Raw genomic sequence first — 54,305 nt, 5'->3', positions numbered from 1 at the left:
CTCGGGCAGGCCGAGTGGGAACTCGGCCTCGAGCCGGGTCACGGCGTATTTGTTGCCACCCAGCGCATCGTCGGTATCCGCGTCACGCGGTCCAATGCCGCCGGGCTCGAAGCCGCGCATGATCCGGCTGCCCATGAAGAAGCGGTCGGTGACCCGCGTGTCCCCGTCGGAATGGTTGAGCAGCCCTCCCTCGACGGTGGCACGCAAAAGCACGTCCTCACCGAAGACCCGCGTTTCGGCCGAGGCCAGCGCCGTGGTCTTGATGAAGGATTCGTCGCCCACACCGAACTCTTGACCAAAGCGCAGCAGCACGCCGGTGTTGGGGTCCAGACCCGAACGGCGGGTATCGTAGCTGTAGGCGTATCCGAGCGAGTTGGTCCAGACACCCGCCTCGATTTGCTCAGCCTTGATGATGTCGCTCACATCACCGTCGACATCGGTGATATCGGTGTATTCGGCGGCGTAGAAGGTCTGCAGCCGCCCGTTCTCGCTCACCGGGAAGGTGAAGGAGGGCGAAATGCGGAAGGTGTCCGTGTCGTAAAGCGCCGAGTCGTTGTCGGTCGACCGGTAGTCGACACCGAAGCCGAAGCGCAGGTCGCGGCCCAGGAAGGCGGGCTCGGCAAAGTCGAAAGAGACGACCCGGTTGCTCTCGCTGGTCGATAGATCAAGGCTGAACAGCTGACCACGACCGAGGAAGTTGCGCTCTTGGAAGCCAGCCACGAGGCCGAAGCCGTTGTCGGTCGAATAGTTGGCCCCGAAGGAGAGCGAGCCGGTGGGCTGCTCTTCGACGTCGACGTCGATCACCACCGATCCGGGCGTGCTGCCGGGACGGGCGTTGACCTGCGCGTCGGCAAAGTAGCCGAGCGCGCGGACCCGCTCGGCGCTTTCGCGGATGGCGCGCGGGTTGAAGGGATCGCCCTCGACCGTGCGGAACTGTTGCCGCACGACGCGGTCGAGCGTGGTGGAGTTGCCCTCGATGTCGATGCGCTCGACGAAGATCCGCTCACCACGGCTCAGCACATAGGTCACGTCGAGCGACAATGTGCGCGGGTTGCGCTCGATCTTGGGCTCGACCCGCAGGAAATCGACGCCGTCGCGGATCGCGATGCGCTCCATGCGGACGATGTCATTTTCAAGCTCGGTCGGCGAGTAAAAATCACCCTGATCGACGCGGATCGCCTCGTTGAAGCGCGAGGCATCAAGACCGGGGATCGCGCTTGCGACCTTGACGCTGCCGATCGTGAAGCGCTGCCCCTCGCGGATATTGAAGGTCAGCAGATAGGCGTCGCGGGCACGAGTCAGCTCGGCGTCGACATCGAGGATCTCGAAATCCACATAGCCGCGCGAGCGGTAGAAATCGGTGAGCATCTGCCGGTCGAAGGCAATGCGGTCGGCGACGAAGGTGTCGCTCTTGATGAGTTGGCGCAGCAGACCGGCCTGACGGGTCGCCAGAACGCCGCGCAGGCGGCGGTCGGAGAAGGCCCGGTTGCCGGCAAAGGAGATCCGCTCGATCTCGGTGACGCCGCCTTCGGTGATCTGGTAAACGAGATCGACGCGGTTGTCGGAGCGCTCGATCAGCGCGGGGCGGACCGTGGCGCTGATGCGGCCGCGCTCGGCATAGGCGCGCGCGATGGCGTTGGCGTCGGCCTGGGCTTCGGCGGGGTTGTAGACGCGCCGCTCGGTGGCCGAGATCAGCGTCGCAAGCTCGCTGTCGTCGACCTTGGCGTTGCCCTCGAAGTTGATGCGGTTGATCGTCGGGAATTCGGTCACCGCGATGACAAGCCGCCCACCCTCGGGACGCACCTCGACCGACTCGAACAGGCCGGACTCGCGGATCCGCTGGCTCGCGTCGTTGAGCGCCGCAGCGCTGACCGCCTCGCCGCGCGAGATGCCCGCATAGGTCAGGATGGTGCCGGTCTCGATCCGGCGATTGCCCTCGACCGCGACTTCGTCAAACCGAAATTCTTGCGCCAGTGCCGGGGCCACCGCACTGATTGCGGCGATGAGCGCGGCCACGCTGGCGGCACCTGTCAACTTGCGCGCCAAGGCGCCCCTGCTTCGTGCCGTCATCGTCACCATCCCTGCCACGCGTCGTTTCTTATGACAGGGAAGTATCGGGACATCACGGCCTTGTCAAAAGCTACGGTGCCGCGAACTGGGCCGAAAGCACCAATGCGCAAGCGATCGCCGCTGGAAACAGCGCCCGATCGAGATGCATGAGCAGCAGGAAACGCAGACCGATATCGGAGTTTGGAGCAAACAACATTGGAACTCTCCCGGAAAACACAGCTCCTTTGAGAGTGACCGGGAATTCTGTCAGGAATTCGGCGCTTCGCTGGCCGCGGTGCGGCGCCGCTTCACGGACAGAGGAACAGGTCGTTGAGCACCGCAAAGACCGTCATCGTCAGGATCAATGACAGACCCAATGCCATCAGCACCCGCAGCACCTTGTCGCTGGGCTGCCGCCCGGTGACGGCCTCATAACCGAAGAACACGAGATGGCCGCCGTCCAGCACCGGGATCGGAAACAGGTTGAGCAACCCCACCGCCGTCGAGAGCACCGCGACGAACCAGATAAAGCTCGTGGCCCCCTGCTCGGCCATGGCGCCAGAGGTCTGGGCGATGCCCACCGGACCCGACAGGTTGCACGAGGAAATCGCGCCGGTGATCATGTGCCCAAGCCCCGAAAGCGACGAGCCGATGATGCGCCAGACCTGCCCCACGGCATCGCCGAACGCGGTGCCGAGGCCCGGCGTTTCGGTCGCGGCCTCGAAGAACAACCCCGAGGAAATGCCCAAGAGCCAACGCGTCTCGAAGCCGCCCTCGTCGCGCGGCAGATCGACCCGGCGCGGGGTAAGCGATAGCTCGCGCGTGCTGCCGTCGCGCCAGACCGTCATGTCGAGGGTCCGGCCTTCGGAAGCGGTGACGATCTCGATCAGCTCGGCAAAGGCGAAGACCTCGCGTCCGTCGAGCGTCACGATCACGTCGCCCGCGCGCAGACCAGCCGCATCGGCGGCCGAACGCGGCGAGACCCCGCCCACCAGCGGCGGCTGCGGATAGGGGCCGCGCACCAGCATCTCACGCCCGTCGCGCCGCACCCGGTAATCGAGCACCGGCTCGGCGGGATAGCCTTCGGCCAGACGCGCCATGCCGCCCTGTTCGGGCAGCTCTGTGCCACCAATGGAAAGGATCTCGTCGCCCGCGCGCAGCTCGTTCACATAGGTGGAGGGCAAGGTCAGCATCCGCTCGACCGTCAGCGGATCTGCGGCGCGGCCTTGGGTCAGGATTACTCCCGCAAAAATCAGGATCGACAGCACGAAGTTGAAGATCGGCCCCGCCGCCACCGTCGCCGCGCGCGCCCAGAGCGGCGCGCCGAGCATGGTGTGGCGCAGCTTGGTCGGGTCGGTCCCCGCCGCCTGTCCAACCGAGGCCGCGTTGGCATCGCCCAGAAACTTCACGTAGCCGCCAAAGGGCAGCGCCGCGATCTGCCAGACCGTGCCGTGCCGGTCACGACGCGACAGCAGCACCGGACCGAAGCCCAGGCTGAACACCTCGGCATGGATGCCAGACCAGCGGCCAACGATGTAGTGGCCGTATTCGTGGATCGCCACGATCACCGAAAGCGCCACCACGAAGGCGGCGAGGGTGAAGGCGGCGTTGCCGAACTGCGGCAGGATCTGGGTCGGGTCCAAGGGGTCGTCCTATGCGGTCTGAAGATCGGTCCGGGAAATGGCCGCGGCACGCGCGCGCGCCTCCGCGTCGGCCTTAAGGACCGCGTCGAGGCCGGGGCTGTCAACCCGGAGCGCCCCGTCACGCGACATCATGTCCAGCACCCGTTCCACCACCTGTGCCATCTGCATGAAGCCGATGCGTCGGTCGAGAAAGGCGTCTAGGGCGGCTTCCTTGGCGGCGTTGAAGGCCGCGCCGGCGAGCCCGCCCTCCTCCATCACGCGCTTCGCGAGCCGCAGCGCCGGAAAGCGGGCGTCATCGGGGGCGCGGAATGTCATCGATCCCACGGCGGCAAGATCGAGCCGATCCACCGGCAGGTCGCGCCGCTCGGGCCAGTTGAGCGCGTAGCCGATCGCATGGCGCATGTCGGGCGCACCCATATGCGCCATAAGCGCGCCATCGTTGAAACCCACCAGCGCGTGGATCAGGCTTTCGGGATGGATCACCACCTCGACCTGAGCTGGTGATAGGCCAAAGAGTTCTTTGGCTTCAATGACTTCCAGCGCCTTGTTGAACATGGACGCGCTATCGATGGTGATGCGTTGACCCATGGCCCAGTTGGGGTGGGTCGCGGCCTGTTCCGGGGTGGCCCCGGCCAGTCGTTCGAGCGGCCAATCGCGGAACGCGCCGCCCGATGCGGTGAGGATCACCCGCTCGACCGCGCGGCGGTCTTCGCCTGCGAGCGCCTGGAACACCGCCGAGTGCTCGCTGTCGACCGGCAGCAGGGTCGCGCCGTGTCGACGCGCGGCGGCCAGAACCAGCGGTCCGGCGGCCACCATGGTTTCCTTGTTGGCAAGCGCCAGCGTCGCCCCCTGCCCGATCGCGGCCAGACCGGGCACGAGTCCCGCGGACCCGACGATGGCCGACATCACCCAGTCGGCGGGCATTGCGGCGGCTTCGGCGATGGCGGCGTCGCCGGACGCGATCTCGATCCCGGACCCCGACAGGTGATCGGCCAGCTCGGCGCGGCAGTCGTCATGACAGGTGACGGCAAGCTTCACGTTCAGGCGCCGTGCCTGATCGGCGAGCAGCGCCACGTTGCGCCCGCCGGTGAGCGCCACGGTCTCGAAGCGATCAGGCGCCGCCTCGATCAGCTCCACGGTCTGGCAGCCGATCGACCCGGTGGCGCCGAGAATGCTGACGCGTCTCAAAAATGCACTCCGGGAATGAACCCGAGCGCGGAGGCCAGCAACATGAACAGCGAGGCCCCCAGCATCGCGTCGAAGCGGTCGAAAAGCCCGCCGTGACCGGGGATCAGCGTCGAGCTGTCCTTGACCTTCATGCGCCGTTTGAGCGCGCTTTCGGCGATGTCGCCCATCTGGCTGGCAAAGCTTAGCAGCATGGAAATCCATACGAGGTGCCACGGGCTGTGGGTCAGCAGAACGAAGGCGAGGCCCACGAGGCCCGCGCAGACCCAGCCCGCGGAGGTGCCGGACCATGTCTTCTTGGGGCTGACCTTGGGCCAGAACTTGGGCCCGCCCAGCGCGCGCCCTGCGACATAGCCGAAAACGTCGGTGCAGATCACCACGAGGATCAGCCACAAGAGCCACTGGAACCCGTATTCGGCACGAAAGGTGACAAGGCCCCAACCCGCGACCTCAATGCCCAGCGCGAAAGCGAGGAAGGTCAAACGCTCGCGTCGCAGCATCACCGCCCCGGCGACGGGTGCCACGAGAAACAGCAGCAAAACCCAGTTGCCGTCGCCCGACAGCTGCCCCGAGAGCACGGAGGCGCAAAGGGCGGCTAGAAGCATGCCCGGCGTCGGCTTGCCGGGCTCGATCATCATCCACAGCTCCCAGACCATCACTGCGGTCACGAAGACCGTCAGCATCTGGAACCACACGCCGCCCATCATCACCGCAAGCGCACCGAGCAGGGCCATGCCCGCACCGGAGGCCATGCGCACGCCCAGATCGCTCCAGCGGCCCGGATCGGTCAAGGCGGCGGCCGTCGCGGCGACGCCTTCCGTGGCCGGGGTCCCTTCGCTGTCCTGCCGGTCCGCCATGTCAGGCCCTGACAGCGCCGAAGCGGCGATCGCGGGCGGCGTAGTTGGCGCAGACCTTGGCGAATTCCGCCGGGGTGAAGTCGGGCCAGAGCGTGTCGACGAACTCGTACTCCGCATAGGCCGACTGCCACAGAAGGAAGTTGGAGATCCGCGCCTCGCCGGAGGTGCGGATCACCAGATCGGGGTCGGGCAGCACATGGGTATCGAGAAAGCGCGACAGCGTCTCGGCGTCGACATCCTTGTGGGTCAGCCGCCCCTGCTCGATCTCGTAGGCGAGCCGCTTGGCCGCGCGGGTCACCTCGTCGCGACCGCCATAATTCAGCGCCACGGTGAGATGCACCAGATCGTTGTGGCTGGTCAGAAGCTCCAGCTCGTCCATCATTGCCACGAGCTTCTCGTCGAGCCGGATCCGGTCGCCGATGAAACGCACCCGAACGCCCTTGGTCAAAAGCGCGCGCGCCTCGCGCACGATGTAGCGGCGAAACAGCGCCATCAGTCCCGAGACCTCGGTCTGAGTGCGCTTCCAGTTCTCGGTGGAGAAGGCGAAGATCGTCAGATACTTAACGCCGAGGTCGGGGCAGGCCTCGACGATGTCGCGAACACGGCGCGCCCCGGCCTGATGCCCGAACAGCCGGGGCCGACCGCGGCTTTGCGCCCAGCGGCCGTTGCCATCCATAATGATCGCGACGTGATCGGGGCCACCCTTGGGTGTCGTGTCTTGCGCATCAACAGCCATGACGGCCTCCCTGGCATTCTCTGAGGCAAACGGTGAGGCGAGCCTCAGACCTGCATGATCTCGGCCTGTTTCGTCTCGAGCTGCTGGTCGACCAGCTTGATGTAACGGTCGGTCAGTTCCTGCACCTCGGATTCCCAGAACTTCTGGTCGTCCTCGGAGAGGCCGTCGTTCTTGGCCTTCTTGACCTGATCCATGCCGTCGCGCCGCAGGTTGCGGATCGCGACGCGGGCGTGCTCGGCGTATTGGCCAGCCACCTTGGTCAGCTGGGTGCGGCGCTCCTCGTTCAACTCGGGGATCGGCAGCATGATGATCGTGCCGTTGAGCTGCGGGTTGATGCCGAGACCGCTTTCGCGGATCGCCTTCTCGACCTTGCCCACGAGCGCCTTGTCCCAGACGTTGATCGTCACCATGCGCGGCTCGGGCACGTTGACGGTGCCGACCTGGTTGATCGGGGTCGCGCTGCCGTAGGCATCGACCATCACCGGCTCGAGCATCGAGGCCGAAGCACGGCCCGTGCGCAGCGAGGCGAATTCGGTGCGCAAGGATGCGATCGCCCCATCCATGCGGCGCTGAAGGTCGTCGGTATCGAGTTCGAAATCGTCTGCCATCGGTCTCTTCTTGTCATTGGGAGCGGGCTGTTGGCGCCGGTGATAGCGTCAACAGCCACAGCATTCCAGAACACTTTGCCCGACCCTATCGTCACCGATTGTCAAACGCATGTCAGACACGAGGCGAGTTCGGGTCAGGTTTCACTCAGCCATGCACGCGGGTCGAGGTGCCCTCACCCGCGAGGATGCCACGAAAGCCGCCCGGCTCGTCGAGCGAGAACACGATGATCGGCAGGCTGTTGTCGCGCGCCAAGGCGATGGCCGAGGCGTCCATAACGCCCAGGTGCTTGGCCAGAACCTCGTCATAGGTCACGGTCTCGTAACGCTTGGCATCCGGGAACTTCTTGGGATCCTTGTCATAGACCCCATCGACCTTTGTGCCTTTGAAGATCGCCTCGCAGCTCATCTCATTGGCGCGCAGGGTCGCGGCGGTGTCTGTGGTGAAATACGGGTTGCCGGTGCCGGCGGCAAAGATGCAGACGCGCTGCTTTTCAAGGTGACGCACCGCGCGGCGGCGGATGTAGGGCTCGCAGACCTGATCCATCGGGATGGCCGAGATCACACGGGTGAACACGCCCAGCTCCTCGAGCGCCGACTGCATCGCCAGCGCGTTCATCACCGTGGCCAACATGCCCATGTAATCGGCGGTGGTGCGCTCCATCCCCTGCGCCGAGCCCGACAGCCCGCGAAAGATGTTGCCGCCACCGATCACCATGCAGATCTCGACGCCGAGATCATGCACCGACTTGACCTCGCGCGCGATGCGTTCGACGGTCGGCGGATGCAGACCGAACGCCGTATTCCCCATCAGTGCCTCCCCGGAGATCTTCAGCATCACCCTGCGGAAGGCGGGTTTTTGGGTATCGGTCATGGGGGCTCCGTGCGTGGTTCGGGGGGTCTGGGGTCGTCGCGCAAGATGGACGAAACCGCGCCGGTGTTCAATGCCGTGCAGGCAGCCTCGGCGGTCGCTGGCCGGGGATGAGCGCGCTGATCGAGATCGCGCGCGGGCTCGATCCTGCGCGCCCAGTATTGATCGCCGGACCGACCGCCTCGGGCAAGTCGGCGCTGGCGCTCGCCGTGGCCGAGACCGGCGGCGGCGTGGTGGTGAACGCCGACGCGCTTCAGGTCTATGCGGACTGGCGCGTGCTCACCGCGCGTCCCTCGGTGGAGGAGGAAGCGCGCGCGCCGCATGCGCTCTACGGGCAAGTCTCTCGCGATGCGGAATGGTCGGTGGGCCACTGGCTGCGCGCGGTGGCACCGCTTTTGAAGGGCGCGCGTCCGATCATCGTCGGCGGCACGGGGCTGTATTTCTCGGCGCTGACCGAAGGGTTGGCCGAGATCCCGGCCACGCCGCCCGAGATCCGCGCAGAGGCCGATGCGATCGCCCTGCCCGACCTCATCGCCGGTCTCGACGCGCCCAGCGCCGGAGGCATCGACCTCAACAACCGCGCGCGGGTGCAGCGGGCCTGGGAGGTGCGGCGCGCCACCGGGCGGGGCATCGCCGAGTGGCAGGCCGCGACGCCCGCACCGCTGCTGCCGCTCGAGGCCGCGCAACCTCTGGTGCTGCGGCCTGATCCGGACTGGCTCAATGCGCGAATCGCGCGGCGCTTCGATGTCATGCTCGCGGAGGGCGCGATGGAGGAGGTGCGCGCGAACCTGCCCCATTGGAGCCCGCGCGCGCCGTGGGCGCGTGCCATAGGCGCGCCCGAGCTGGTGGCGCATCTGCGCGGCGAGATCGATCTCGACACCGCGCGCTCTGCCGCGATCCTCGCCTCGCGCCAATACGCCAAGCGTCAGCGCAGCTGGTTTCGCAGCCGCATGAGTGGTTGGCGTGATGTCGATCCCGCGAGTCTGAGCCGCTGAAACACATCCCGATGCGGGAGGCCGCGACACGCCCTTGCAAAACCCTGTCGACCGAGTGGAACCCGCGAGGCTTGGGTCGGCTTGTGGGGTCATGACACAACAAAATCTCCAATGGGCGGTCCCGGTGATGCGCGCGGGCTATGCGGGCCGCGGCCTCATCTATCTTGTGGTGGCGATCCTGTCGCTCCTCGCAATCTGGCGCGGCTCGACGCCGGGCGGCACCGGTGAGGCGATGGCCTCGCTGGAGCGGGTTTGGTGGGGTATCGCGCTGCTGGCGCTGATCGCCATCGGTCTCGCGGCCTACGGCATCTGGCGGCTCGTCGCGGCGTTCTGGGATCTCGAGGCGCATGGCAGCGACGCCAAGGGCATCGTGGCGCGGATCGGTCAGGTCGTGACCGGCGTCATCCACCTCGGCCTCGCCTTCACGGCGGCGGCGATCCTGATGCCCTCGTCGAGCGGCTCCGGCGGCGGCTCCAGCATCGACAAATGGACCGCCAAGATCATGCAGATGCCGTTCGGACAATGGATCGTCGGCATCGCCGGCGCCATCGGTCTGGGCGCGGGCATCTATTACATCTGGAAGGGTCTCACGCACAAATACATGCAGAATCTGCGCGCACGCCCGACGACGATCAAGCTGCAACCCGCGCTGACCGCGGGCCTTGCCGCCAATGGTGCCGTGATCGCCATCGTCGGTTTTCTGCTGGTCTACGCCGCGTGGACGCTGAACCCCAGCGAAGCGGGCGGTCTGGCCGAGGCCTTCGATTGGCTGCGTAGCAAACCCTATGGCACCGTGCTGGTGACTGTGCTGGCCGTAGGCCTGCTGGGTTTCTCGCTGTTTTGCTTCGTCAACGCCGCCTATCGGCTGATCCCGAAGCTCAAGACCGACGACGTGGAAACCATGGCGCGTCGTCTGGCCTCCTGAGGCGCGTCAGCCCCCCAGGATCGCCTTTACGTAATGCCGGGTCTCGGCAAAGGGCGGGATGCCACGATATTTGGCAACCGCGCCGGGACCCGCGTTGTAGGCCGCAAGGGCCAGACGCCAATCGCCGAAAGCGTCGTATTGCATGCGCAGGTAGCGTGCCCCGCCTTCGAGATTCTGGCGCGGATCCCTAGGGTCGACGCGCAGCTGGCGCGCGGTGTCCGGCATCAGCTGTGCCAGACCCAGCGCCCCTACCCGGCTGACCGCGCCAGCATTCCAACCGCTCTCTTGCTGCACGAGGCGCAAGAACAGATCCTCGGGGATCCGGTGCTTGCGGGCGGCGTCGCGCGCAAGCGTGAGATAAGGCCCCTTGTAGCGGCCGCGATAAGCCGGAGCCTGGGCTGCCGCCACCACCAACTCCTGCGGCACCTCGGCACGCGGCGGCTGCAGCCGGCCCGAGCCCGAGTATTGCGAGGCGGCGCGCCCGTCGAGCACGCTGAGCTGCGAGGCAAAGAGGCTGGGAGCCGAGCTGCTTGACACCCGGTCGGCCAAGGCCGGTGCTGCGCAAGCAAGGCCCAGCGCCGCCAGAACGGCGCCCTTGAAGTGATTGGTCATCGCGTCCCTCCGTTCCGCCGGTTAATCCCGGCGCTGGTGCGTTCGCTGCCCCAACGCTACCCGGGAGCGGGGCGGAAAGGAAAGCGCGAACCGCCAATTGGGCTGTCATAAAGCGGCCGCGCGGCTTAGGGTCGGCGCGAAAGAAACGCAAGATTCGACAAGGCAGGAGGACCACATGGCTGGATCCGTCAACAAGGTGATCATCATCGGCAATCTGGGTCGCGACCCGGAAGTCCGGACCTTTCAGAACGGTGGGAAGGTCGTGAACCTGCGCGTCGCCACCTCCGAGACCTGGAAGGACAAGAACAGCGGCGAGCGCCGCGAGCGCACCGAGTGGCACTCGGTCGCGATCTTCAACGAGCCGCTGGGCCGGATCGCGGAGCAGTATCTGAAAAAAGGCTCGACCGTCTATCTCGAGGGCCAGCTGGAAACCCGCAAGTGGCAGGACCAGCAGGGCAATGACCGCTACTCGACCGAAGTGGTGCTGCGCCCCTTCACCGGCAACCTGACGCTGCTCGGCGGTCGCGGTGACGGCGGTGGCTCGGGCGGCGGGTACGGCGGCGATGACCGGGGCGGCTATGGCGGCGGCTCGGGCGGCTACGACGACCGTGGCGGCTATGGCGACAGCAACCAGGGCGGCGGTCAGGGTGGCGGTGGCGGCAGCCGCGACATCGACGACGAGATCCCGTTCTGAGACCCAAACATCGTACCTTTGTCGAACGCCGCCCTCCGGGGCGGCGTTCTGCGTTTCAGCCCAGCGCCACCGCAAGCTCGCCCGGTCGGCTGAGCGTGCCGCCGCCTACGGCCGCGCGCACGCCCGTTGTGCCCGGAGCCGAGGTCGACAGCCCGCGCGCCACCCGCACCGCGAGATAGGCGAAGGCCTGCGCCTCGAGCATGTCGCCGTCGAGGCCGACATCCTCGACCGGCACGACCGGACAATCGCAGCCCGCCGCGATCATCGCCATCAGCACCGGGTTGTGCCGGCCGCCCCCGGTCGCCAGCAACCGCGCGGGCGGTTCGGGGCACTGCTCCATCCCGCGCATCACGGAGGCCGCGGCGCAGGCGGTCAGCGTTGCCGCCGCATCCGCATCCGACAGCGCCTCAACCTCGCGCGCCAGCGCGGCAAAGGCATCGCGGTCGAGCGATTTTGGGGCCATGCGGAAGAAATGCGGGTGCTGCAAGAAGCGCGCCACGATCGCGTCATCCACCTCGCCCTGCGCCGCCAGCGCGCCTTCCTTGTCGAGTGGCTGACCCAACCGGGCCTGCACCAGATCATTGATCGGCGCATTGGCTGGGCCAGTGTCGAAGGCCAGCAGCGCGCCATTGGCGTCCGCCTGCGCGTATCCCGGATCGACGAAGGTAAGGTTGCCGACGCCGCCGAGGTTCAGGAACGCCAAAGGCCCCTCGGCCTCGATGAACTTTGCCAGCGCGAAATGATAGAACGGTGCGAGCGGCGCGCCTTCGCCGCCGAACCGCACGTCGGCGCTGCGAAAGTCCCAGACCACGGGCAGGCCCAGAGCCTCGGCAAGGATCGCGCCGGAGCCCGCCTGATGCGTGCCGCGCCCCTTCGGGTCATGCGCGAAGGTCTGGCCGTGAAAGCCGATCAGGTCGATGCCATCGAAGCGCGACAGGATCTCGGCATGGGCGGTCTCGACCACCTCGGCGGCCGCATCTACCTCCGGGCCCTCCCACAGGCCCAGCGCGGCACGCAGCACCGCACGCTCGGCCTCCGAATAGGGCCTGTAGGCGCTGTCGCCAAAGCCGAAGACACGCTCTCCGTCGGTCTCGATCACCGCGGCGTCGACGCCGTCGAGCGAGGTGCCCGACATCGCGCCCAAGGCCCTGATCCTGTCGCCCGTCCCGAACCGCCGCATCGCGCTTTCCCTCGCCTCGTCTGATGCCTATAGAGTGGCGCGACCAAGAGAGGGGCACAAGACATGACCTACCACCCCAAGAGCGACTTCATGTCCGTGATGATCGAGCGTGGCTATCTGGCCGACTGCACCGATTATCAGGGCTTGGACGAGGCGCTGTCGAAGGGGGTTGTGCCCGCCTATATCGGCTATGACGCCACGGCCGCGTCGCTGCACGTGGGCCACCTGCTGAACGTGATGATGCTGCGTTGGCTGCAAAAGACCGGGCACAAGCCGATCACCCTGATGGGCGGCGGCACCACCAAGGTGGGCGATCCGAGCTTCCGCTCGGACGAGCGGCCCCTGCTGGGGCCTGAACAGATCGCCTCGAACATCTCCGGCATGCAGAAGGTCTTCGCACGCTACCTCTCCTATGGGGACGCGCCGACCGACGCGCTGATGCTCGACAACGCCGAATGGCTCGACAACCTCAATTATCTCGAATTCCTGCGCGACATCGGGCGGCATTTCTCGGTCAACCGGATGCTGTCGTTCGAAAGCGTGAAGTCGCGGATCGACCGCGAGCAATCGCTGTCGTTCCTCGAGTTCAACTACATGATCCTGCAGGCCTACGACTTCCTCGAGCTGAACCGCCGCTATGGCTGCGTGCTGCAGATGGGCGGCTCGGACCAGTGGGGCAACATCGTCAACGGCATCGATCTGACGCGCCGCGTGCTCGATCATGAGATCTACGGCCTGACCTCGCCGCTGCTGACAACCTCGGACGGGCGCAAGATGGGCAAGAGTCAGGGCGGTGCCGTCTGGCTCAACGAGGACATGCTGAGCCCTTACGAGTTCTGGCAGTTCTGGCGCAACACCACCGACGCCGACGTCGGCCGCTTCCTCAAGCTCTATACCGAGCTGCCTGTGGAGGAGTGTGAACGTCTCGGTGCTCTGTCGGGCTCGGAGATCAACGAGGGCAAGATCGTGCTCGCCGACGAGGTCACGGCGCTTTTGCACGGCCGCGACGCCGCCGAGGCCGCCCGGGCCACGGCGCGCGAGGTGTTCGAGAAGGGCGGCGTGGGCGATGACCTGCCGACGCTCACCCTCTCCGAGGCCGAGGTGGCCGAGGGCATCTCGATCGTGCAGCTTATCGTGCGCGCCGGGCTTGCCGGCTCGGGCAAGGAGGCCAAGCGGCTGATTTCGGACAATGGGGCGAGGCTCGACGACGCACCGTTGACCGACGCGGGCCTGATGATCGACCGCGCGGCGCTGACCACGCCGATCAAGCTTTCGGCGGGCAAGAAGCGCCACGCGCTGGTGCGTCTGGGCTGAGACCAAGGGGGCGGCGAGATCCGCCCCCTTTCGTTCCACTGGGTGCCCACCCATCCGAAAGGGAACCAGCCGCGCCCCCTCCCGTTGGCCTGCCATCACGGGAGAGACGCCATGAAGGACGCCACCGGACAATCGGTCGACGCGGAACGCCCCTATCTGCTCTTGTTGCTCGGGGCCTTGGGCCTGTTTGGCTGCGTGTCGATGATCGCCGGCACCATCGCCGCGCAGATCGTCGTACCGGGCCACGACTGGATTGCCGACACGATCAGCGATCTTGGCGCGGGAGAGTGGGAGATCATCATGGATGTCGCGCTCTATGGCTTTGCGGCGGGGCTCTTTGCCACGGCGCTGGCGGCAGCGCATGCGCATCTGGGTGGCATCGGCTGGTCGGTCGGGGTGGTGTCGCTCGCGCTTCTCGCGGCGCTGGTCGTGGTGGTCGGCGCGCGCAACGAATACGGCGATGGCGACAGCGAAGGCGTGGTGATCCACATCTATCTCGTCTACGGCCTCGGTGTGCTGTTCCTCGCGGCTCCGCTCAGCATGGCGGCGGGCTTTGGACGCGATCATCCCAAGGTACGGGTCGCCCTGATCGCCCTTGCCATCGCTTGGGCCGTGGCCGCCCCGCTGTTTCTCATGGCGCCCACCTCCATCGACGGGCTGGCCGAACGCGGGCTTGGCCTCATCGCCTGCGCCATGGTCGCGGTGATGTCCTTGGTATTCTGGCAGCGCGGCCAGCAGGCCCGCGAGGGGCGTGTCTAACCGCCGAGCATCCATTCCCCCTCGGGCCAGAAGGCGTGGAACGCAAAGGCGAAAAGCACATCATGCGGCACGTCGCGGCCCTGTGCATCGCGCACCCGCACGTTGCCCACGTCGCGCCCCTGCGCCACCCGGCCCGCATCGAGCGCGCTCGCTTGCCCCGCCTCCCAAGAGATCGTCACGCCAGCCTCCGTGACCTTGCCCGCCGCGCGCAACCGCGAGAACGGCCAGGCCCGGTCGCCCACGCGCACCACCCGCATCAGCGGCGCGATATCATGGGGCGGCATTTCGCCCGAATAGAGGAACGGCTTCGCAGAGCTGTCGTAGCTGACGTAAGGATTGCGCCCATAGTCGCGGCTCCAGTCGGGCTCATCCATCACCAGCCCGTCCGGATAGGCCGCGAGATACCTCTCCCAGCTGTCCATCCATGCTGGCAAAAGCTCCAGTTCCCGCCCGGTCATCTCGCCGACGATGCCGGTGCCGATGGCCTGCTGCCACCAGCTTTCGGTCTGGCGGTCGTACATCACCATGTCCGAGGCGCGCAGCATCCCCGAGACGCCGAACGACAGCTCTTCACCACCGACCCGCCGGTCGAACACCATGCCCGAGTTGCACAAGGGGCAATAGGTGACGGCCACCGGCACGCCCGCCGCCGCGTCGTTGACGATCTCGTGCCATAGCAGGTAGCGGATCGGATAGGCCCGCGCCGGGCCACCCTCAACCGGCCAGACCATTACCGGTTCGGTCGGGGAAAGCCGTGTCTCGGTGGCGGCGGCGATCATGCGGGGGTCGTCGATCGCGGGAATGCCGTCCTTGGGCGGGCCGCCGGACATGATCTCGGACCAGTCGGTTATGTCGGTGGTGGCGAAATCGGTGTTCGGCCATTGTCCCTGCCAGCGCGCGGGCTGGGCTTGCGCCGCCCCGGCGATCGCCAATGCCGCGATGATCGTGATGATACGCATGTTGCGTCCTCCCCCCGGCCAGCCTGCCCGGCCCTGCCCGCCTCTGTCACCCCGCCTCACCGCATGGTGACGCCGCGCGAGGCCGCGTGTTCCCGTAGGGTGGTGTCCTCGGGGCGAACCGGCTAGACGGGCGATGAGACATCTCCACGGACCCTGCCCATGCCCGAAACCATCCTGTCGCGCTGCGAGCAGAACGGCCTGCGCCTGACCGAGCAGCGACGGGTGATCGCGCAGGTTCTGGAGGCCGCCGAAGACCACCCCGACGTCGAGGAACTGCACGCCCGCGCCGCAGCTGAGGATGCACGCATTTCGCTTGCCACGGTCTACCGGACGGTGAAGCTTTTCGAAGAGGCGGGCATCCTCGAAAAGCACGAGTTTGGCGACGGGCGCGCGCGCTACGAGACCACCGACCGCGAGCATCACGACCACCTGATCGACATGCACTCGGGCGAGGTGATCGAGTTCGTCGATCCCGAGATCGAGGAATTGCAAGAACGCATCGCCGAACGGCTGGGCTACCGGCTCATCGGGCACCGGCTTGAGCTTTACGGCGTCCCGGCCGCCCCGGCCAAGAAAGAAGGCTGAGACATGGAAAACCTGCGCGGCAGCGCCCTGATGGTCGCGGGCATGCTCGGCTTCGCGCTCGAAGACATGTTCATCAAGATGATGGCCGGTGCGCTGCCGGTGGGACAGATCCTGATGTTCCTCGGTCTCGGGGGTGGCATCGTCTTTGCCATCATGTCGATGGCCCGTGGCGAGCGGCTCCTGTCGCCCGATTTCCACCACAGGGCGGTGATCGCGCGCAATCTGGGCGAGGTGATCGGCACCGCGGGCTTCATCACCGCCGTGGCGCTGTCGCCCTTGGCCACCGCATCGGCGATCTTGCAGGCCAACCCGCTTCTGGTGACGCTTGGTGCCGCCGTCTTTTTCGCCGAACCGGTGGGCTGGCGCCGCTGGAGCGCGATTTGCGTCGGTCTTTTCGGCGTGCTCCTCGTGATCCGTCCCGGCGCCGAAGGCTTCACGCCGATGTCGCTCTTTGCGGTTCTCGGCACCATCGGCCTCGCCGCGCGTGACCTCGCCTCGCGCCGTGTGCCGCGCACGATCTCGTCACTGAAGCTCTCGACCTACGCTTTCTTGATCCTCGTGCCCGTCGGTTATCTGATGGTGGTCGTTGCTGGTGAACGTCTTGTCTGGCCCTCGACCACCAACGCGCTGCGGCTTCTGGCTGCCATTGGCGTCGGGGTCGCTGGCTACTGGGCGCTGACGGCGGCGACGCGGATGGGCGAGATTTCGGTAATCGCGCCCTACCGCTACACCCGCCTCGTCTTTGCATTGTTCGTGGCCTACTTCGCCTTTGGCGAGCGGCCCGACCTGCTGACCTATATCGGTGCCACGATCATCGTTGGATCGGGCATCTACACGCTTCTTCGCGAAGCCCGGCTCAGGCGCGCTTCACGCCGGGTCACGCCCGCGTTATAGAACCTCCAAACCTTCCCATAGGAGATCTCCATGAGCACGATCATCGACATTCACGCCCGCGAAATCCTCGACAGCCGGGGCAACCCGACGGTCGAAGTGGACGTGATCCTCGAAGACGGCACGATGGGCCGCGCCGCCGTGCCCTCGGGCGCCTCGACCGGTGCCTATGAGGCGGTCGAAAAGCGTGACGGCGACAAGAGCCGCTACATGGGCAAGGGCGTTCTCGAGGCCGTGGCCGCCGTGAACGGCGAAATCGCCGAAGCCATCCTCGGCATGGACGCGACCGAGCAGGTCGAGATCGACCAGACCATGATCGAGCTCGACGGCACCGACAACAAGGGCCGTCTTGGCGCCAACGCGATCCTGGGCGTCTCCATGGCCGTCGCCAAGGCCGCCGCTGAATACACCACGCAGCCGCTGTTCCGCTATGTCGGCGGCATGTCGGCCCGCGTCCTGCCGGTGCCGATGATGAACATCATCAACGGCGGCGAGCATGCCGACAACCCGATCGACATTCAGGAATTCATGATCATGCCGGTCTCGGCGACCAGCATCCGTGAAGCCGTGCGCATGGGCTCGGAGGTGTTCCACACCCTCAAGAAGGAGCTGTCGGCGGCGGGCATGTCCACCGGCCTTGGCGACGAAGGCGGCTTTGCGCCCGAGCTGGGCTCGACCCGCGAGGCGCTCGATTTCATCCTGAAGTCCATCGAAAAGGCAGGCTACAAGCCGGGCGAGGACATCTACCTCGCACTCGATTGCGCCGCGACCGAGTACTACAAGAACGGCAAGTACGAGCTGAAGGGCGAAGGCAAGTCGCTGACCTCTCAGGAAAACGTCGCCTATCTCGAAGCTCTGGTGAACGACTACCCGATCATCTCGATCGAAGACGGCATGTCCGAAGACGACTGGGACGGCTGGAAGGCGCTGACCGATGCGCTGGGCGACCGGGTGCAACTCGTCGGCGACGATCTCTTCGTCACCAACCCGGCCCGGCTCAAGGACGGCATCGAAAAGGGTTCGGCCAACTCGCTGCTGGTGAAGGTCAACCAGATCGGCACACTGACCGAGACCATGCAGGCCATGGAAATGGCGCAGCGCGCGCGCTTCACCTGCGTGATGTCGCATCGTTCGGGCGAAACCGAGGACGCGACCATCGCCGACCTTGCCGTCGCCACCAACTGCGGCCAGATCAAGACCGGCTCGCTCGCGCGCTCCGACCGGCTCGCCAAGTACAACCAGCTGATCCGTATCGAGGAAATGCTGGGCGAGACCGCGATCTATGCGGGCCGTTCGATCCTGCGCAACTGAGGTCGCAATCCTCGAAACAAGAAGGGCCGTGGCGGATGCCACGGCCCTTTTCGTATCAGGCTAGAAGAACGATCAGTTCCACCAATTGTAGTAACCTTCGTTCGCCTCGGGCAGCGCCTCGAGTTCTTCTTGGCTCATGCGCGTGACCAGGGAGTAGTCACCGCCGGCGTAATCGCCCGCCAGACGTACTTCGCTGAAGTCCAGGATCACCTCTTCATCACCGATATCGAGCCAGCCACCCGTCTCGATCACGAGACCGATCATCTGGCCATCGGCCGAAATCACGATGTCTTCGACTTCGCCGATTTCTTCCCACTCGGCATCGACTTCCTCGTAATAAGGCGTGTCGGTCCACAGCGTCTCATCGTACTCGGCCTGCAGCGTGTAGATGTTCGAGCCGATCAGGCTCTCGGCGCGGATGGTATTCGCGAGATTGTCAGCCGTCAGCCGGCCACTGCCCATCCCCATCTCGGTATGGGCCTCGGCCAGCGCGCCGCCGGCGGCAAGGGTAAGGCCAAGGGCCAAGGCGGTGGTGTTCATCATGCGGGTCATGTGACCTCCTTCGTCTTGCGTTTCCATCTTCGGCAGGTCAACGATATCGACCGGCTCCTGTTCCAAAAGAAGGGTTTTCCAAGTGTCGCTTCCCTTATCACGCCGCTACGACGCACGCGGCCTGATCTGTCCGCTGCCGGTGCTCAAGGCGCGCAAGCTGTTGTCGGCGATGGCACCGGGCGAAGTACTGGAAATCACTTCGGATGATCCCGTGGCGCGGATCGACCTGCCGCATTTCTGCACGGAGGCAGGGCATGTCCACCTTGGCCTGACCGAAGACGGCACGGCGCAGATCCACCGGATCCGGCGCGGCTGACGGAAGAAAAGCGGCGCTTTCGTTCGGTTACAGCGCCGCGCCCATAAACGGCAAAGGCCGGGCAGGTTTCCCTGCCCGGCCTTCCCGTTTGTCTGATCCGTTGCCTCAGCGGCCGATCGACCACCAGCCACGGCGACGCGGCTTCTTGTCGTCATCCTCGCCACCGGCATCCACGGTCTCGCGCGATGCTTTCTCGGCCTCCGCCTCCGGGGCCTTTCGCGTTTCGGCGATCGTCTCGGCCACCTGCTGCGCCACCTCGGGCATCACCTCGGGCGCTTCGGAGGCCGGAGCCGCTTCGGGCTTGTCGCTCGCATCGGTCTCGACCGCACCTGCGGCGGCGGGTTCGGCCGCAGCCGGGACCGGAGCGGTCTCGGCGACCTCCTCGGCTTTGGGCTCGGCCTTCTTGCGACGAGTCCGCTTGGGCTTGGGAGCGGCTTCGGCTTCGGCGCCGGCTTCCGCCGAGGCGGTCTCCGGTGTTTCGGCCTTTTTGCGGCGCGTGCGCTTGGGCTTGGGCGCTTCTTCGGCCACCGGATCGGCGGGCGCTTCGGCCGCTGGCGCAGCGACAGTCGTGTCCTCGACCGCGTCCTTCTTGCGGCTGCGCGCGCGAGTCCGCTTCGGCTTGGCCTCGGCTTCGGCGGCAGGAGCCGGCTCGGTCGCGGGCGCCTGCTCGGGGGCTGCGGCCTCGACCGCTTCGGCGGCCTTGACGGTTTCGGCCACGCTCACAACAGCGGGTTCGGCGCTGTCGTCGGTCTCGTCGGAGCCGTCCTCGTTCTGATCATCGCTTTGATCATCACTCTGGGCATCGGCCCCTTCGCCGTTGCCGCCCCGACGCCGCCGACGCCGACGCCGCTTCTTGCGGGGCTTGTCGTCGTCCTCGGCACTCTCGGGCGCATCCTGCTGCGGCGCGACTTCGGTCGTGGTTTCGGCTTCGGCCTCGGCGACCTCCTCCTCGTCCTCTTCCTCATCGGCGTCGAAATCATACTCGGCGTCGAGCGCCTCCATCAGCGCGGCCGAGGACACGATCGGCGCGGCCTCGGGGACGGTACGGGTGGCGGTCTTGAACTTTTCGACCACGAAGTCGGGCGAGATCAGCGTCGCATCCCCCTCGACACGCACGGCCATGCCGTAGCGCTGCTCGATGGCGGCGACGTGCTCGCGCTTGTGGTTCATCAAGAAGTTCATGATCGCGTAGGGCACGCGGATCAGCACCTCCTTGGTGCGGCCCCGCACGCCCTCTTCCTCGAGCTGGCGCAGGATCGCCAGAGCCACGTTGTCGTCCGAGCGCAGAAGGCCGGTGCCGTGGCAATGCGAACAGGGCTGCGTCGTCGCCTCGAGCATGCCGGGGCGCAGACGCTGACGGCTCATCTCCATCAGGCCGAAGCCCGAGATGCGACCGACCTGAATGCGGGCGCGGTCGGTCTTGAGCTTGTCCTTGAAGCGTTTTTCCACCGCGGTGTTGTTACGCCGCTCATCCATGTCGATGAAGTCGATGACGATCAGACCCGCGAGATCGCGCAGACGCAGTTGGCGCGCGACCTCGTCGGCCGCCTCGAGGTTGGTCTTGAGCGCGGTCTGCTCGATCGAGCCTTCCTTGGTGGCGCGGCCGGAGTTCACGTCGATGGCGACGAGCGCCTCGGTGATGCCGATCACGATATAGCCGCCGGAGGGCAGTTGCACCGTCGGGTTGAACATGCCCGAGAGATAACTCTCGACTTGATAACGCGCGAAGAGCGGCAGCGGATCGGTGTAGGGCTTCACGTTCTTGGCGTGCGACGGCATGATCATCTTCATGAAGTCGCGCGCGGTGCGGAAGCCGTCGATGCCCTCGACGATGACCTCGTCGATCTCCTTGGAGTAGAGATCGCGGATCGACCGCTTGATGAGGTCGCCTTCCTCGTAGATCTTGGCGGGCGCGATCGACTTGAGCGTCAGCTCGCGGATCTGCTCCCACATGCGCTGCAGGTATTCATAGTCGCGCTTGATCTCGGATTTGGTGCGCTGGGAGCCTGCGGTGCGGATGATCAGGCCTGCGCCCTCGGGCACATCCATCTCGCCCGCGATTTCCTTGAGCTTCTTGCGATCGGCGGCGTTGGTGATCTTGCGGCTGATGCCGCCGCCCCGCGCCGTGTTGGGCATCAGCACGCAGTAGCGGCCCGCCAGCGAGAGATAGGTGGTAAGTGCGGCACCCTTGTTGCCACGCTCTTCCTTGACGACCTGAACCAGCATGATCTGCCGGACCTTGACGACTTCCTGGATCTTGTAGCGCTTGGGACGTGGCTTGCGCGCGGGACGCACGTCTTCGCTGTCGTCCTCGTCGGCGACGCTTTCGATGCCTTCGTCGCTTGCAGAGGCGTCGGCCTCGTCCTCGGCGTCGATCACCTCCATGCCGGAGATCTCGTCGTCACCTTGGGTGCTGACGGCATCGGTGTTGGCCTCCGACGCACGGCTGCGCGAGCGCGAGCGGCGACGCCGGGGCCGGTCGCCGTTGCTGTCCTCGGCCTCGTCGGTCTCCTCGTCGCTGCCCGCCGCATCGGCCTCGGCCTTCATACTTTCGGCATAGGCCTTTTCTTCGGCCAGCAGCGCCTCGCGGTCGGCCACGGGGATCTGGTAGTAGTCGGGGTGGATCTCGGAGAAGGCGAGAAAGCCGTGCCGGTTGCCGCCGTAGTCGATGAAGGCCGCCTGCAGCGACGGCTCTACGCGCGTGACCTTGGCGAGATAGATGTTTCCGGCGAGCTGACGGCGGCTCTGGCTTTCGAAGTCGAATTCCTCGACCTTGTTTCCGTCACAAACCACGACGCGGGTCTCTTCCGCGTGCGTGGCGTCGATGAGCATTTTCTTTGCCATGTTATCCATTCGCATGGCGCGCCTGATGGCGCCCCCGGGGGGGCGCCTGTCGCGCGCTCATGTCCGATTGAGGCGATCAAGCGCGTATCGGCCTCCGTGCGGCCCCTCGGGGCCGTCAACGGGTCGCCTGCATGCTGCGCGCGTTGCATCGCGGTTCTTCCTCGGCCCTGGGGGCCAGTTCATGCCCGGCGGCCATCCAGATGAGCGGGCCGGTCGGGGTCAGGTCAACGGCCCCTCTCGGGGCCGGTCTCGTCCGCCTCCGGTGCCGGGGAACCCCGTCGCAAAGGGAGCGGAAAATCCGTCCGGGCAACGACGCCAAGCGCATGCCCGTTCCGACCTTCATAGCGGCACTTGTCCACATGACACAATGATGAATGTGAAAGGCCGCCCCGAGGGGCGGCCCAACCTTCCGTCAAAGTCCCTCTATTCAGAGGTAATCCGAGCGTTGCAGCCCGTATTTGGCCATCTTCTCGTTGAGCGTCCGGCGCGGCAGGCACAGCTCGTCCATCACAGCCACGATCGAGCCCTTGTGGCGGCGCATCGTGTTGTCGATCAGCATCCGTTCAAAAGCTTCGACGAACTCCTTGAGCGGCTTGCCCTCGGTGGTCATCGCCTGATCGCTCTGCTCGTCGCCATCGGTCATCAGCAGCGAGGCGATGGAGCCCGAGCCGCGCCGGTTCTGCAGCACCGCGCGCTCGGCCACGTTGATGAGCTGGCGCACGTTGCCGGGCCATGGCGCCTGCAACAGCTGCGCGGCCTCCTGCGCGCTGACCTCGGGCGCGTCGCAGCCATATTCGTCGGCGAACTGCTCGGAAAGCCGGGTGAACAGCGACAGGATGTCCTCGCCGCGCTGGCGCAGCGGCGGTACGATGATGCGCAGCGCAGCGAGGCGATAATAGAGATCGGGCCGCAGCACACTTTCGCAGGTCTTGCCCTCGTCCTGCAGGTTGCAGATCCCGACAATGCGGGTCTCCGACGGCATGCCCTGATCGTTGATCGCGGTCAGCAGACGTGCCTGCATGGCGCTCGACAGCGCCTCGATGTCCTCGAGCACGAGCGTACCGCCGCGCGCCTCTTCGAGCGCCGGGATCGGCTCGTCCTCGGCCGCCGGGCCAAAGAGCCGCGCTCCGAGCCGGTCCTCGTCATAGGCCGAGCAGGAGATCAGCACGAACTTCTTGGAAGCCCGCGCGCCCACCGCGTGCAGCGCATGCGCCACGAGCGTCTTGCCGGTGCCGGTTTCGCCCTCAATGAGCACGTGGCCATCGGCCTGACCCAGATCGAGGATATCCTCCTTGAGCCGCTCCATCACCGGCGAGGAGCCTATCAGCTTGTTCATCAGCGCGGAGCCGTCCGACAGCTCGCGCCGGAGTGCGCGGTTGTCGAGCACGAGGCGGCGCGCGTTGCTGGCCTTCTTGGCCAGCTCGGTCATCCGGTCGGGGTTGAACGGCTTTTCGAGAAAGTCGAACGCCCCGATCCGCATCGCCTCGACCGCCATCGGGACGTCGCCGTGGCCGGTGATCATGATGACCGGAAGCGTGCTGTCTACGCTCTTGAGCTTTCGCAGGAACTGCATCCCGTCCATGCCGGGCATGCGGATGTCGCTCACCACGATGCCGGGATAATCCGCCGTTAGCCCCTTGAGCGCCTCTTCGGCGCTGGCATAGCTTTCGGTATCGAAGCCCGACAGCGCCAGCCATTGGCTGATCGACTGTCGCATGTCCTTTTCGTCATCGACGATGGCGACCTTCATGGTCTTGCTCATGTGAGCCCCCTATTCCGCCGCAGCCATTTCTTCTTCCAAGATAGGCAACTGCACTTCGAAAACAGCCCCGCCGCCGGATGCGTTCCGCGCGGTCAGCCGTCCGCCGAGATCGTTCACGATCCCCGAGGAGATCGCGAGGCCCAGTCCGACACCGTCGCCGGGCGCTTTGGTCGTATAGAACGGCTCGAACAGCGCATCGAGATCCTCGATGCCCGGGCCGTTGTCGTGCACGGTGAGGACAACCGCGTCCTCGACCGTGAGCGTGATGTCGACGCGCGGATCGCGCGCCTCCTTGGTCGCATCGAGCGCATTGCGCAGCAGATTGATGATCACCTGCTCGAAACGCAACCGATCGCCGAGGATCATAGCAGGTCCGGACGGCAACGTCCGATTGATCGCGACCGAGCGCGTCTTGAGCTGCGGCTCCATCATGGCGAGCGCCGAAGACAGGGCCGCGCGGGCGTCTACCGGCTCGAATGCCTGGTTGCCCTTACGGGCATAGGATTTGAGCTGTCGGGTGATCGCGCCCATCCGGTCGATCAGATCGTCGATGCGTTGGAACGAGGACAGCGCCTCTTCGGGGCGGCGACGCTGCAGCAAAAGCCGCGCCCCCGCGAGATAGGTCTTCATCGCCGCCAGCGGCTGGTTCAGCTCGTGGCTGACGCTGGCCGACATCTCGCCCAGCACCGCGAGCTTGGAACTCTGCGCGATGGTCTGCTCGGCGCTCTCGAGGTTGCGCTCGACCTGCTGGCGCTGCGCGATCTCGCGCTGCAGCCGCATGTTGAGCCGCCGCAGCTGGTCGCTTTCGCGGCGCACCAGCAAAAGACGCGAAGCGGATTTGCGCGAGCTGATCCAGAAGGTCAGCGCCAACAGCATGGCAAATCCCATGATCTCGAGCGCCAGCACCCCATTCACCCGCTCGCGCACGCTCGTGTAGGCGGTGAAGGTGACCATCTTCCAGCCTTGGAACGGCACCCGCAGCTCGCGCCGCATAACCGCCTCGCCGCGCAGGTAGGCGTCGATCGGAAGCGCGGTCCAGTCGGTGGCGAGAAAGGCGCGCTCGATCGCCGAAGGGGCCGACTGGCGTTCCAGCGCCTCGCTCTCGGGCAGGCCGCGCCAGCGCGGTTCGGTCGACAGGATGATCTCGCCGGTGCTGTTGGTGACGAGCACCGCATCCGAGGTGCCCGCCCAGCTGCGCTCGAGCTTGGCGAGATCGACCTCGACCGAAATCACCCCCAGCGCCGCGCCATTGGCGTCCACCTTGCGCGAATACAGAAAGGAATAGCCGCCCGTGGGCCGCTGGAAGATCGTGAAGATGGTCGAGTTCGCGCGCATCGCATCGACGAAGTAGGGCGCGCCGCGGTGCGACTCTCCCAATCGGTTGCGATCGGTGGCCGCCACGATGCGCCCATCGCGGTCATAAAGCACGAGGCTCGCCGCACCGATCTCGTCGACGAAGGACAGCAGCCGCTGGGTCGAGCGCGAGAAGTCCGAGGACGACAGCGCCCCGATCAACTCGGGGTCGCGCGCCAAAAGCTGCGGCACGATGGAGTTGCGCTGCAATTCGGAAATCAGGTTGCCGACATAGAGCGTGAGGCGCACGTCGGTGCGGGTGCGTGTGGCCTCGGTAAACCGCTCGGTCAGCAGGACGTTCGTCACCCAGATCACCGCCATCGCGGCAAGGCAGAACAGCGCCAACGCGATGCGCGGGGCCCAACTGCGCCGCGGACGGGGCGGTCTGGAGGTGTCGTTCGCCATAAGCTCGGGTTTACGCCGCGCCGCGCGGCGCGGCAAGCGGAGGTAGATCACGCCGCGATCACGGGCGGCGTGACTACCGGCTCAGGCCGAGACCAGCGCGCCGACGAGGCTGTCGAACAGCCCACGCCCGTCGGTGCCGCCATGGCCTGCATCCACCGCCCGCTCAGGGTGCGGCATCATGCCAAGAACGCGGCGGTTGTCGGACAGCACGCCCGCGATGTCGCCGGTCGAGCCGTTAGGGTTGTCGCCATAGGTAAAGGCGATCCGATCCTCGCCGCGCAGCCGCTCGAGCGAGGGCTGGTCAACGAAGTAGTTGCCGTCGTGATGGGCGACCGGGATCTGCAGCGAGGCCCCCTTGTCGTAAGCGCGGGTAAAATCGCTTTCGGTGGTGGCGACGGTAAGCGGGATCGTCTTGCACACGAAGCGGATGCCGGCGTTTCGCATCAGCGCGCCCGGCAGCAGGCCGGTTTCGGTCAGCACCTGAAAGCCGTTGCAGACACCGAGCACGTAGCCGCCCTTTTGCGCATGCTCGATCACGGCGCGGCACACCGGCGACTGCGCCGCGATGGCGCCGCAACGCAGATAATCGCCAAAGGAGAACCCGCCCGGCACGGCGACGAGATCGACGCCGCGTGGCAGCCCGGCATCCTTGTGCCAGACCATTTCGACCTCGGCACCGGCGGCGCGCAGGGCGACGGCCATGTCGCGGTCGCAGTTGGATCCGGGAAAGACGATGACGGCGGCCTTCATGGCGGGCATCCTTCGGGGTCTGGGGCGGCGGGGCCGCAAATGGGATAATTGGAGACCGGGGGCGGTTGCCCCCCGCAGTGGGGATTTAGGTCGGCGGTGGTGCCCTCCCCTGCAACCACCGCCGCATCGCTCCCGGTGCTCAGGCCCCCCGAAGACGGCCGAGCGATGCCCGAAAGCGAAACCTGTCCCAAAGACGCGAACGCCGCCCCGAGAGGCGGCGTGCGACCTCAGCTCAGGTCGATCTTGTAGCTTTCGATCACCGTGTTGGCGAGAAGTTTCTCGCACATCTCGGTCACTTGGGCCTCTGCGGACGCCGCATCGGTCCCGGCGAGGTCCAACTCGATCACCTTGCCCTGACGGACACCCTCGACGCCATCGAAGCCGAGCGCGCCGAGCGCATGGCGGATCGCCTCGCCTTGGGGGTCGAGAACTCCGGTCTTCAGCATCACCTGCACGCGAGCCTTCATGCGCGCCGCTCCTTCTTCTTCGATCTGTCTAGTCGCTCGGGTCGACCCGACGCTTCAGTTGATGAGCGTCGGGCGCGGCCGATGGGTCACGTTCGAGGGCAGCACGCCCAAGCGCCGCGCCACTTCGGTATAGGCGTCGGTGAGGCTGCCGAGATCCTTGCGGAACACGTCCTTGTCGAGCTTCTGACCGGTCTCGATGTCCCACAGCCGGCAGCTGTCGGGCGAGATCTCGTCGGCCACGACAAGACGCTGGAAATCGTTGTCCCAGATCCGACCGATCTCGATCTTGAAATCGACGAGCTTGATGCCGACGCCGTGCATGACGCCCGACATGAAGTCGTTGACCCGCAGCGCCAGCGCCACGATGTCGTCGAGATCCTGCTGCGAGGCCCAGCCGAAGGCGATGATGTATTCCTCGGGCACCAACGGATCGCCGAGTTTGTCGTCCTTGTAGGAGAACTCGATGATCGGACGGGGCAGCGGCGCGCCTTCTTCCATGCCCAGACGCTTGGCCATGGAGCCGGCTGCGAAGTTGCGCACGATGACTTCGAGCGGAATGATTTCCACCTGACGAATCAACTGCTCACGCATGTTGAGACGCTTGATGAAGTGCGTGGGCACCCCGATCGACTGCAGGCCGGTCATGAAGAATTCGGACAGGCGGTTGTTCAGGACGCCCTTGCCCTCGATCACGGCCTTTTTCTCGGCGTTGAAGGCGGTCGCGTCGTCCTTGAAATACTGGACCAGCGTTCCCGGCTCGGGGCCTTCATAGAGGATCTTCGCCTTGCCCTCGTAAATCTTCTTGCGACGTGCCATGCGCTCTCCACGGGGTTCGCGCGCCAAGGCCCCGGATGTCGGGGCGACGCAACGTTTCCGTGACCGGAAAGCTGCGCGGCGCGGCCTTGCTGGCCTCATAGTGCAAGCCCCCCTTGCGGGCAAGGTGTCGCGGGACGTATCCTGTGGGCCTAGGACGGGGGCGTGGAAAGGCAAGTCATATGACCACCTTCGATGAAAGAGAACGCGCTTTCGAGGCGAAGTTCGCGCATGATGCGGAAATGAAATTCCGCGCCGAAGCCCGGCGCAACCGGATGCTCGGGTTCTGGGCTGCTGGCCTGCTCGACAAGGAGGGCGAGGCCGCCGCGGAGTATACCCGCGAGGTCATCAAGGCCGAGTTCGAAGAAGCGGGCGATGACGACGTGTTTCGCAAGCTGCGTCGGGACATCGGCCATTTGATGAGCGACGACGACATCCGTGACAAGATGGCCGAGTTCACCGTTGCCGCGAAATCGGAATTGCTAAAGGAAAGCTGACCTTCCGACCCGCGGCCGGCTTTGGGATGTTGCCCTGCCGGACGACATCCGCCGTTCCCGTATAAACCCGTTTTTCATTCCATGTCCGATACTGTCCGGCCCACCGCCGCGGCAGAATCCCGGCCCTCTGACCCGGAGCCGCCGCCATGTCTGCATCCTCGCCTGAGCCCGCTCCGCGCGGCGCCCGGTCCCTCTCCCTCAGCCTTGGGCGAACCGCGCTGCGGCTCTTGCCCCTGCTGGCTCTGGGCCTTGGCGCGTGGCTGTTGGCGCGACGTTGCGAAACCATCGATTTCGGCGCGGTCTGGCCCGCGCTCCGGGCGCTGCCGCCGCAACAGTGGATCGGGGCGCTGGCCTGCACCGGGCTGAGCCTCTGGGCGCTGGGGCAGTACGATGTGGTGCTGCACCGCGCGATGGGCACCGGCATCGCCCCCGCCCGCGCCCGTGCGGCGGGGATGCGCGCCATGGCGATCGCGCAGACCGTGGGCTTCGGGAGCCTCACCGGTGCGCTGGTGCGCTGGCGCAGCTTGCCCGAATGCGACCTGTGGACGGCGACGCGGCTGTCGCTCTGGGTTTCGGTTTCCTTCATGGGGGCGCTGGGCGTGCTGGCGGGCTTGTCGCTGCTGCTGCTCGACGGACACACCGCGCTGGCGGCGCTTTTGGCGATCGCTGTGATCGCGGGGGTATCGCGGATCACCAGCCTGCCCGGCCTGCCACAGATGCGCGCGGGCACCCTGCCCCGGCTAATCATTTGGACCGCCATCGACACCTGTGCGGCGGGCGCGGTGCTGTGGCTGCTGCTGCCCGCGGGCGTCGAGATCCCGGCCTCGGCGGCGATCTTCGCTTATCTCGCGGCGCTGGGCGCCGGGCTCGCCAGTCAGAGCCCCGGCGGCGTCGGCGCCTTCGAGCTGTGCCTGCTGGCGCTGCTGCCGCAGGTGGCCGAGGCCGACCTGATCGCCGCGATGATCGGCTACCGCGTCGTCTACCACGCCATCCCGGCGCTGCTGGCGCTTCTGGCCCTGATCCGCCCCATGGCGCTCGACAAGCGACCCGGCCTGTTGTCGGCCGAAGGCGCAGCACGGCATCAGGCTCTGGCGCGCGCGCCGCAGGCCGAATGGGGTCTGGTCTGGCAAGGCGCGCGGATCCTGCTGTCGCGCGATCACGAGAGCGGTTGGCTGGTGCGGCGCACCGGCGGCACCCTGGCCGCCATCGGCGAGCCTTTGGGGCGCCCCGATCTGGCCGCGCTGCGCGCCCATGCCGGCCGCCTCGGTCTCAATACGGCTATTTACAAATGCGGGCCACGAATGGCGATCCGCGCCCGCGACGCCGGCTGGGCGGTCGAACGGATCGCCACCGAGGCGGTGATCGATACGTCCCGCTGGAGCCTTGATCGCCCCGCCTGCCGCAGCCTGCGCCGCAAGCTCAAATCCGTCCAGAAGGCGGGCGTGACCATCGACAGCGCGCCGCAGGTCCTGCCACTGGCCGAAATGGCACGCATCCACGCCGATTGGGCCGCGCGCTCGGGCGGCGAGCGCGGCTTTTCGATGGGTCGGTTCTGCCCCGAGCTGCTGATCCATCAGTTCATCGTGCTGGCTCGGCACGAGGGCGAACTGGTGGCCTTTGCCAGCTTTCATCAGGGGCGGGGCGACTGGACCCTCGACCTGATGCGACAGACGTCCGCCGCCCCCGACGGCACGATGATGGCGCTGATCCTCGCCGCGATCGAGGCCGCGCGCGCCGCACAGGTGCCGCAGCTGTCGTTGGCCGCGCTGCCGCAGATGCCGGGCTGGATGCCGAAATGGGTCTGCGGCCGGGTGGCAAACCGGCCCGGTGGCGCGGGTCTCGAGCAGTTCAAACGAGGCTTCGGACCGAACTGGCGGCCGCTTTACGCCGCCGCCCCGACCCGCGCCGGCCTACTGCGCGCCGGGATCGAGATCGCCCGCGCCGTGCATGCGCCCGCCCCGCTCGATGCAGAGCCGCCGATCCCCGACATTGAATTCGGCGACGGTCCGGTGCAGAAGGGCCGCGACACTGCCCGGCGGCCGATCCGGCTTCCGGTCTTCCGCGGCGCCACGCCGCGCCTCACTGACCAGACAGGCCCCGCCAATGACCGACGCGCTTACCCGACTTCTCGAGACACGTGACTGGCTTCTGGCCGACGGGGCCACGGGGACGAACCTGTTCAACATGGGGCTGAGCTCGGGCGACGCGCCCGAGCTGTGGAACGTCACCGAGCAGGACAAGATCCGCGCGCTCTACGCCGGTGCGGTCGACGCGGGTTCGGATCTGTTTCTCACCAACAGCTTTGGCGGCAACGCCTCGCGGCTCAAGCTGCACCAGGCGCAAGACCGGGTGTTCGAGCTCAACAAGGCCGCCGCCGAGCTGGGCCGCGAGGTTGCCGACAAGGCGGGCCGCACGGTGATCGTTGCGGGCTCGGTCGGGCCGACGGGCGATATCATGGCACCGATGGGCAACCTCACGCACGAGATCGCGGTCGAGATGTTCCACGAGCAGGCCGAGGGCCTGAAAGCCGGTGGCGCCGACGTGCTCTGGGTCGAGACGATCTCGGCCGGTGAGGAGTTTCGCGCCGCCGCCGAGGCCTTTGCCAAGGCGGGAATGCCGTGGTGCGGCACCATGAGCTTCGACACCGCGGGCCGCACCATGATGGGGCTGACCAGCGCCGACATGGTCAAGATGGTCGGCAAGATCCCCAATGCCCCCGTCGCCTTCGGGGCCAACTGCGGCACCGGCGCGTCGGACCTGATGCGCACAATCCTCGGCTTCACCGCCGCCGGGCCCGAGCAACCGATCATCGCCAAGGGCAACGCGGGCATCCCGAAATACCAAGACGGCCACATCCACTATGACGGCACGCCCGAGCTAATGGCCGATTATGCCTGCCTCGCTCGCGATGCGGGGGCCACGATCATCGGCGGTTGCTGCGGTACCATGCCCGAGCATCTGCGCGCCATGCGCGAGGCGCTGGAGACGCGGCCCGTCGGAGAGCGCCCGACGCTCGAGCGGATCGTCGAGAGGCTCGGCGGGTTCTCCTCGGCGTCGGATGGCACCGACGGCGCGGGGCCCGAGCGCGCGGCCCGGCGCGGACGCCGCCGGAGCTGAGACATCAAAAAGCCCCGCAGCCGAAAGGTTGCGGGGCTTTTTGGTGGCTGGACGTCGGCTCAGAGATCGTAGAGCGCGCCGAACTTGGCCTCGAGGTAATCGAGCAATGGTGCCTCTGAGGGCGCAAAGCCGCAGGCGGCCTCGATCGTCTCACGCGGGCCGCGCAGCGCGCCGTGGCGTTGCACCTTCTCGCGCAGCCAGCCGGTCGCACCCCCAAGATCGCCGCGCGCCAGCTCTGCGTCGAGACCGGGGCGTGCGGCGCGCAGCGCCTGGTAGAGGCAGCCCGCGTAAACGTTGCCAAGGCTGTAGGTCGGGAAATAGCCCATGAGGCCCACCGACCAGTGCACGTCCTGCAAACAGCCGTTCGATGGGCGGTCCACGGCAAAGCCGAAGTCGGCGGCAAAGCGGTCGTTCCACGCCGCCTCGAGATCCGCCACGGCGAGATCGCCCGAGATCAGCGCGCGTTCGAGATCGAAACGCATCAGCACGTGCAGGTTGTACTGCACCTCGTCGGATTCGGTACGGATATAACCGTTCGACACCCGGTTCACGGCGCGGGCGAACTCCTCGGGCTTGGTGATGCCGATATCGCCGAACCGGTCGTGCATCCGCCCCATGAGCCAGCCCGCGAACTCCGGCGATCGGGCAAGCTGGTTCTCGTAGATCCGGCTTTGGCTTTCGTGCACGCCCATCGACACGCCGCGCCCGATCGGGGTCAGCAGGTAATCGGGCGAGACGTTCTGCTCGTAGCTGGCGTGCCCGACCTCGTGGATCGTCGAATAGAGGCAGTTGAACGGATCGGCCGCGTCGGTGCGCGTCGTTACCCGCACGTCGTTGCCCGAGCCCGAGCAGAACGGATGCACCGCCTTGTCGATACGCCCGCGCGACATGTCATAGCCGAAGGCTGCGGCCAACTCGCGTGACAGCGCCAGCTGCGCCGCCTCGTCGAAGCAGCCCGAGAGGGGTTCGGGCTGGGGCCCGGCAAGGATCGCCTCACGCAACGCCACGAGACGCGGGCGCAGCGCACCGAACATGTCGCTCAGCTCGGCGGCCTTGGCCTCCGGCTCATAATCGTCGAGCAGCGCGTCATAGACATCGCCGCCAGAGGCCAGCGCCGCCCCCTCCTCCTGCCGCAGGGCCACGACGCGCGCCAAGGTCGGCAGGAAAGCCGCCACGTCTTCATCGGCGCGGGCCTGTGCCCAGACGCCCTGCGCCACCGATGTCACGCGCGCGATCTCGGCGGCGAGCTTGCCCGGCACCTTGCGCGACCGCTCATAGCTGCGGCGAATCTCGCGCAGATTGGCGGCGCCGACGTCATCCGTGGCCGCAGCCTGTGCCAACCAGTCGCCGATGCGCGGATCGGTGCGGCGCGCGTGCAGCACGCCCTCCATCGCCGCCGATTCCTCGCCGCGTTGCTCGGCGGCCCCGCGCGGCATCATGGTTTCCTGATCCCACCCCAGACGGCCCGCGACCTGCGCCAGCGCCTCGGTGTCGCGCGCATGCACCATCAGATCGTCATATGCGGTCATTTACGGAGCTTTCTGAGCGACTGGACATAGGGGTAGCGGGCGAGAAAGCGGGCGCGCAGGATCAGCACCCACAGCAACACCGCGCCAAGCTGGTGCGTGATCGCGGCATGCAGCGGCGCGCCGTAAAGCACCGTGACGATGCCGAGCCCCATCTGCACCAGCAGCATCGCCAGAACGGCATTCACGGCAAATCGTGTCGTCGGATGCGGCGAGCGGCTGCCCCGGAACCAGACGACGACGCCGAGGATCATCAGCAGATAGCCTGACATGCGGTGGATGAACTGCACCAGCCCCGCATCCTCGAAGAAGTTGCGCCAGATCGGCTCGAGCTGGAACGGATCGGGCGGCAAAAAGCTGTCGCCCATCAGCGGCCAGGTCGGAAAGGCGCGGCCCGCGTCGATGCCCGCCACCAGTGCGCCGAGGATGATCTGCACGAAGCCCAGATGCATCAGCCCGGTCATGCCGCCCCAGAGCTTGCGCTCGGCCGAGCGGCGGGCCTGCAGCAGATCGACCTCGCGGCGCTTGAGCCGCAGAAAGAACCAGGTGATCAACCCGAGAATCGCGAAGGCGAGGCCGAGATGCGTGGCGAGGCGGTAGGAGGCGACGGTGACCATGCCGTCCTGCAGCCCGCTGTGGACCATCCACCAGCCGACGGCCCCCTGCACTCCGATCAGCGAGCCCAAACCCAGAAAGCGGGTCGTGAAGCCCGTGGGGATACGTTTGGTCACGAGGAATCCCAAGAAGCCCAGCGCCCAGACGAGGCCGATGGTGCGGCCAAGCTGCCGGTGCCCCCATTCCCACCAGAAGATCCGCTTGAACTCGGACATTTCCATGCCCTGATTCATCAGCTCGTACTGCGGGCTGGCCTTGTAGTTGGCGAATTCGACGTCCCAGTCGGCGGCCGAGAGCGGCGGGATGGCACCCGAGACCGGGTTCCACTCGGTGATCGACAGCCCGCTGTCGGTCAGCCGCGTCATGCCGCCGACGAAGACGATGGCCGCGACGAGCACGAAGAGGATGCCGAGCCAGATCCGCAGACCGCGACGCGCATCGGCGCGGCCGCGATCGATGCCGCCGGGGGTGGCGGCTAGTCTCCGGGTTGTGCCCACCTCCTCGAAGATGGAGCGGGGTCGCTTTTCCGCCTGTTTCGCCATGTCGGGGCCTCCGGTCTGATCGGCGCGCAGACTAGGCGCGCGCCCTGCGGGCGACAACACCCGCCATTGCATCGACTTGAAACGTGCGAAGGGCTAGGCCTTCAGCCGCGTTCCTTCCAGCGGACCATCTGTCGCATCACCCCGTGCAGCGTCTGCACGTCCGAGCGCGTCAGCGGCATGCGGCTCCACAGGTTGCGCATGGTCTGCTTCATGTGGGCAGCCTTGTGATCGGGGAAATAGAACCCCGCCTCTTCGAGCCGCTCCTCGTAATGCTCAGCGAGCTTCTCGACCTCATGCGCCTGCGCCCACTCGGCCCCGGCCATCTCGATGCGGCTATCGGGCACTTCGCTCGAGGCACGGCGCCATTCATAGCCCATGAGCAGCACGCATTGCCCGAGGTTGAGCGAGGCGAACTCGGGGTTCACCGGGACCGAGACAATGACATTGGCGCGCGCGATATCGTCGTTTTCCATGCCGGCGCGCTCGGGCCCGAACATCACGGCGACCTTCTGGCCTTGGGCGATGCGCGCGGCGGCGTCGCGCATCGCGGCCTCCGGCGTCATCACCTCCTTGGTGAGGCCACGGGGCCGCGCCGTGGTGGCATAGACGAAGGTGCAGTCGGAGACCGCTTCGGCCGTGTCGCCCGCGAGCATCGCCTCGTCGAGCAGGCGCCCGGCCCCGGAGGCCAGCGCCACGGCCCGCTCCTGCGGCCAGCCGTCGCGCGGAGCCACGACACGCATCTTGTCGAGGCCGAAGTTCCACATCGCGCGCGCTGCCGCGCCGATGTTCTCGCCCATCTGCGGGCGGATCAGGACAAAGGCGGGCTGAGGCTTGGGGTCGGTCATGGTGGTCCCGGGGCTAGGCGGAAGGATGCGCGGCGGTGTAGCCTCGGGGGGCAGCGAGGACAAGGAGCGGTGGTCATGGCCTATGACGAGGGGTTGGCGGAGCTGATGCGCGGCGATCTGGAGGGGCGGCCCGGCATCATGGAGAAGAAGATGTTTGGTGGCCTTGCCTTCATGCTCTACGGCAACATGCTGTGCGGCGTCACATCGCACGGCGCCATGTTCCGCGTCGGCCGCGATCGCATCGACGAGGCGATGGAGATCCCCGGCACCGGGCCGATGGAGTTCACCGGCAAGCCGATGGGTGGCATGGTCGCAGCCGACGAAGAGGCCATGGCCGACGACGATCTGAGGGGGACGCTGATGGCGCTTGCCTTCGCACATGCCGAAAGCCTGCCTGCGAAGTAGCCAAGCCCCGCGATCCCCGATATAGGGCGGCCTCGAAGTGCAGGAGGCCCTCATGAGCGACCAAGACGACGCGCCGCAAATCTATCTCGTCACCCCGCCCGAATTCGAACTGTCGGAATTTCCCGATCGGCTCGCCGCCTGCCTCGATGCCACGGAGGTCGCCTGCGTGCGCCTCGGGCTGGCCACGCGCGACGAGGACCGCATCAGCCGCGCCGTCGATGCGCTGCGCGAGACCACGATCGCCCGCGACGTGGCGTTGGTGATCGACAGCCACGCCAAGCTCGTGACCCGCCTCGGGCTCGACGGCGTGCATCTTACCGACGGTTCGCGTTCGGTCCGTGCCACGCGCAAGGAGTTGGGCGACGACGCGATCATCGGCGCCTTTTGCGGCAATTCACGCCACGACGGCATGACCGCTGGAGAACTGGGGGCGGATTACATCTCCTTCGGGCCGACCGGGGCGACCGATCTGGGCACCACGCCGCAGGCCGAGGCCGAGCTGTTCGAGTGGTGGTCGATGATGATCGAGGTGCCGGTCGTGGCCGAAGGTGCCCTCGATCTCGATCTGGTACGGCGTCTCGCGCCACATGCCGATTTCTTCGGGATCGGCGACGAGATCTGGCGCGAGGCCGACGCGGCGGAGACGCTGCGCCGCTACGCCTCGGCCATGACCGGCTGAGACCCCGCCTCGTCCAGCGCGCCGGCGCTTTCCAGCCCGGCGCGCACCCTCGCCTCCAACTCGCGGGCCAGAGCCTTGCGATCGGGGTGATCGGCGACCTTCAGAGCCGGGTGATAGATCACGTCGATCCGCCCATGCCGTCGCGCCGCCAGCATCCGCAGCATGTGCGGCCCGAACTCCATATCCCCCCACCAGCCATAGAACCGCGGCTCGGCCCCCTCGGGCGCGCGATAGACCACGCTCACCGGCTGGATCTCGAGATCAGGCTGATCGGGTGACAGGAAGGCCGCGAAGAGCGTGGCCTTGAAGGGCAGCACCCGCCGCCCATCGGTGGAAGTGCCTTCTGGAAAGAACACCAGCCGATGACCATCGGCCAGACGCGCCCGCATCATGCGCACCTGTGCTGCAGCTTCGCGCCGCTCGCGGCGGATGAAGACGGTGCCGGTGGCGCGCGCCAGCCAACCGATGCCGGGCCAGCCCGCCACCTCGGCTTTGGAGACGAAATAGACCGAGGCACGGGCGTTGAGCGCGAAGATGTCGAGCCAGGACGCATGGTTCGCCACCATCGCCCCGTGCCCCTCCATCGGACGTCCCGTGAGGCGCAGTCGCAGCCCCAGGATCGCCAAAGCGGCGCGACAGGCCCCTTGGGTAATGCGCGAGGTGACCGGACGGCTCAGCCCCCAAATCCGCCGCTCCAGCGGCCGCAGCGCCAGCGAGATGCCAAGCGCCACCAGCATGACCACCCCCAGCAGCGGCCCGCGCCACGCAACGCGCAGCCAGCCAAGAAGGTCGGGCCCGTCCCAAGGCGCAGGTTCGACGCCGTGCCAGGTGAGCCGTTCTGGCGTGCTACTCATCCGCGCGCGCCGTAGCGTGCGCGCTGACCCGCGTGGGCCATGTCCATGTCGAGGATCATGCAGACATCCGTGGTGTTGAAGGCCCCGTCGGAGAACACGCCCTGTCCGACCCGGCCGCCGATCCGCAGATAGGCCTTGATCAGCGGCGGCATCACCCGCATCGCAGCGGCCCGGTCGAGATCCGCGACCACCGGCATCTTGGCATGGTCGGCCTGTCGGCTCGTCACCCGCAATTCGGGCGGAGCAAGGTGATCGCGGCCCAAGAGCGCCAGCGGCGCTTCATGCAGGCGCGGATCGGCCCCGTGGAACGAGGCGGTGCCGAACAGGATTTCGATGCCGCGCGCCTCGATATGAGCGGCCAGCCCCTGCCACAGCCGAAACATCGCCGTGCCGCCGCGATAGTCGCGGTGCAGGCAGGAGCGTCCCAGTTCCAGAAGCCGCCGCCCCGAGGCCTTGAGCGGCGCGAGGTCGAACTCGTCCTCGGTATAGAACTGCCCTATTTGCCCGGCCCCCTCGTCGTCGAGCAAGCGGTAGAGCCCGACGATGCGCGCGCCTTCGGGCCGCGCCTCGTCGATCAGAAGCAACTGCTCGGTCACCGCGTCGAAACGGTCCCGCTCGCGGCCCTGCGCGTGATCGACCATATCGCCGTCGCCACCCAGTTCGCGCACGAAGATATCATAGCGCAGCCGCTCAGCCTCGGCACGCTCGGCCGCGTCACGGGCAAGCCGCACCGACAGGACAGGGGAGGACACGATCATCGGCGTCGGGTCGAACGCGGCTCAGGCGCCATGCGGGCGGTCTCCGGATCGGGGGTTGCAACGGGGTTCTAGGCGGGGCGGCCCCACTTGGCAACAGAGCCGCGCCTGCATCACTCATGCGTTGACAGGTAGCGATGCACCGCTACCGTGGGTTGCAATCAGTCAGTGGCCGAAACGAGGACGAGCGCGACCTTGGACCCATCGAGCACCACCTTGCCCTCCTCGCGAAAATTCACCGTGATGCGGCCCCCAATGTTGGACTGGACCTGTCCATTGCCCCATTCGGGGCGGTCGGGATGGCGCACGATCATGCCTGGCGTGAGGATGGAATTCAAATCGGCCATCGCGGCCTCCTGCTGTCTTGGGGACACGTCATGACCAACGATCCGGATCTTGGGGCGCTGATCGCATCGCGCCTGTGCCACGACCTTATCAGCCCGCTGAGCGCTATCGGCAATGGGGTGGAGCTGTTGGCGATGACCGCCCCGCCCGGACCCGAGCTGACGCTGATCTCCGACAGTGTCGAAAGCGCCCTCGCCCGCATCCGTTTTTTCCGCCTCGCTTATGGCGCGGCCTCCTCGAGCCACATCGTCGGTCGCAACGAGATCGTCTCGTTGCTCGACGCGCTGTCACGCAGCGGTCGCTTGCAATTCGCTTGGGAGGTTGCCGAGGATCTGACGCGCGAGCGGGTGAAACTGGCCTTGCTGCTCTGTGCCTGCGTGGAGGCGGCCTTGCCTTATGGCGGCACGATCACCGTCGATGGGCAGGCCGATAGGCTTGCGGTCCGCGGCCGGGGCCCACGGCTTCGGATCGACGCGGAGGTCTGGGATCTGCTCCGCCACCTCGATGTCACCGCCGAAACCAGACCGGCTAACGCGCAATTCGCGGTCGCGGCGGCCTTGCTTCGGCACCATGCCCGCCCGATCAGGATCGAGACGGGCGAGCACGGGATTGATATCGCGCTTTGATCAGCTCCGGACCGCGCCGTCACCGACGACGAGGTATTTGAAGCTGGTCAGCTGTTCGGCCCCCACAGGGCCACGCGCGTGCATCTTGCCGGTGGCGATGCCGATTTCGGCGCCCATGCCAAACTCTCCACCGTCGGCGAACTGGGTCGAGGCGTTGTGCACGAGGATGGCGCTGTCGACCCGCTCGAAGAACCGCTCGGCGGTGGCCTTGTCCTCGGTCAGGATGCCGTCGGTGTGGTTCGAGCTATAGGCGCGGATATGCTCGATCGCGCCGTCGACGTCCCGCACGGTCTTGGCGGCGATGTCCATATCGAGATATTCGCGGCCCCAGTCATCCTCGGTCGCGGGCGTGGTGCCCTCGACGCTCTGGAATTCGGGTGCCGCATGAACATTCACGCCAGCCTTGACCAAGGCCGTGACGATGTCGCGGCCAAGGCTGTCGGCGAGGTCCTCGTGCACCAACAGGCACTCGGCGGCGCCGCAGATACCGGTGCGGCGGGTCTTGGCGTTGAGCACGACCTCGAGCGCCTTCTTGGGGTCGGCATCCTTGTCGACATAGATATGCACGATGCCTTCGAGGTGAGCAAAGACCGGCACGCGCGCTTCACGCTGCACCAGCCCCACGAGACCTTTGCCACCACGCGGCACGATCACGTCGATATATTCGGTGGCCTTCAGCATTTCGGAGACGGCGGCGCGATCGCGGGTCGGGACCAGCTGGATCGCGTCCACCGGCAGACCAGCCTTTTCAAGGCCGGTCTTCAGGCACTCGGTCAGGATCGTCGAGGAGTTCAGACCCTCGGACCCCCCCCGCAGAATGACCGCGTTGCCCGCCTTGAGGCACAGCGCGCCCGCGTCGGCGGTTACGTTGGGACGGCTTTCATAGATCACACCGACCACGCCGAGGGGCGTGCGCACACGGCGGATGTTGAGACCCGAGGGCATGTCCCATTCGGTCAACACCGCGCCCACCGGATCGTCCTGTCCCGCGATGGCGCGCAGGCCATCGACGATCGACTGGATGCGGTCGTCGTCGAGCTTCAGTCGATCCATCATCGCCGGGCTGATGCCCTTTTCGGTGGCAAAGGCCTGATCCTTGGCATTGGCCTCCTTGATCTCTTCGCGGCGGCGCAGCACCTCTTCGGCGGCGGCCTCAAGAGCGGTCTTCTTGGCCTCGGGCTTGGCAAAGGCGAGCTCGGCGGCGGCGGCGCGGGCGCGCTCGCCGATGTTCTGCATCAGGGCGGGAATATCGGTGTGATCGGTCATGCGGGTTCCTTTCGGACGCTGATTTCGGATCTATCGAGAAGGCTTGTAGCGGGTCAGACGACCATGTCGTCGCGGTGCACCAGCGAGGCGCGGCCCTTGTAGCCGAGCACCTTCTCGATCTCATCGCTCTGGTGGCCGCGCAGTTTGCGGGTTTCCTCGGCGGTGTAGCGCGTCAGGCCAAAGCCCACGCGTGTGCCGTCCGGCCCGGTGATGGCGACCGGATCGCCCCGGCCAAAGCGGCCCGAGACGCCGGTAACGCCGGCCGGCAGCAGAGAGTTGCCATCCGACAGGGCGCGGGCGGCGCCGGCATCGATACGGATTTCGCCCTTGGGCTTCATTGCCGAGATCCAGTTCTTGCGCGCCGAATGCGGGTCGGTCTGCGCCTTGAACCAAGTGGCATTGCAGCCATTCATGAGCTGTTTCAATGGATTGAGAGGCGATCCTAGCGTGATCGCCATGTCGCAGCCCGCTTCGGATGCCACCTTGGCCGCGAGCAGCTTGGTGATCATGCCGCCCTTGGACAGGCCCGAGACGCCAAGCCCTGCCATCGCCTGAATTTCCGGCGTGATCTCATCGACTTCCTCGAACCGCTTGGCCGAGGGGTCAACATGCGGGTTGCCGTTGTAGAAGCCGTCGACGTCAGACAGCAGGATCAGCTGATCGGCACCGACGGTCACGGCGACCTGCGCTGCGAGGCGGTCGTTGTCGCCATAGCGGATCTCGTCGGTGGCGATGGTGTCGTTCTCATTCACGATCGGGATCGCGCCGAGGGAGAGCAGTGTATCGAGCGTTGCCCGGCTATTGAGGTAGCGGCGACGGCTCGTGGAATCGTCAAGGGTCACAAGTACTTGCGCGGTGATCTTACCGTGAGGCGTGAACACATCCTCATAGGCGCGCGCCAGTCGGATCGAACCCACGGCGGCAGCGGCCTGGCTCTGCTCGACCGGCAGTTCGCCCTCGGGCAAATGCAGCACGCGGCGGCCAAGCGCGATCGAGCCCGAGGACACGAGGGTCACTTCGGTGCCGTTGTCGCGCAGCATCGCCACGTCCTCGGCCAGGCTACGCAGCCAGTCGGATTTGAGCTGTCCGGTCTCCCGGTCCACCAACAGGGCAGAGCCGATCTTCACGACCAGCCGTTTGGCGTCCGTCAGGGTTGCCATGTCTTGTCTTCCTCTTCCGGTATTTCCTTTTCGCGCAGGCGGTTCGTATCGATGCGCGCGCGCAGAGCGCGCAGCACCTCGGTCACGCCTTCGCCAGTCGCGCCGGACATCAGCATCACCTCGCCACCGACTTCGGCGGCAAGCTCGTCGGCCAGAAAGGCCCGTTCTTCTTCGTCCAGAGCGTCGATCTTGTTCAGCACCGTGATCCTCGGCTTTTCAGCCAAACCCCCGCCATAGGCTTCGAGTTCACCGATGATGGTACGATAATCGACCATCGGGTCACCGGAGGTGCCATCAACGAGGTGCAACAACACCGCGCAACGCTCGACATGGCCAAGGAACATGTCGCCCAAGCCACGCCCTTCGGAGGCACCCTCGATCAGGCCGGGGATATCGGCCACCACGAATTCCACGTTGTCGACACCCACCACACCGAGGTTTGGCGCCAAGGTGGTGAAGGGGTAATCCGCGATCTTCGGCCGCGCGTTCGAGGTCGCGGCAAGGAAGGTCGACTTGCCCGCGTTGGGCAGGCCCAGAAGGCCCGCATCGGCGATGAGCTTGAGCCGGAGCCAGATCAGCCGCTCGACGCCCGGTTGGCCGCCGTTGGCCCGGCGCGGCGACTGGTTGGTCGCCGATTTGAAATGCAGGTTGCCCCAGCCGCCGTTGCCGCCACGCGCCAGCACGACGCGCTGGCCCACTTCGGTAAGATCGGCAATCACCGTCTCTTCGTCCTCGTCGAGGATCTCGGTGCCGACGGGCACGCGCAGGATGATGTCGTCGCCGGTGGCGCCGGTACGCTGGCTGCCTTGGCCCGCGCGGCCGTTCTGGGCAAAGAAATGCTGTTGGTAGCGGAAATCGATCAGCGTATTGAGACCATCCACGGCTTCGGCGATCACGTCGCCGCCATTGCCGCCGTCGCCACCGTTGGGGCCGCCATACTCGATGAACTTCTCGCGGCGGAACGAGACACAGCCGTTGCCGCCCGAACCGGAGCGGATGGTGACCTTTGCGAGATCGAGAAACTTCATGGGACGGCGCCTCTTGCGGATAAGCGCTTGAGGTAGCCGATCATGCCGCCGTTCTCAAGGGCGCGTGGGGGACGACACCAGTGGCACCACCGCCCCACGCGACCGATCAGGCCGCCTCGCGGCGCTCTTGATCCCGCAGCGCGCTCCAGCGTGCACGGGTGAGCCGCGTCTTCTGGCCCGGGACATCGTGGCCCAGCACCATGGAGGGCAGCATCTGCGGCCCCGCGGATTCGAACCCGAGTTTGGCAAGAACCCGGCCCGAGCCTGCGTTGTCGTCGTAATAGCCTGCCTCGACCGCCTCGGCCTCGCTGCCCAAGAAATGCGCATCAAGCAGCGCCCGCCCGGCTTCGGTGGCATAGCCGCGACCCCAGCGGTCGCGCGCGAACCAGTATCCCAGCGTCGGGTCGATCGCGATGACGCCGGCAAAGCCCTCGTCGTCGATCACCGCATAGGCCGGAAGCCGGCCCGCCTCGACTTCGTTGGCGAACCACGCGGCGTCGTCTCGGCTATAGGGATAGGGCACGCGGCTCAGCCAGCGCGCGATCTCGATGTCCTGAAGCGTGGCGTGAATCGCGTCCACGTCAGCCTTGCAGACCGGCCGAAGCCGGAGACGTTCGGTTCTCAGTTCTTGGGTCATCAGATTTTCAGTGCATATGTCCATGTCGGCGCGGTGGCGCCACGAGCGACCGAGTAGGCCTCGGCGTCGCCCAGATATTCAAAGCCGCAGTTGGTCAGAACCCGCGCCGAAACGGCGTTGTCCTGAAACACCTCGGCAAAGATCTGTGCCGCGCCATGGGGATTGACGTTGATGAGGGCACGCAGCGCCTCGGAGGCAAAACCGGTGTTCCAGAAGGCGGGCGCGACCCAGTAATGAACCTCGGACTGGCCGCGGTCCATGCGGGTCAGCGTGACAAGGCCCAACACCTCGGCGAGCTGGTTTTCGGAGCCGTCGATGGCCCAGACATCCTCGGTCCGGTCGGCGCGCTGTGCGCGCTCGATCAGCTGGGTCACGGTGCCGGGCGGCAGCGGGTGCGGAATGCGGCGGGTGCCGCGCGCGACACGTGGATCGGCGGCGTAATGCGCGATCAGACCTTCGTCCGACCGGCGCAAGGGCCGCAGCACGAACCGCTCCGCCTCGATGACGGGTTGGCCTTCGCTCACTTTGATGTCGTTGCTCTTCATGGGCCGCCTCCTCCGCTTCCCTGCTGCTCTGGCCCCGATTCTGCGCCGGGGGCTCATGCCGCCTCTATAGGCGACATCTGTGTTCATAATGCGAACGGGGGACCGGTTTACCACCGATCCCCCGTCGCTGTCATCACATCGAGGTCCGGAGTTACTCCGCGGCCTCGGCGACCGGGAGCACCGAAATGAAGGTGCGACCCTTGAGACCCTTGTGGAAGGTCACGCGGCCTTCTTCGGTCGCGAAGATGGTGTGGTCACGGCCCATGCCGACACCGGCGCCCGGCCACATCTTCGTGCCACGCTGGCGCATGATGATGTTGCCCGGGATCACGGCTTCGCCGCCGAACTTCTTGACGCCGAGACGACGTCCGGCGCTGTCGCGCCCGTTGCGGGAGGAGCCGCCTGCTTTTTTGTGTGCCATGTGTCTCTCTCCTTAGGCCTTGAGGTCCTGGGACTGGGCAACCCAGCCCTCTTTCTCGATCTTGCCCTTGAGGCCGAGCTCTTCGTCGTAGCGGGCGACGTCCGCATCCGACCAGCCGGCGATCTGGGCAAAGCTGGTGATGCCAGCTTCGTTCAGCTTCTTCTCGAGCGCCGGGCCGACACCCGACAGCTTCTTGAGATCATCGCCCGACGCGGCAGCCTTGGGGGCTTTCGCGGTCTTGGCAGCCGGGGCAGCTTCGGCGGTGCGCGGTGCGGAGCCGGCGCCGATGGCAGCCTTGACGCCCGACTTGTCGGCGCCGTCGGCCAGCAGATCGGTGACGCGGATCAGCGTCAGCTGCTGACGGTGGCCCTTGGTGCGCTTGGACGAGTGCTTCCGGCGACGGCGCACGAAGTGGATGACCTTCTCGCCCTTGATCTGGTCGATCACTTCGGCCTGAACGCCTGCACCCGAAACGAAGGGCGCGCCGATGGCATCGCCGATCATCAGAATGTCGTTGAACTGGACGGTGTCACCCGCCTCCGCAGCCAGCTTTTCGACCCGCAGGACATCGCCCGAGGCCACTTTGTACTGCTTGCCGCCGGTCTTGAGAACCGCAAACATGTGTCGTTCCTTCGTATACCGCGTCGCTTGGGCCCCCCTCGCGGGGCGTTTCGAGGCCTTGAGCCTCACCGTCGGACTGCGCGCCCCGATCGGGGCGTCCATTGAAAATCGCGGTGCTCCTTGCGGATAGCCGCTCATCCCGTGACAAGGGGTCTTGCCGGGATGCGGGCTTATCGACGAGGCGTTATCCCAAGTCAACCCCCGCGAAAGGACCGACATGCGCGCTCTTCCCCTTCTGCTGTTGCTCTGCGCCCTGCCCGCCTGCGCCCCCGGCGCATTGCCCGGCCTGCGCTCCACGCTCCTGCCAGCCACCGCGCAGGACAACGCCCGGCGCGGTGCGGTGGAGATCGCCGTGAAGGGCGATTTCGCAAGCGTGCTGACCGACATCTCGAGCGGCGGCGGCGCGGCGCTGGAGCGCGCCTTTGATGCCGCGGGGGTGCCGCAAACCGACCGCCCGGCGCGCAGGCTTCAGCTTGTCGGCGATCTCGGACTCTACGAGAGCAATCCCGGCGCGCTGGTCACTTCGCTCCTGCTCTGGGGCGGATGATCAGATCTCTTGGCCGGCCATCAACCTTGCGGCGCTTTCGCCCAAGTCCCGCGAGATGCCGATCAGCATCTCGTCATAGGCGGCAAACAGCGCCCGGTTGAGATCGCGTCCTGCCCGGCCCTGCGAAAAGGCGACATAGGCCTCGAGGTCCTCGGTCGACGCCGGGCCATAGGCGAGGAACAGAAAGGCATAGAGCCATTCGGTCGTGTCGCGCCGGATCTGCGGCTCTTGCGCCCAGATGTCCCCGAGGATTTCGGCCTCGCCCATGGCACCCCCAAAGGCCCCACCGTCGAGCAGCCCGCGTGAAAAGGCAAAGTTCGCGTTGAGCGCACCCGCGACGTTGATCTCGATTAGATCGTTCGCCGCGACGAAGGAATCGATCAGGGCAAATCGCTCGGTCTCCGCACCCATCGCATCCGCGGCGATCCGCTCGGCCCCGGCCTCGATATCAGGGTCCAGCATGGCACGTCGCGCCGAGGCTTCGAGCTGCGAGAATCGCGCACCCGGCCCGGTTTCGAAGAACGCGAGCACCGGCGCGATCTCGTGGCCCATCAGGCCCTTTTCGAGACCACGTGTGAGCGCATCCTGCATCGCCTGCGCGTCATAGATCCGCGCCACCTCCGCCCCCCAGCCGGACCGGCCATCCGCAAAGAGCTCCGCCCCCAGATCTTCGCCATAGGCCAGCCCCTCCTCGCGCATCACCGCCGCGATCTCGTCGAGCGCCAGCGCCTCGACCAGCCGGTCAATCTCCTGAGCGGGAGCGGCGGCGGCAGGCAGCAGCGCGAACTGGCTCGCCGCTGCGGCAACGAGGATGGCGAGAGGTCGGATGCGGCGTGTCATGACAGGGTCTCCGGGAAGCGCCCTCCGGTGATAGGCCTTCATTTCAGGCATTCCAACACCACAGCGTTCGGCTGACGCGACGGTGACCGAAAACTTTGAATAATTCTCGTCGAGAGGGACTTGCGCCCGCTCGCGCCACTGGCTAAACGCCCCACAGACCGCGGAGAGGTGCCGGAGTGGTCGAACGGGGCGGTCTCGAAAACCGTTGAGCCTGCAAGGGCTCCCAGGGTTCGAATCCCTGTCTCTCCGCCAAATACCCCCTGATATCGTTGAAGTGTTCGCGAAATCGGCGGGGTTCATGTTGGCGCTCTCCCCCTCTTCTGATTGGAAAAGTTGTCATACTATGACGACTTCCTGCGTTCCGACTGGTCTGGAAGATGCGTCATACCCAGTCCGTCCAGCCTGGAAGAAATCAGGTGAGCGGAGGCCGGCGCGGAGGAAAATGCTCCTGCGCAGAAGGCGTGGCCGAGCGAGCAGCGCATTCTTAGTTGCCTATTTCAATAATCCTGCGAATGCGTCCGACCCACAGCGGACCTTCACGGCTGCCGCAGCGAACGACAGATCCGAGCCCAAACGGACCGCGTGAGGGGCGGAGTTCTTCGCAGTTGCGGCATAAGCTGAGCCGGCAAGAACGGCCCAAACCTGCCGTTGGCTCCCGGAAGTCTTCCGCAGCGCGGGTTCCCCGAAGCTGCCGTTCGGGCCGAACGCAGCGTAACAGCGTCCGGAAAAGTCAACTCAGTGGACGAACCGGACATTCGTTGCGCTACGCACGGAGCTCCTGTTTGTTCGGTCATACTTATGGAACTGGATTCTCTTTCGCGCGAACCGATGTTCGAGTCCATGCAGGGCACTGCGCCGCATAGGATCAAATGCCAGTATAGAGCGGCCTCTTGCCCGGAACGGAACGTAGTATGTATCACCTGAGCAGAGCGCCTGATCCACAAGCGCGAGATTGATTGGGCCAAGCCGATGTATGACGTTCCCTCTTACGTGATCGCAATGATCCTGGCTCTCGCGATGCTTGCCGCCATGTGGCTGGGCGGCGCCACCGGCCGGAAACGCCATGTCACGACAAACGGGGATAGCAAAAGTCAGGCGAATGCCGTTCAGGGCTCGCTTCTCGGTTTACTGGCCTTGCTGATCGGCTTCACCTTCTCCCTGTCGCTCGGGCGCTATGATCAAAGATCTGCTGCGGTGGTTGATGAGGCGAATGCCATTGGGACCGCTTGGCTGAGAACTGATCTGGTGAGCGACGTGCGGCGCGAGGAAGCCAAGACATTATTGAGAGAATACGGGACGATCCGGCTCGCAGCAGCGACGATCGCTGCCTCGAACCAAGTGGAGCGATCCCAACTGGTTGCTGAGGCAGAGGCGGTATTCGGCAGGCTCTGGCTTCTCGCGGCCGACGAAGCGCGAGAAGCAGGCAACCCCGTGGCGATGAGCTTCGCTACAAGTCTGAACGACATGATCGACGCGCTGGCCACCCGGGACGCAGCCATCGACCGCCATGTTCCTGAACTGGTTTTGTTCCTGCTGTTCGGGACGTTCGTCCTTCTCGGCGGCGTTGTCGGTTACTCCGCCTGGATCTTAAATGTCCGGCCGGGCGTCCCTGTCTATGCGATGATGATATTAATCGTCGTTCTGGTCTTCCTGATCATGGATCTTGACCGGCCACGCCGCGGATTGATTTCCGTAGATCAATCCAAGCTTGTCGCGACTGTGGCCGCGATGGGCCTAAATTGACGAGCTCAGGTGCGCGCAAATGAGAAAAGCAATGTGCTGTGGTGCGATGCTGCCTGCGCTTTCTGCCCCGAGGCAACTTTCGAGGCCCATGCAGCGAACGGCGCCCCAAGCCCAAAGTGCCAAGTTCTTTCACTGACGCAATAGTCGGCGCAAGCTGACATGGCTAACATGATGCCATGCGAGACACTGGCTTGATCTTCCGAGCAAGTAGCTTGACTATGAGCCTTGTCAGCCAGTGAGCGCCGCCTCTGACATGCTGGCTTCCCCCGTCGCCAACCGCGCCAGCAAGGCAACATGGACGTCCAACGCGTCGATCACCGGATATCCCGGGTCCTGCCCGTCGAACGCGAGGTTGAGATCGGTGCCAGCAAGCACGACGGCCTCGGCGCCTTGCTCATCAACCATCCGCCGCCCGGCGTCCAGAAAGGCCTGCCGTTGGGACGCCGTGCAATACCCCGCGACGGCGACCTCCTGATAACTCTGTCCAAGCCCCTCGATGTCGTCGTCCAAGGCGACGGCCTCAGTGTGGGTGAGTTGCCCGTAAAGGCGGGTGCGCATCACCACACGCGTGCCTAACAAACCAACACGCCGCATGCCTTGGCTTGCGAAGTAGCGGTCGAGAGGGGCGACGCCGGATACGAGTGGCAGCGGAGATATTGCCGCGAGTTCGTTGAAACAATAATGCGCGCCCAACGAGGTCAGCGCTGCCACCTCAGCCCCGGCAGCCTTGAGCTCGCCCACCTGTCGCGCGAAGAATTCGGCCTGCGGCTGCCGTAAATCGGCGAGATTATTGGCGATAAGCGTCTGGATGTTGCCATGTGACAAGGTCATGCGCAGGCGTGCCCCCTTCGCTTCCACGGCTGCGGCGAGGCGCTGATAGTAGACCACGCTGGCTGCGACCCCAATTCCGCCGATAAGCCCAATGTGCATTTTATTTCTCCGCGGGTTCCCGAGGCGTTTCGGGCCTCCCCAAAAATCACGTTCCTACGTAGATGCAGCAAGAGCAGCCAAGCCGGCCCGCCATCCACGACAGAGGCGTAAGCACTTAGCATGCTTCTGAAAAGGGAATACAAACAGCGGCCGCAGCATCCGCCCCCGAGCGACGGCCACGTAGCGAAGGGTTCAGCCTCCGATGGCGTATAGCCGCAGAACCTGTGCTCCCCATCTCGGCCCAGGAGGTAGCGAAGCACGGCTACCCGCCCTTCTATCCGAAGGTGTTGTGGATGCGGCATTGAGTAAGTGCCCGCAGCGAATGGCAGAAATGTCCGCTGAGCTGCTCTTGCTCTTGATCGCAGCGAATGTCGACTTCGAGCCCAAACCGACCGGGCTGTTGCTGGCTGCCTTCGCACCCGCAGCATCCTGAGGGACGACATAGATGGACCTCAGCGGACCTTCAAAGCAGGCTACCTACAATATTGAAAGCGGACCTTTTCAGACACCTTTGTATCGCGAACTTCGGCGAGCATCTATACCGAGGGAGCTGCCCTCAAACTATGTTTCCCGCCAATCGAGATTGTTGCAGAGAACAAGGCTGGTGGACCCCCATTGCCTGATGGCCTCTTGTTACAGAGCGCCTCGGCAGGTCGATGTATCTACTACATGCCCGAATGCCTGAGGGCATCTTAAGGCCTCCGGAGACCTTTATGAGCAATACTCATTCAGTGGAAAGGGAAGCTGTCCGATGTCGAAGGCCACGCGCGCCGGGCTGGGAAAATATCCCTGACCGGCGCGCGCTGCCCCTTCTTCGCCATCCTCGGAACAGTAACCCTGAAACGCCCTATCGCGGCTGGGGTTCCCCAAATCCAAACCTCTGGCTCCTGAAAATGTGTCGCCGACGCCGCTTCAGTCGCACTGACTGCGCCTAAATTGGGATGCCGGAGCCCGATGGCAGATGCCCTGCTGTCCATTCGACGCGAGTTCCTCGGTCAGTGGCTTCCCCTTAGGGTGTAAAATGCACTGCCTCGCTTGACCCTTGGGCAGCGAGGCTCAGTTCGAAACGTCATGACGACGCCGACACACAGCTAAAGCTCCCTCTTGGTTGTGATCCGGCGGGATTTGATGAGTGCCGCAATGCTGACGAGTTCGCCCTTATGACCCACTGGCCGATTGGTCCATGAGCGACAAGCGAGGAGTTCAGTATGCCAACGACACGACTACTCGACGACTGTGTGCGCGACGACGGATTCATTGATGCCGAACTGATGGCCGAGGCTTTGGCCATCCAGTCCGCGCAGCTGGCTCATCTCTCTTGGGATCAGCAGCGGTTGGCGCGGCTTTACAACTTGGCCAGTATCATTCGGCCTTGGGTCTCCTCCAACGCCGAGGTCTGGGTCTGGGTGCGCTGCCAGAAGCTCGTGCCCTTGGGCGGGCTGACCGCTGATGCATTCCTACGCGACGGGCGGGGTGACGAGCTGTTCGCCCTCATCGACAGAGGCATTCCAGAAATGGGAGCCTTTGCGAGCCGCACTCCCCTTCTTGTCGACACCAGAAACAGTCCACCGCTCAGCTGAACGGTGGACGGATCATGGATGGTCGGCCCGAAGCGGCCCAATGCAGGCTTTCCGGCCCCTCTCGGCCGGATTCTGGAGCAGATATCTGATCATCGTGCAGTGGACCGACACCCGTTGGTGTCGAGCGAGAGGACGGACCAATTACTGTCCGAAAGTCGGCAGCTGTTAGTTAATCGGTCCCCACGGGACATGGCTCGAGCCGGAGTTTCTGGTTTCTCCCTTCGACGTCCATACTACCCGTATCTAAGAGCTGCCTTTCTTGGTCCAATTTCTGTAGCACGAGCGATAACTGTCAAGCATGCTCGACGAGGTTTTTCTCCGTGGCGAAAGGACTGAGACCAAGCCATTGCTGCATTGATGTGGCCAGCTGACGCGAGCCGTCGAAATCAATCCGGTCGCGAGCTTGTGCTATCGTGTCGAGCCCCATCCAGATTGCCGTCATCGTTCGAAGATCTGTCGTAACGTAGAGGTCTATGTCGAAGCCGGGGTCCGTGGCGCAGAGATCGACGCTGCCCACAGGTTCGACCACGAGCCAGAAGTTACGCCGTGTCGAGGGCAGCTCCGGGTAGCGGAACTTGACGACCACGCGTCGCTTCGGCAGCGGCGTCGGGTCGAGATTGCGCCGCATGTCCCACATCAGCAGGGAGGCATCGAGGTTGCGTAGCGACAGGTTCGACTCGACCCATCTCTGACCCCAGACACCGAGCGCCTTGACCACCGGAAGCAGGTCTTCGCCAGCTGGCGTAAGGTGATACTCGCTGATGCCCGGCTCCCCGGCAACCGGGACGCGGACCACAACTCCAGCTGCCTCCAACTCTTTCAGGCGGAGCGAAAGGAGGGTCGGCGACATTCTCGGCACGCCGCGCTTGAGATCGTTGAAACGGGTCGAACCCGCCACGAGTTCACGCACGAGCACCATCGTCCAACGTTTGCACAGCACCTCCGATGCCATCGCCACCGGACAAAACTGGTAATAGCTGCCTTGGGACATCACTCGCACTCCTGTGGCCATGCCGACTATTTGGCATGGGTCAGGTTAGCACGGATCGCCTTCTGCGAGCAGCAGACGCCACGTCCGGCCGGACCGCGGTCCAGTTCCTGCACTCGTCCGGATCATTGATGAGGCGCAGACTGGTCCATGTCGGGAATGAAAGCCCGATCGCCGCCCCTGGGTTCACAGCCGAGGTATCCGATAAGCGGCCATTCCTTACATCCATCGGAGATACGGACATGACCTATTCCCTGACGGGCCTGAACGGCGGCACTGTATCGGTGACCGACGAGGATCTGACCGCACTGCGCGCCGAGACGCGTGGACCCGTGCTACTGCCCGACGACGATGGCTATGAGACCGCTCGAACGGTCTGGAACGGCATGATCGACCGCCGCCCCGGCCTTGTCGTGCAACCGCTCGGCACCAGTGACATCAAGGCAGCGGTGGAGTTCGCCTCGCGTCACGGGCTGCTCATCTCGATGCAGGGAGGCGGCCACCAGATCGGCGGACTCGCCGTGGCCGATGGCGCTCTGCTGGTGGACATGTCGCGGATGCGCCATGTCCACGTCGACCCCAAGGCTCGCACCGCCCGCGTCGGCGCCGGGTGCCTGCTGGGGGACGTCGATCGCGAATGCCAGCGCCACGGGCTGGCCTTTCCCACCGGCATCAACAGCACCACCGGCATCGCCGGGCTGACGCTGGGTGGCGGCTTCGGCTGGATCACCCGCAAGCACGGCATGACCATCGACAGTTTGCTCTCGGCCGAGATCGTTACCGCCGACGGCGCGATCCTGACGATCAGCCCCGATCGGCATCCGGACCTGTTCTGGGCCTGCACCGGTGGTGGCGGAAACTTCGGTGTGATCTCGTCCTTCGAGTTCCGCCTGCATCCGGTCGGACCGGAAATCCTGTCGGGGCTTGTCGTGCATCCGCTCGAGGCGGGCCCCGAACTGCTCCGCAAATACCGCGAGATCAGCACCAGCGCGCCAGACGAACTCACCGTCTGGACAGTGATGCGTAAGGCGCCGCCCCTGCCCTTCATTCCCGAGGACTGGCACGGCCGCGAGGTATTGATCTTTGCGGTCTGCTACTGCGGCGACATGGCCGAGGGCGAGAAGGCCGTAGCCCAACTGCGCGCGCTCGGAAACCCAATCGCCGACGTGATCGGCCCGCATCCCTACATCGGCTGGCAGGCCGCCTTCGATCCACTGCTGACACCCGGCATGCGCAATTACTGGAAGAGTCAGGACTTCCTCGACCTGACCGAAGAGACCATCGGGCACCTCCTCGATGCGGCACGCAGCCTCCCCGACGACCAGACAGAGATTGTCCTGCCACATCTCGGCGGTGCGATGGCCCGGGTTTCCCCCGATGCCACGGCCTTTCCGCAGCGTGCCGCGCACTTCACGATGAACCTCCACACCCGGTGGGAGGACCCTGCCAAGGATGAGGCCTGCATCGCCTGGGCGCGCGCGCTGTCAGACAAGGTCGCATCGCAATCAGCAGGCAGCGTCTACGTCAACTTCATGCCCGAGGACGAGGCCGGGCGGATCGGCGGCGCCTACGGCGGCAACATGGACCGATTGCGGCGGGTGAAGACGCAATACGACCCGGGCAACCTGTTCCGCGTAAACCACAATATCCGCCCCGAGACCGTCGCACGCGCAGCAGAATAGGAGCGGCGCCTTTTGGAACGTCACCGCAGCAACCCGTACCGGGGTGGAGCAGCCAGAAGCATGGTCCATCCCGAGACCTCCTCAAGGAGCGAAGCTCATGCGTGTCTCCGTCGTTCAGCAACCGCCCGTCTATCTCGACTTGGAAAAGTCGATCGCGAAGGCTTGCGATCTCATCGAGGCATCCTCGCGCGAGGGGGCCGAGATGGTCGTGTTTCCCGAGGCTTGGCTTCCGGGCTACCCGACCTTCGTCTGGCGGCTCGCCCCCGGGGCCGGCATGGGCAAGACAGACGAACTCTACGCCCGGCTTCAGGACAACGCCGTCGATCTGAGCCGCGACGGGCTGGCCGCCATTCGCGTCGCAGCGCGCGAGTTCGGGGTCGTGGTGGTGATCTGCTACCATGAACTCGACGGCGCGGGCAGCGGCAGCACCCTCTTCAACAGCTGCGCGATCATCGACGCCGACGGGCGACTGGCCAACACCCACCGCAAGTTGATGCCGACCAATCCCGAGCGCATGATCTGGGGCTTTGGCGACGGCGCGGGTCTCAACGTCGTCGAAACCGCGGTCGGCCGGGTCGGCGCACTGATCTGCTGGGAGAACTACATGCCGCTGGCGCGCTTTGCGCTCTACGCCCAGAACATCGACATCTACGTCGCGCCGACATGGGACAGCGGCGACAGCTGGCTCGCCACGATGCAGCACATTGCGCGCGAGGGCGGCTGCTGGGTCATCGGCTGCGCCACCGCGCTCGAAGCCTCGGACATCCCGCAGGACGTGCCTTATCGGGACGAACTGTTCCCGGATGCGACCGAGTGGATCAATTCCGGAGACGCCGTGATCTACAAGCCGTTTGGTGGCGTGCTGGCCGGACCGATGCATCGCGAGAAAGGCCTGCTTCTCGCAGATATCGAGGTGGAGGCGGCGCATGCCTCGCGCCGCAAGTTCGATGTCAGCGGCCACTATGCGCGGCCCGACGTATTCACGCTCTCCGTGGATCGACGCGCGCGACGACCGGCCGAGTTTCTCTCGTGACCCGGCCACCCCCTTCAAACTGCGACCGCCCGAGTGTCCGGCGAAACAGGACATAACCAGTCGCGGCCCAGGCTGCGACCAGCACTGCACCGGAGGGAAAGACCATGACCAACACGATAGAAACACGACGCTTCGAGACCCCTGACGACGCACTCGACATGAAGGAACATGGCGGGATCAACATCGTCAGGATGCGCAGCGGGGCGACCGGCATGCATGCGATATTCGAGCCAGGCTGGACTTGGGAAAAGGACGAGAAGCCGCTGCTCGGGTCACCTGACACCTGTCCGATGCACCACACGGGCTACTGCATTTCCGGCAGGTTGGTGGTTCGCATGATCGACACAGGGTTGGAAACGCCGATTGCAACAGGCGACTTTTTTGAGATTCCCCCAGGGCATGATGCTCATGTCGAGGGTTCGGAGCGCGTCGAACTTATCCTGTTCGAGCCCCCTGCGCACCAACATTAGCAAGAGCATACGCTCCTCGGCGGAGAGCAAAAGGAACCACAGCATAGCGGACACTGATCCAATTGGCAGGGGATACCCGCTCTCCGCCCGTGTTGCCGAATGCTGCATCTGAAAGGCTGGGCACTGCGCGCTTGCGGTGAACGGCAGGAAGGTCCGCTTAGTGAGCATTGGTTCGGGCTGTGGCGAAGGTCAGCTTCCCGCCCTTTCTCCCGGAGATCTTCGCAACCGCGGGGGAAACGGAGCGTCTGCAGCGAACGGCAGGAAGGTCCGCGCAAGCGACCAACGCGGTTTGCAGACGCCCCTATTGAAATTGTTGAGCCATAGCGATCTGCATCGTAGGCTCCGAGCCGCTACCAGAACCAGACCCAGACCCAGACCCAGAACATATGGGGAACTTTGTGGCGAGACACTGGCTTCGCTAGTCGAGCAGTATGCCCATAAGGAAGCGAGCCTCTCATCGTCCCCCACCGCTTAACCACGCTCAGTGCGATGGCAGCTAAGGAGGTGCATGTGCGCTCATGGTGAACCGCCCCGGGTTCGCCGGAGGCTGATTGGTTTCAGCTACGCGGCCATTC

Annotated in this window: 55 protein-coding genes and 1 tRNA gene (1 of these 56 running past the window's edge); 22 read left to right on the top strand and 34 right to left on the bottom strand. The window is 65.6% G+C overall.

Features of this window, described 5'->3' with window-relative positions; all coding sequences use genetic code 11:
- The 8 genes from bamA to pyrH form a co-directional block, all read right to left on the bottom strand.
- Window positions 1–2,070, bottom strand: partial view of an outer membrane protein assembly factor BamA gene (gene bamA / locus AADJ02_RS11405; RefSeq protein ID WP_341213132.1) — the 5' portion only. 240 nt of this gene lie to the left of the window's left edge; 2,070 of the gene's 2,310 nt are visible here — the first part of the coding sequence; its start codon is at window positions 2,068–2,070; its stop codon lies off the left edge, out of view.
- Window positions 2,071–2,140: 70 nt separating this feature from the next.
- Entirely contained in the window at window positions 2,141–2,266 is a 126-nt protein-coding gene (locus tag AADJ02_RS11400) for a hypothetical protein (protein ID WP_341213131.1), read from the bottom strand.
- Window positions 2,267–2,357: 91 nt separating this feature from the next.
- Window positions 2,358–3,692, bottom strand: a complete 1,335-nt coding sequence (gene rseP, locus AADJ02_RS11395) for an RIP metalloprotease RseP (RefSeq protein ID WP_341213130.1) — start codon at window positions 3,690–3,692, stop codon at window positions 2,358–2,360.
- A gap of 9 nt (window positions 3,693–3,701) precedes the next feature.
- Window positions 3,702–4,880, bottom strand: a complete 1,179-nt coding sequence (dxr, locus tag AADJ02_RS11390) for a 1-deoxy-D-xylulose-5-phosphate reductoisomerase (RefSeq protein ID WP_341213129.1) — start codon at window positions 4,878–4,880, stop codon at window positions 3,702–3,704.
- A complete protein-coding gene (locus AADJ02_RS11385; RefSeq protein WP_341213258.1) occupies window positions 4,877–5,629 on the bottom strand; it encodes a phosphatidate cytidylyltransferase in 753 nt (250 codons plus the stop codon). The genes dxr and AADJ02_RS11385 overlap by 4 nt, the downstream gene beginning before the upstream one ends.
- A gap of 106 nt (window positions 5,630–5,735) precedes the next feature.
- Window positions 5,736–6,470: a polyprenyl diphosphate synthase gene (gene uppS, locus AADJ02_RS11380; protein ID WP_341213128.1), complete on the bottom strand. Its 735-nt coding sequence runs from the start codon at window positions 6,468–6,470 to the stop codon at window positions 5,736–5,738.
- A gap of 44 nt (window positions 6,471–6,514) precedes the next feature.
- Window positions 6,515–7,078: a ribosome recycling factor gene (gene frr, locus AADJ02_RS11375; RefSeq protein WP_341213127.1), complete on the bottom strand. Its 564-nt coding sequence runs from the start codon at window positions 7,076–7,078 to the stop codon at window positions 6,515–6,517.
- Window positions 7,079–7,223: 145 nt separating this feature from the next.
- Window positions 7,224–7,949, bottom strand: a complete 726-nt coding sequence (gene pyrH, locus AADJ02_RS11370; RefSeq protein WP_341213126.1) for a UMP kinase — start codon at window positions 7,947–7,949, stop codon at window positions 7,224–7,226.
- 107 nt (window positions 7,950–8,056) lie between these two features.
- On the opposite strand from pyrH, the gene miaA reads away from it, so the two are divergent.
- Window positions 8,057–8,941 (top strand): tRNA (adenosine(37)-N6)-dimethylallyltransferase MiaA, encoded by an 885-nt coding sequence (gene miaA, locus AADJ02_RS11365; protein ID WP_341213125.1) that lies wholly within the window; start codon window positions 8,057–8,059, stop codon window positions 8,939–8,941.
- A 91-nt stretch (window positions 8,942–9,032) separates the two neighbouring features.
- Complete coding sequence (locus AADJ02_RS11360) at window positions 9,033–9,866, top strand: DUF1206 domain-containing protein (protein WP_341213124.1); 834 nt, start codon at window positions 9,033–9,035, stop codon at window positions 9,864–9,866.
- 6 nt (window positions 9,867–9,872) lie between these two features.
- Here AADJ02_RS11360 and AADJ02_RS11355 read toward each other — a convergent pair whose 3' ends face one another.
- Window positions 9,873–10,478: a lytic transglycosylase domain-containing protein gene (locus AADJ02_RS11355; RefSeq protein WP_341213123.1), complete on the bottom strand. Its 606-nt coding sequence runs from the start codon at window positions 10,476–10,478 to the stop codon at window positions 9,873–9,875.
- 175 nt (window positions 10,479–10,653) lie between these two features.
- Here AADJ02_RS11355 and ssb point away from each other — a divergent pair, with 175 nt between their 5' ends.
- Complete coding sequence (gene ssb, locus AADJ02_RS11350; protein ID WP_341213122.1) at window positions 10,654–11,172, top strand: single-stranded DNA-binding protein; 519 nt, start codon at window positions 10,654–10,656, stop codon at window positions 11,170–11,172.
- 55 nt (window positions 11,173–11,227) lie between these two features.
- Here ssb and AADJ02_RS11345 read toward each other — a convergent pair whose 3' ends face one another.
- A complete protein-coding gene (locus AADJ02_RS11345; RefSeq protein WP_341213121.1) occupies window positions 11,228–12,352 on the bottom strand; it encodes an anhydro-N-acetylmuramic acid kinase in 1,125 nt (374 codons plus the stop codon).
- A gap of 63 nt (window positions 12,353–12,415) precedes the next feature.
- Between AADJ02_RS11345 and tyrS the strand changes: the two genes are divergently transcribed.
- Window positions 12,416–13,666 (top strand): tyrosine--tRNA ligase, encoded by a 1,251-nt coding sequence (gene tyrS / locus AADJ02_RS11340; protein WP_341213120.1) that lies wholly within the window; start codon window positions 12,416–12,418, stop codon window positions 13,664–13,666.
- A gap of 111 nt (window positions 13,667–13,777) precedes the next feature.
- Window positions 13,778–14,425, top strand: coding sequence for a DUF998 domain-containing protein (locus AADJ02_RS11335; protein ID WP_341213119.1), 648 nt, complete (start codon window positions 13,778–13,780; stop codon window positions 14,423–14,425).
- On the opposite strand, the gene AADJ02_RS11330 is transcribed toward AADJ02_RS11335, so the two are convergent.
- Window positions 14,422–15,384: a DUF3179 domain-containing protein gene (locus AADJ02_RS11330; RefSeq protein ID WP_341213118.1), complete on the bottom strand. Its 963-nt coding sequence runs from the start codon at window positions 15,382–15,384 to the stop codon at window positions 14,422–14,424. The two genes, AADJ02_RS11335 and AADJ02_RS11330, sit on opposite strands and share 4 nt — an antisense overlap.
- 159 nt (window positions 15,385–15,543) lie before the next feature.
- Between AADJ02_RS11330 and AADJ02_RS11325 the strand changes: the two genes are divergently transcribed.
- Genes AADJ02_RS11325 through eno form a run of 3 tightly spaced genes read left to right on the top strand, consistent with a single transcriptional unit; the run spans window position 15,544 to window position 18,171 of the window.
- Complete coding sequence (locus AADJ02_RS11325; protein ID WP_341213117.1) at window positions 15,544–15,969, top strand: Fur family transcriptional regulator; 426 nt, start codon at window positions 15,544–15,546, stop codon at window positions 15,967–15,969.
- Between the two features lie 3 nt (window positions 15,970–15,972).
- Window positions 15,973–16,863 (top strand): DMT family transporter, encoded by an 891-nt coding sequence (locus tag AADJ02_RS11320; RefSeq protein ID WP_341213116.1) that lies wholly within the window; start codon window positions 15,973–15,975, stop codon window positions 16,861–16,863.
- Between the two features lie 30 nt (window positions 16,864–16,893).
- Window positions 16,894–18,171, top strand: coding sequence for a phosphopyruvate hydratase (gene eno / locus AADJ02_RS11315; protein WP_341213115.1), 1,278 nt, complete (start codon window positions 16,894–16,896; stop codon window positions 18,169–18,171).
- A 72-nt stretch (window positions 18,172–18,243) separates the two neighbouring features.
- Here eno and AADJ02_RS11310 read toward each other — a convergent pair whose 3' ends face one another.
- Window positions 18,244–18,723: a PRC-barrel domain-containing protein gene (locus AADJ02_RS11310; protein ID WP_341213114.1), complete on the bottom strand. Its 480-nt coding sequence runs from the start codon at window positions 18,721–18,723 to the stop codon at window positions 18,244–18,246.
- Between the two features lie 82 nt (window positions 18,724–18,805).
- Between AADJ02_RS11310 and AADJ02_RS11305 the strand changes: the two genes are divergently transcribed.
- On the top strand, window positions 18,806–19,039 hold the full coding sequence (locus AADJ02_RS11305) for a sulfurtransferase TusA family protein (RefSeq protein WP_341213113.1): 234 nt from the start codon (window positions 18,806–18,808) through the stop codon (window positions 19,037–19,039).
- A 105-nt stretch (window positions 19,040–19,144) separates the two neighbouring features.
- Here the strand turns inward: AADJ02_RS11305 and AADJ02_RS11300 are convergent, their stop codons facing one another.
- The 6 genes from AADJ02_RS11300 to purC all read right to left on the bottom strand — a co-directional run bounded on the left by AADJ02_RS11300 (window position 19,145) and on the right by purC (window position 27,436).
- Window positions 19,145–21,883 (bottom strand): Rne/Rng family ribonuclease, encoded by a 2,739-nt coding sequence (locus tag AADJ02_RS11300; protein ID WP_341213112.1) that lies wholly within the window; start codon window positions 21,881–21,883, stop codon window positions 19,145–19,147.
- 427 nt (window positions 21,884–22,310) lie between these two features.
- Window positions 22,311–23,645, bottom strand: coding sequence for a sigma-54 dependent transcriptional regulator (locus tag AADJ02_RS11295; protein WP_341213111.1), 1,335 nt, complete (start codon window positions 23,643–23,645; stop codon window positions 22,311–22,313).
- A gap of 9 nt (window positions 23,646–23,654) precedes the next feature.
- A complete protein-coding gene (locus AADJ02_RS11290) occupies window positions 23,655–25,403 on the bottom strand; it encodes an ATP-binding protein (protein ID WP_341213110.1) in 1,749 nt (582 codons plus the stop codon).
- 81 nt (window positions 25,404–25,484) lie between these two features.
- Entirely contained in the window at window positions 25,485–26,153 is a 669-nt protein-coding gene (purQ, locus tag AADJ02_RS11285) for a phosphoribosylformylglycinamidine synthase subunit PurQ (RefSeq protein WP_341213109.1), read from the bottom strand.
- 227 nt (window positions 26,154–26,380) lie between these two features.
- Window positions 26,381–26,620, bottom strand: a complete 240-nt coding sequence (gene purS / locus AADJ02_RS11280; protein WP_341213108.1) for a phosphoribosylformylglycinamidine synthase subunit PurS — start codon at window positions 26,618–26,620, stop codon at window positions 26,381–26,383.
- A gap of 54 nt (window positions 26,621–26,674) precedes the next feature.
- The gene (purC, locus tag AADJ02_RS11275) at window positions 26,675–27,436 is read right to left on the bottom strand and encodes a phosphoribosylaminoimidazolesuccinocarboxamide synthase (RefSeq protein ID WP_021694222.1); all 762 of its coding nucleotides are present in this window, start codon (window positions 27,434–27,436) and stop codon (window positions 26,675–26,677) included.
- A 179-nt stretch (window positions 27,437–27,615) separates the two neighbouring features.
- Between purC and AADJ02_RS11270 the strand changes: the two genes are divergently transcribed.
- From AADJ02_RS11270 to bmt, 3 genes are all read left to right on the top strand, one after another.
- Complete coding sequence (locus AADJ02_RS11270; RefSeq protein WP_341213107.1) at window positions 27,616–27,930, top strand: DUF1476 domain-containing protein; 315 nt, start codon at window positions 27,616–27,618, stop codon at window positions 27,928–27,930.
- 146 nt (window positions 27,931–28,076) lie between these two features.
- The gene (locus AADJ02_RS11265; protein WP_341213106.1) at window positions 28,077–30,071 is read left to right on the top strand and encodes a phosphatidylglycerol lysyltransferase domain-containing protein; all 1,995 of its coding nucleotides are present in this window, start codon (window positions 28,077–28,079) and stop codon (window positions 30,069–30,071) included.
- A complete protein-coding gene (gene bmt, locus AADJ02_RS11260) occupies window positions 30,034–31,047 on the top strand; it encodes a betaine--homocysteine S-methyltransferase (RefSeq protein WP_341213105.1) in 1,014 nt (337 codons plus the stop codon). The genes AADJ02_RS11265 and bmt overlap by 38 nt, the downstream gene beginning before the upstream one ends.
- A 59-nt stretch (window positions 31,048–31,106) precedes the next feature.
- Here the strand turns inward: bmt and AADJ02_RS11255 are convergent, their stop codons facing one another.
- The 3 genes from AADJ02_RS11255 to AADJ02_RS11245 form a co-directional block, all read right to left on the bottom strand.
- Window positions 31,107–32,576, bottom strand: a complete 1,470-nt coding sequence (locus AADJ02_RS11255; RefSeq protein WP_341213104.1) for a carboxypeptidase M32 — start codon at window positions 32,574–32,576, stop codon at window positions 31,107–31,109.
- Window positions 32,573–33,730: a heme A synthase gene (gene ctaA / locus AADJ02_RS11250; RefSeq protein ID WP_341213103.1), complete on the bottom strand. Its 1,158-nt coding sequence runs from the start codon at window positions 33,728–33,730 to the stop codon at window positions 32,573–32,575. The genes AADJ02_RS11255 and ctaA overlap by 4 nt, the downstream gene beginning before the upstream one ends.
- 101 nt (window positions 33,731–33,831) lie before the next feature.
- On the bottom strand, window positions 33,832–34,575 hold the full coding sequence (locus tag AADJ02_RS11245; RefSeq protein ID WP_341213102.1) for an RNA methyltransferase: 744 nt from the start codon (window positions 34,573–34,575) through the stop codon (window positions 33,832–33,834).
- A gap of 75 nt (window positions 34,576–34,650) precedes the next feature.
- On the opposite strand from AADJ02_RS11245, the gene AADJ02_RS11240 reads away from it, so the two are divergent.
- The gene (locus tag AADJ02_RS11240; protein ID WP_341213101.1) at window positions 34,651–34,980 is read left to right on the top strand and encodes a TfoX/Sxy family protein; all 330 of its coding nucleotides are present in this window, start codon (window positions 34,651–34,653) and stop codon (window positions 34,978–34,980) included.
- Between the two features lie 52 nt (window positions 34,981–35,032).
- Window positions 35,033–35,659: a thiamine phosphate synthase gene (locus AADJ02_RS11235; RefSeq protein ID WP_341213100.1), complete on the top strand. Its 627-nt coding sequence runs from the start codon at window positions 35,033–35,035 to the stop codon at window positions 35,657–35,659.
- On the opposite strand, the gene AADJ02_RS11230 is transcribed toward AADJ02_RS11235, so the two are convergent.
- The 3 genes from AADJ02_RS11230 to AADJ02_RS11220 all read right to left on the bottom strand — a co-directional run bounded on the left by AADJ02_RS11230 (window position 35,635) and on the right by AADJ02_RS11220 (window position 37,615).
- A complete protein-coding gene (locus tag AADJ02_RS11230) occupies window positions 35,635–36,513 on the bottom strand; it encodes a lysophospholipid acyltransferase family protein (RefSeq protein WP_341213099.1) in 879 nt (292 codons plus the stop codon). The two genes, AADJ02_RS11235 and AADJ02_RS11230, sit on opposite strands and share 25 nt — an antisense overlap.
- Window positions 36,510–37,271, bottom strand: a complete 762-nt coding sequence (locus tag AADJ02_RS11225) for a GNAT family N-acyltransferase (protein WP_341213098.1) — start codon at window positions 37,269–37,271, stop codon at window positions 36,510–36,512. Before AADJ02_RS11225 ends, AADJ02_RS11230 begins: the two co-directional genes overlap by 4 nt.
- Before the next feature lie 158 nt (window positions 37,272–37,429).
- Window positions 37,430–37,615, bottom strand: coding sequence for a DUF3553 domain-containing protein (locus AADJ02_RS11220; RefSeq protein WP_341213097.1), 186 nt, complete (start codon window positions 37,613–37,615; stop codon window positions 37,430–37,432).
- Between the two features lie 30 nt (window positions 37,616–37,645).
- On the opposite strand from AADJ02_RS11220, the gene AADJ02_RS11215 reads away from it, so the two are divergent.
- A complete protein-coding gene (locus tag AADJ02_RS11215; protein ID WP_341213096.1) occupies window positions 37,646–38,239 on the top strand; it encodes a histidine phosphotransferase family protein in 594 nt (197 codons plus the stop codon).
- On the opposite strand, the gene AADJ02_RS11210 is transcribed toward AADJ02_RS11215, so the two are convergent.
- The 7 genes from AADJ02_RS11210 to AADJ02_RS11180 all read right to left on the bottom strand — a co-directional run bounded on the left by AADJ02_RS11210 (window position 38,240) and on the right by AADJ02_RS11180 (window position 43,917).
- Window positions 38,240–39,505 carry a glutamate-5-semialdehyde dehydrogenase gene (locus tag AADJ02_RS11210; RefSeq protein WP_341213095.1) on the bottom strand — a complete coding sequence of 422 codons (1,266 nt, stop codon included), beginning with the start codon at window positions 39,503–39,505 and terminating at the stop codon, window positions 38,240–38,242.
- A gap of 53 nt (window positions 39,506–39,558) precedes the next feature.
- Entirely contained in the window at window positions 39,559–40,665 is a 1,107-nt protein-coding gene (proB, locus tag AADJ02_RS11205; RefSeq protein ID WP_341213094.1) for a glutamate 5-kinase, read from the bottom strand.
- The gene (gene obgE / locus AADJ02_RS11200; protein ID WP_341213093.1) at window positions 40,653–41,693 is read right to left on the bottom strand and encodes a GTPase ObgE; all 1,041 of its coding nucleotides are present in this window, start codon (window positions 41,691–41,693) and stop codon (window positions 40,653–40,655) included. The genes proB and obgE overlap by 13 nt, the downstream gene beginning before the upstream one ends.
- A 106-nt stretch (window positions 41,694–41,799) precedes the next feature.
- Window positions 41,800–42,330 (bottom strand): GNAT family N-acetyltransferase, encoded by a 531-nt coding sequence (locus AADJ02_RS11195; RefSeq protein WP_341213092.1) that lies wholly within the window; start codon window positions 42,328–42,330, stop codon window positions 41,800–41,802.
- Window positions 42,330–42,875 (bottom strand): GNAT family N-acetyltransferase, encoded by a 546-nt coding sequence (locus tag AADJ02_RS11190; RefSeq protein ID WP_341213091.1) that lies wholly within the window; start codon window positions 42,873–42,875, stop codon window positions 42,330–42,332. The genes AADJ02_RS11195 and AADJ02_RS11190 overlap by 1 nt, the downstream gene beginning before the upstream one ends.
- 151 nt (window positions 42,876–43,026) lie before the next feature.
- Complete coding sequence (rpmA, locus tag AADJ02_RS11185) at window positions 43,027–43,296, bottom strand: 50S ribosomal protein L27 (protein ID WP_017928738.1); 270 nt, start codon at window positions 43,294–43,296, stop codon at window positions 43,027–43,029.
- A gap of 12 nt (window positions 43,297–43,308) precedes the next feature.
- Window positions 43,309–43,917: a 50S ribosomal protein L21 gene (locus tag AADJ02_RS11180; RefSeq protein WP_341213090.1), complete on the bottom strand. Its 609-nt coding sequence runs from the start codon at window positions 43,915–43,917 to the stop codon at window positions 43,309–43,311.
- 217 nt (window positions 43,918–44,134) lie between these two features.
- Between AADJ02_RS11180 and AADJ02_RS11175 the strand changes: the two genes are divergently transcribed.
- Window positions 44,135–44,464 (top strand): hypothetical protein, encoded by a 330-nt coding sequence (locus tag AADJ02_RS11175; protein WP_341213089.1) that lies wholly within the window; start codon window positions 44,135–44,137, stop codon window positions 44,462–44,464.
- Here AADJ02_RS11175 and AADJ02_RS11170 read toward each other — a convergent pair whose 3' ends face one another.
- Window positions 44,465–45,304: a hypothetical protein gene (locus AADJ02_RS11170; RefSeq protein WP_341213088.1), complete on the bottom strand. Its 840-nt coding sequence runs from the start codon at window positions 45,302–45,304 to the stop codon at window positions 44,465–44,467.
- Between the two features lie 162 nt (window positions 45,305–45,466).
- On the opposite strand from AADJ02_RS11170, the gene AADJ02_RS11165 reads away from it, so the two are divergent.
- Both AADJ02_RS11165 and AADJ02_RS11160 read left to right on the top strand, forming a co-directional pair.
- Window positions 45,467–45,556 (top strand) — tRNA-Ser (locus AADJ02_RS11165).
- Between the two features lie 717 nt (window positions 45,557–46,273).
- The gene (locus AADJ02_RS11160; protein WP_341213087.1) at window positions 46,274–47,047 is read left to right on the top strand and encodes a hypothetical protein; all 774 of its coding nucleotides are present in this window, start codon (window positions 46,274–46,276) and stop codon (window positions 47,045–47,047) included.
- Window positions 47,048–47,275: 228 nt separating this feature from the next.
- On the opposite strand, the gene AADJ02_RS11155 is transcribed toward AADJ02_RS11160, so the two are convergent.
- On the bottom strand, window positions 47,276–47,977 hold the full coding sequence (locus tag AADJ02_RS11155; RefSeq protein ID WP_341213086.1) for an aspartate/glutamate racemase family protein: 702 nt from the start codon (window positions 47,975–47,977) through the stop codon (window positions 47,276–47,278).
- A 1,208-nt stretch (window positions 47,978–49,185) separates the two neighbouring features.
- Between AADJ02_RS11155 and AADJ02_RS11150 the strand changes: the two genes are divergently transcribed.
- Window positions 49,186–49,557, top strand: a complete 372-nt coding sequence (locus tag AADJ02_RS11150) for a hypothetical protein (protein WP_341213085.1) — start codon at window positions 49,186–49,188, stop codon at window positions 49,555–49,557.
- A gap of 292 nt (window positions 49,558–49,849) precedes the next feature.
- On the opposite strand, the gene AADJ02_RS11145 is transcribed toward AADJ02_RS11150, so the two are convergent.
- Complete coding sequence (locus AADJ02_RS11145) at window positions 49,850–50,548, bottom strand: helix-turn-helix domain-containing protein (RefSeq protein WP_341213084.1); 699 nt, start codon at window positions 50,546–50,548, stop codon at window positions 49,850–49,852.
- Between the two features lie 239 nt (window positions 50,549–50,787).
- Here AADJ02_RS11145 and AADJ02_RS11140 point away from each other — a divergent pair, with 239 nt between their 5' ends.
- The 3 genes from AADJ02_RS11140 (at window position 50,788) to AADJ02_RS11130 (ending at window position 53,730) form a co-directional block, all read left to right on the top strand.
- The gene (locus AADJ02_RS11140; protein WP_341213083.1) at window positions 50,788–52,227 is read left to right on the top strand and encodes an FAD-binding oxidoreductase; all 1,440 of its coding nucleotides are present in this window, start codon (window positions 50,788–50,790) and stop codon (window positions 52,225–52,227) included.
- A gap of 97 nt (window positions 52,228–52,324) precedes the next feature.
- Complete coding sequence (locus tag AADJ02_RS11135; protein WP_341213082.1) at window positions 52,325–53,260, top strand: carbon-nitrogen hydrolase family protein; 936 nt, start codon at window positions 52,325–52,327, stop codon at window positions 53,258–53,260.
- Window positions 53,261–53,364: 104 nt separating this feature from the next.
- Entirely contained in the window at window positions 53,365–53,730 is a 366-nt protein-coding gene (locus AADJ02_RS11130; protein WP_341213081.1) for a cupin domain-containing protein, read from the top strand.
- Window positions 53,731–54,305: the final 575 nt, after the last annotated feature.

The sequence above is a fragment of the uncultured Limimaricola sp. genome (genome assembly GCF_964022235.1).
GTDB lineage: Bacteria > Pseudomonadota > Alphaproteobacteria > Rhodobacterales > Rhodobacteraceae > Limimaricola.
The sequence above is the reverse complement of the archived record's forward strand: the minus strand, read 5'-3'. Positions and strand labels throughout refer to the sequence as shown.

What these genes read in the sequence shown, in the direction of transcription:
- AADJ02_RS11400 (WP_341213131.1), bottom strand. Translation starts at nt 2,266, where the DNA reads ATGTTGTTTGCTCCAAACTCCGATATCGGTCTGCGTTTCCTGCTGCTC.
- AADJ02_RS11385 (WP_341213258.1), bottom strand. Translation starts at nt 5,629, where the DNA reads ATGGCCTCCGGTGCGGGCATGGCCCTGCTCGGTGCGCTTGCGGTGATG.
- uppS (WP_341213128.1), bottom strand. Translation starts at nt 6,470, where the DNA reads ATGGCTGTTGATGCGCAAGACACGACACCCAAGGGTGGCCCCGATCAC.
- frr (WP_341213127.1), bottom strand. Translation starts at nt 7,078, where the DNA reads ATGGCAGACGATTTCGAACTCGATACCGACGACCTTCAGCGCCGCATG.
- pyrH (WP_341213126.1), bottom strand. Translation starts at nt 7,949, where the DNA reads ATGACCGATACCCAAAAACCCGCCTTCCGCAGGGTGATGCTGAAGATC.
- miaA (WP_341213125.1), top strand. Translation starts at nt 8,057, where the DNA reads ATGAGCGCGCTGATCGAGATCGCGCGCGGGCTCGATCCTGCGCGCCCA.
- AADJ02_RS11360 (WP_341213124.1), top strand. Translation starts at nt 9,033, where the DNA reads ATGACACAACAAAATCTCCAATGGGCGGTCCCGGTGATGCGCGCGGGC.
- AADJ02_RS11355 (WP_341213123.1), bottom strand. Translation starts at nt 10,478, where the DNA reads ATGACCAATCACTTCAAGGGCGCCGTTCTGGCGGCGCTGGGCCTTGCT.
- ssb (WP_341213122.1), top strand. Translation starts at nt 10,654, where the DNA reads ATGGCTGGATCCGTCAACAAGGTGATCATCATCGGCAATCTGGGTCGC.
- AADJ02_RS11345 (WP_341213121.1), bottom strand. Translation starts at nt 12,352, where the DNA reads ATGCGGCGGTTCGGGACGGGCGACAGGATCAGGGCCTTGGGCGCGATG.
- tyrS (WP_341213120.1), top strand. Translation starts at nt 12,416, where the DNA reads ATGACCTACCACCCCAAGAGCGACTTCATGTCCGTGATGATCGAGCGT.
- AADJ02_RS11335 (WP_341213119.1), top strand. Translation starts at nt 13,778, where the DNA reads ATGAAGGACGCCACCGGACAATCGGTCGACGCGGAACGCCCCTATCTG.
- AADJ02_RS11330 (WP_341213118.1), bottom strand. Translation starts at nt 15,384, where the DNA reads ATGCGTATCATCACGATCATCGCGGCATTGGCGATCGCCGGGGCGGCG.
- AADJ02_RS11325 (WP_341213117.1), top strand. Translation starts at nt 15,544, where the DNA reads ATGCCCGAAACCATCCTGTCGCGCTGCGAGCAGAACGGCCTGCGCCTG.
- AADJ02_RS11320 (WP_341213116.1), top strand. Translation starts at nt 15,973, where the DNA reads ATGGAAAACCTGCGCGGCAGCGCCCTGATGGTCGCGGGCATGCTCGGC.
- eno (WP_341213115.1), top strand. Translation starts at nt 16,894, where the DNA reads ATGAGCACGATCATCGACATTCACGCCCGCGAAATCCTCGACAGCCGG.
- AADJ02_RS11310 (WP_341213114.1), bottom strand. Translation starts at nt 18,723, where the DNA reads ATGACCCGCATGATGAACACCACCGCCTTGGCCCTTGGCCTTACCCTT.
- AADJ02_RS11300 (WP_341213112.1), bottom strand. Translation starts at nt 21,883, where the DNA reads ATGGCAAAGAAAATGCTCATCGACGCCACGCACGCGGAAGAGACCCGC.
- AADJ02_RS11295 (WP_341213111.1), bottom strand. Translation starts at nt 23,645, where the DNA reads ATGAGCAAGACCATGAAGGTCGCCATCGTCGATGACGAAAAGGACATG.
- AADJ02_RS11290 (WP_341213110.1), bottom strand. Translation starts at nt 25,403, where the DNA reads ATGGCGAACGACACCTCCAGACCGCCCCGTCCGCGGCGCAGTTGGGCC.
- purQ (WP_341213109.1), bottom strand. Translation starts at nt 26,153, where the DNA reads ATGAAGGCCGCCGTCATCGTCTTTCCCGGATCCAACTGCGACCGCGAC.
- purS (WP_341213108.1), bottom strand. Translation starts at nt 26,620, where the DNA reads ATGAAGGCTCGCGTGCAGGTGATGCTGAAGACCGGAGTTCTCGACCCC.
- purC (WP_021694222.1), bottom strand. Translation starts at nt 27,436, where the DNA reads ATGGCACGTCGCAAGAAGATTTACGAGGGCAAGGCGAAGATCCTCTAT.
- AADJ02_RS11270 (WP_341213107.1), top strand. Translation starts at nt 27,616, where the DNA reads ATGACCACCTTCGATGAAAGAGAACGCGCTTTCGAGGCGAAGTTCGCG.
- AADJ02_RS11265 (WP_341213106.1), top strand. Translation starts at nt 28,077, where the DNA reads ATGTCTGCATCCTCGCCTGAGCCCGCTCCGCGCGGCGCCCGGTCCCTC.
- bmt (WP_341213105.1), top strand. Translation starts at nt 30,034, where the DNA reads ATGACCGACGCGCTTACCCGACTTCTCGAGACACGTGACTGGCTTCTG.
- AADJ02_RS11255 (WP_341213104.1), bottom strand. Translation starts at nt 32,576, where the DNA reads ATGACCGCATATGACGATCTGATGGTGCATGCGCGCGACACCGAGGCG.
- ctaA (WP_341213103.1), bottom strand. Translation starts at nt 33,730, where the DNA reads ATGGCGAAACAGGCGGAAAAGCGACCCCGCTCCATCTTCGAGGAGGTG.
- AADJ02_RS11245 (WP_341213102.1), bottom strand. Translation starts at nt 34,575, where the DNA reads ATGACCGACCCCAAGCCTCAGCCCGCCTTTGTCCTGATCCGCCCGCAG.
- AADJ02_RS11240 (WP_341213101.1), top strand. Translation starts at nt 34,651, where the DNA reads ATGGCCTATGACGAGGGGTTGGCGGAGCTGATGCGCGGCGATCTGGAG.
- AADJ02_RS11235 (WP_341213100.1), top strand. Translation starts at nt 35,033, where the DNA reads ATGAGCGACCAAGACGACGCGCCGCAAATCTATCTCGTCACCCCGCCC.
- AADJ02_RS11230 (WP_341213099.1), bottom strand. Translation starts at nt 36,513, where the DNA reads ATGAGTAGCACGCCAGAACGGCTCACCTGGCACGGCGTCGAACCTGCG.
- AADJ02_RS11225 (WP_341213098.1), bottom strand. Translation starts at nt 37,271, where the DNA reads ATGATCGTGTCCTCCCCTGTCCTGTCGGTGCGGCTTGCCCGTGACGCG.
- AADJ02_RS11220 (WP_341213097.1), bottom strand. Translation starts at nt 37,615, where the DNA reads ATGGCCGATTTGAATTCCATCCTCACGCCAGGCATGATCGTGCGCCAT.
- AADJ02_RS11215 (WP_341213096.1), top strand. Translation starts at nt 37,646, where the DNA reads ATGACCAACGATCCGGATCTTGGGGCGCTGATCGCATCGCGCCTGTGC.
- AADJ02_RS11210 (WP_341213095.1), bottom strand. Translation starts at nt 39,505, where the DNA reads ATGACCGATCACACCGATATTCCCGCCCTGATGCAGAACATCGGCGAG.
- proB (WP_341213094.1), bottom strand. Translation starts at nt 40,665, where the DNA reads ATGGCAACCCTGACGGACGCCAAACGGCTGGTCGTGAAGATCGGCTCT.
- obgE (WP_341213093.1), bottom strand. Translation starts at nt 41,693, where the DNA reads ATGAAGTTTCTCGATCTCGCAAAGGTCACCATCCGCTCCGGTTCGGGC.
- AADJ02_RS11195 (WP_341213092.1), bottom strand. Translation starts at nt 42,330, where the DNA reads ATGACCCAAGAACTGAGAACCGAACGTCTCCGGCTTCGGCCGGTCTGC.
- AADJ02_RS11190 (WP_341213091.1), bottom strand. Translation starts at nt 42,875, where the DNA reads ATGAAGAGCAACGACATCAAAGTGAGCGAAGGCCAACCCGTCATCGAG.
- rpmA (WP_017928738.1), bottom strand. Translation starts at nt 43,296, where the DNA reads ATGGCACACAAAAAAGCAGGCGGCTCCTCCCGCAACGGGCGCGACAGC.
- AADJ02_RS11180 (WP_341213090.1), bottom strand. Translation starts at nt 43,917, where the DNA reads ATGTTTGCGGTTCTCAAGACCGGCGGCAAGCAGTACAAAGTGGCCTCG.
- AADJ02_RS11175 (WP_341213089.1), top strand. Translation starts at nt 44,135, where the DNA reads ATGCGCGCTCTTCCCCTTCTGCTGTTGCTCTGCGCCCTGCCCGCCTGC.
- AADJ02_RS11170 (WP_341213088.1), bottom strand. Translation starts at nt 45,304, where the DNA reads ATGACACGCCGCATCCGACCTCTCGCCATCCTCGTTGCCGCAGCGGCG.
- AADJ02_RS11160 (WP_341213087.1), top strand. Translation starts at nt 46,274, where the DNA reads ATGTATGACGTTCCCTCTTACGTGATCGCAATGATCCTGGCTCTCGCG.
- AADJ02_RS11155 (WP_341213086.1), bottom strand. Translation starts at nt 47,977, where the DNA reads ATGCACATTGGGCTTATCGGCGGAATTGGGGTCGCAGCCAGCGTGGTC.
- AADJ02_RS11150 (WP_341213085.1), top strand. Translation starts at nt 49,186, where the DNA reads ATGCCAACGACACGACTACTCGACGACTGTGTGCGCGACGACGGATTC.
- AADJ02_RS11145 (WP_341213084.1), bottom strand. Translation starts at nt 50,548, where the DNA reads ATGTCCCAAGGCAGCTATTACCAGTTTTGTCCGGTGGCGATGGCATCG.
- AADJ02_RS11140 (WP_341213083.1), top strand. Translation starts at nt 50,788, where the DNA reads ATGACCTATTCCCTGACGGGCCTGAACGGCGGCACTGTATCGGTGACC.
- AADJ02_RS11135 (WP_341213082.1), top strand. Translation starts at nt 52,325, where the DNA reads ATGCGTGTCTCCGTCGTTCAGCAACCGCCCGTCTATCTCGACTTGGAA.
- AADJ02_RS11130 (WP_341213081.1), top strand. Translation starts at nt 53,365, where the DNA reads ATGACCAACACGATAGAAACACGACGCTTCGAGACCCCTGACGACGCA.